This window comes from Wenjunlia tyrosinilytica (genome assembly GCF_014646055.1).
In the GTDB taxonomy this organism is placed as follows: domain Bacteria; phylum Actinomycetota; class Actinomycetes; order Streptomycetales; family Streptomycetaceae; genus Wenjunlia; species Wenjunlia tyrosinilytica.
Genome location: NZ_BMMS01000021.1, coordinates 1 through 57,671 on the forward strand (window position 1 = coordinate 1; position 57,671 = coordinate 57,671).

Genomic DNA, 57,671 nt, shown 5'->3' on the forward strand with positions numbered 1-57,671 from the left:
AAGGAACGGACGCTTCCTTCAAGACCCTTTCACCGGTCTCTCCGGGCGCTTCCCTTCTTGTTTCTCCAGCTTATCAGATCTTTATCTCGACCCGATTCCCGCCGGCGGGGATTCTTGCTTTTGCTTCGGCTTTTCGACCTCGGCGTGTTTCAGACTCTATCAGAGGTTCTCGGTCTGAATTCCCGCCCCTCTTTGGGCACACACGTGTCCGGTGCTCCCTGCGAGGCGGTTGTGCCAACGTACTGGTCCGGCGTCCCAGACGCAAATCCGCCCCGGGACCCACCCATTGGGGGTCCCGGGGCGCCTGTCGCGCGAGCCGAGGGGGCGTCAGACCTCGACGACCACCGGCAGGATCATCGGCCGGCGGCGGTAGGTGTCCGACACCCACTTGCCGATGGCCCTGCGCATGAGCTGCTGGAGCTGGTGCGCCTCCGCGACACCGTCGGCCGCGGCCCTCGCCAAGGATTCCTCGACCTTCGGCAGCACCTCGGCGAACGCCGAGTCGTCGATACCGGAGCCGCGCGCCTGCACATACGGTCCACCGACGAGCTTGCCGGTGCTGGAGTCCACGACGACGAAGACCGAGATGATCCCCTCCTCGCCGAGGATGCGGCGGTCCTTGAGGGAGCCCTCGGTGATGTCACCGACGGAGAGCCCGTCCACGTAGACATAGCCCGCCTGGACCTTGCCCACGATCTTGGCGACGCCGTCCACCAGGTCCACCACCACGCCGTCCTCGGCGATGACCGTGCGTTCCCTGGGAATGCCCGTCATGACGCCGAGTTCGGCGTTCGCCCTCAGATGCCGCCATTCACCGTGGACCGGCATGAGATTGCGCGGCTTGCAGATGTTGTAGAAGTACAGCAGCTCGCCGGCCGAGGCGTGACCCGAGACATGGACCTTCGCGTTGCCCTTGTGGACGACATTGGCGCCCCAGCGGGTCAGTCCGTTGATGACCCGGTAGACCGCGGTCTCGTTCCCCGGGATGAGCGAGGAGGCGAGGACAACGGTGTCGCCCTCGACAATGCGGATCTGGTGGTCGCGGTTGGCCATCCGGGACAGGGCCGCCATCGGCTCGCCCTGCGAGCCGGTGCAGATGAGCACCACGTCCTCGTCGGGCAGGTCGTCGAGGGTCTTGACGTCGACGACGAGTCCGCCGGGCACCTTCAGATAGCCGAGGTCACGGGCGATGCCCATGTTCCTGACCATCGAGCGGCCGACGAAGGCGACCTTCCTGCCGTACTCGTACGCCGCGTCGAGCACCTGCTGAATGCGGTGCACATGGCTGGCGAAGCTCGCCACGATGATCCGACGGTCCGCCTGGGCGAACACCTGGCGCAGCACCGGGGAGATGTCGCGTTCGGGGGTGACGAAGCCGGGGACCTCGGCGTTGGTGGAGTCCGAGAGCAGCAGGTCGATGCCCTCCTCGCCGAGCCGGGCGAAGGCCGGCAGGTCGGTGAGGCGGCCGTCGAGGGGGAGCTGGTCCATCTTGAAGTCGCCGGTGTGCACGACCATGCCCGCGGGGGTGCGGATGGCGACGGCGAGGGCGTCCGGGATGGAGTGGTTGACCGCGACGAATTCGCAGTCGAACGGTCCGATGCGCTCGCGCTGGCCCTCCTTGACCTCCAGCGAGTAGGGCCTGATGCGGTGCTCCGTGAGCTTGGCCTCGAGGAGGGCGAGCGTCAGCTTGGAGCCGATCAGGGGGATGTCCGGCTTCTCACGGAGCAAGAAGGGGACGGCGCCGATGTGGTCCTCGTGTCCGTGCGTGAGCACGATGCCGTCGATGTCGTCGAGGCGGTCCCTGATGGACGTGAAGTCCGGCAGGATCAGATCGACCCCGGGCTGCTCTTCCTCGGGGAAGAGCACGCCGCAGTCGACGATCAGCAGGCGACCGCCGTATTCGAAGACGGTCATGTTCCGGCCGATCTCCCCCAGACCGCCCAGGGGGGTCACGCGCAGGCCGCCCTCGGGCAGCTCCGGCGCCGGGCCGAGCTCAGGATGCGGATGGCTCAAAAGTCTCTCCTCACCACGCACGCCACGTGACCCCGGGACCCCCGAGGGCACATGGCGCGCATGACATTCGTGCACTTGTGAAACTGCGTGCTGTTGTCGGTTCTGCTTTTCTCTCATTCGCGTGCCGTGGCCGTCCCGCCCGGTCGTTCGGCGGTGCTTGGCCGGCGCGCGCACGTCTGTGGTGGTGCCTCACCGGCACTACTGGAGCTGTACCCCGCCTGCCGCCAGATCCCTCTTCATCTGCTCGGTCTCGTCCTGGTCGAGTCCCACGAGCGGCAGTCGCAGCGGGCCGCCGGGCAGGCCCTGGAGGGCGAGGGCGGCCTTGGTGGTGATGACTCCCTGGGTGCGGAACATCCCGGTGTAGACGGGGAGGAGGCGCTGGTGGATCTCGGCGGCCTTGGCGACGTCGCCGGCGGTGTAGGACTCGACCAGGGCGCGCAGCTCGGGCGAGACCAGGTGTCCGACGACGGAGACGAAGCCGACCGCGCCCACGGACAGCAGGGGGAGGTTGAGCATGTCGTCGCCGGAGTACCAGGCGAGATCGCTGCGGGCGATGGCCCAGCTGGCCCGGCCGAGGTCGCCCTTGGCGTCCTTGTTGGCGACGATCCTCGGGTGCCGGCCGAGGCGGACCAGGGTCTCGGTCTGGATCGGCACACCGCTGCGGCCGGGGATGTCGTAGAGCATCATCGGAAGCTCGGTGGCGTCGGCGACAGCCGTGAAGTGGCGGTACAGGCCCTCCTGCGGGGGCTTGCTGTAGTACGGCGTGACCGTCAGCAGCCCGTGCGCTCCGGCGCGCTGCGCCTGCCGGGCGAGCTCCACGGTGTGGCGGGTGTCGTTCGTGCCGACTCCGGCGACGACGAAGGCGCGGTCGCCCACGGCCTCCACCACCGCGCGGACGAGCTGCTCTTTCTCCACATCGCTGGTGGTCGGCGACTCACCGGTGGTGCCGTTGACGACCAGGCCGTCGTTGCCTGAGTCCACCAGATGGGCGGCGAGCCGCTGCGCGCCGTCGAGGTCGAGAGCGCCGTCCGCGGTGAACGGCGTGACCATTGCGGTCAGGACCCGCCCGAAGGGGGTCTGCGGTGTGGAGGTCGGAGCCATGGGTCCAACGCTACTCGCAGGGAGGGCGGGCGCGCCCCCTCGGGGACCGGTGAAGTGGTGTCGTTCCAGGTGGCGGGGGGTGTGTGGGGCCCGCCACCGGCCGGCCGGTCCTCCCGGATGCCTCCCGAGGGGCAGGGAAGCGCCGAAGGGAGCCGAAGGAAAGAGGACCCCGGTACTGCCTGCTCGGGGGTCCAAGCAGTACCGGAATCCGTTCTTGAAGCGTAGATGAACTACCCGAAAACGCGCAATTCGGACACTACGGCCCGACGCGGCCGTTGGTGTTGAAGGCCTGGTGGGTCAGGGGCATCAGCTTGGCCCACTCCTCCTCCATCCGCTCCCCCACCATCTCGATCTCGCGCTGCGGGAACGAGGGCACGGTGGCGTCCGGGTGCTTGGTCCGAAGCGAGAGGAAGTTCATCAGCGAGCGCGCGTTGCAGGTGGCGTACATCGACGAGAACAGGCCCACCGGGAGCACGGCACGGGCGACCTCGCGGGCCACACCGGCCGCCAGCATCTCCTGGTACGCGGCGTAGGACTGCCGGTAGGAGGCCTCCATCGCCTCGGCGGTCACCTTCGCCTGCTCGGGCGTGCCCTCGACGAACTCGTACTTGCCGGGGCGGCCCTGCTGGACGAGCTTGCGGTCGGGGCCGGGGATGTAGAAGACCGGCTCCAGCTCGCGGTAGCGGCCGGACTCCTCGTTGTACGACCAGCCGACGCGGTGGCGCATGAACTCGCGGAAGACGAAGATCGGGGCGCTGATGAAGAAGGTCATCGAGTTGTGCTCGAAGGGGCTTCCATGGCGGTCCCGCATCAGGTAGTTGATCAGGCCCTTGGAGCGCTCGGGGTCCTTGGTCAGCTCTTCGAGTGACTGCTCGCCCGCCGTGGACACCCGGGCCGCCCAGAGCACGTCGGAGTCGGCGGCGCTGTGCTTGACGAGCTCGACGGTGACGTCGCTGCGGAACGTGGCGGGGGGCTCGGCACCGCTCCCGCTCTCACTGGGGGAATTGCTCGTCACCTGGTGGTCCTCTCCGAGAAGCGGCGCATGGGGCAGCCGCCCAGCCTAATCGCTGCGCTCCCCGGTGGCCGCGCGAGCACATGGGCCGATAACCTCACCGGTCACAGAAGTAACACGCCCCGAGCGTCAAACCCCGCGCAGTGGAAAGCAGTGGTGATCCAGACCGTGCCTCTCTCCTTCCTCACCGCGGACAGCAGCCACGACGAGCAGCCGGATGGCGACGTGCTGCCGCACCCCTATCCGGACCAGTGGACGCGCCCCTACCGTCCCGGTCCCTACCGGGTCGCGGCCGCGGCGCTCCTGCTCATGCTCGCCTCGTACCTGCTCTTCGCCTCGCTGATCGTCGGCCTGTCCGGTGAGCTGCACGGTGCCGGCGTCATCGTCGCCGCGACCGCCGGGGTCATCGCCTTCACCCTGCGGATCCTGCGCACCGGCGTGTGGGTCAGCGCCGATGGCCTGCGGCATGTGCGGCTGCTCTACACGACAACGCTGCCGTGGGCGCGGATCCAGGAGGTGCGCACCTCACAGCAGCCTGTGCGCTGGCTGGGCCTGCCGCGGACCGTGCAGGGGCAGGCGCTCGTGCTCACCCCGGCGCACGGCGGGGAGACCCGCGTCCTGCTGACGGACCACAACGCCGACTTCCTCGGCCGCGTCGAGGCCTTCGACATGGCCGCCGACGCCATAGAGGACTGGGCGGACCCGGCCCGCTAGGCGTGCCTGCCCGGTCCGGCGGCCAGGTCGTCGGACCGGTCTCAGACCCGGGCGGCCTTCCCGGCGCGCAGGGCGATGGCACGCTGCATCGTCTTGCGCGCCCGGGGGGTGTCCCCGGCGTCCCGGTAGGCGACCGCCAGCCGGAACCACGAGCGCCAGTCGTCCGGAGCGGCCTCGGCCTCGGCACGGTAGCGGTCGAAGACCGCGTCCGCGGAGTCCCGGTCGATCCGCCCATTGGGCAGGCGCACCAGCTCGTCGGGCGGCAGCCCGCCCTCGGCGGCGAGCTCGTCCGCCAGTCTCTGGCTGCGGGTGACGAACTGGAACGTCCGCCAGAGGAACCAGCACCCCAGCAGCGGCATCACCAGCACCGCGAGGCCGAGGACGACGGTGACCAGCCCGCCGTCGCGGATCAGCAGCGTTCCCCGGCTGCCCGCGAGGAAGAAGTAGAAGACCAGCGCGGCGGACAGGCCGAGGAAGGTGAGTTTCGCCTTCATGACGGCTCAGCCCGCGTCCGTGCCGTGCTCGTCCTCGAAGAGGAAGTGCTCCAGCCCGAAGGTCAGCCCCGGAGCCTGCGCGATGCGGCGCACCCCGAGCAGGACACCCGGCATGAACGAGCCGCGGTTCATCGAGTCGTGCCGGATCGTGAGGGTCTCCCCCGCGTCGCCGAAGAGCACCTCCTGGTGCGCGACCAGGCCGCGCAGCCGCACCGCGTGGACCGGCACACCGTCGACGTCGGCGCCGCGGGCGCCCTCCAGGGCCGTCGTCGTGGCGTCCGGCTGGGGTCCGGTCCCCGCCTCACGCCGGGCCTCGGCGATGAGCTGGGCGGTGCGCACGGCGGTGCCGCTAGGGGCGTCGGCCTTGTCGGGGTGGTGCAGCTCGATGACCTCGACGGACTCGAAGAAGCGGGCCGCCTGCCGAGCGAAGCGCATGGTGAGCACGGCGCCGATGCCGAAGTTGGGGGCGATCAGCACTCCGGTGGACGGCGAGGCGTCGAGCCAGCCGCGCAGCGTGGCCAGCCGCCCGTCGGTCCAGCCGGTGGTGCCGACGACGGCGTGGATGCCGTTGCGCACGCAGAACTCGACATTGTCCATCACCGAGTCCGGGCGGGTCAGCTCGACCGCGACCTCGGCGCCGGCCTCGACCAGCGTCTCCAGCTTGTCCCCCCGGCCGAGCGCGGCCACCAGCTCCATGTCGTCCGCGGCCTTGACCGCCTTGACCGCTTCCGAGCCCATACGGCCGTGGGCGCCGATGACGCCGACGCGGATTGTGCTCACGTTGCCTCGTTTCAGTCTTCTGCGGGGAGCTTCTGCCGGAGCGCGGCCTCTGCGGGGGTGCGCGCTAGGCGACGGCCTCGTGGAGGGCGGCCGTCTGCTTGTCGTTGAAGGGTCCGATGGCGGCCAGCGACGGGCGCTGCCCGAGCACCTCGGCGGCGACCTCGCGGACCTGGTCGGGTGTGACTGAGGCGAACTCGCGCAGCATGTCATCCACCGACAGCTGCTCGCCCCAGCACAGCTCGCTCTTGCCGATGCGGCTCATGAGCGAACCGGTGTCCTCCAGGCCCAGGACCGTGGAGCCGGACAGCTGGCCGACGGCCCGCTTCAGCTCCTCGTCGCTCAGTCCGTGGTCGGCGACGCGGCCGAGCTCGTCACGGCAGATCTTCAGCACTTCGCCCGCACGGCGCGGCTGGCAGCCTGCGTAGATGCCGAACAGGCCCAGGTCGGCGTAGCCGGAGGTGTAGGAGTACACCGAGTAGGCCAGTCCGCGCTTCTCCCGGACCTCCTGGAACAGCCGCGAGCTCATTCCTCCGCCCAGGGCCGTGTTCAGCACGTTGAGCGCCCAGCGGCGCTCGTCGTGCCGGGAGAGTCCGGGCAGGCCGAGGATGATGTGCGCCTGCTCCGTGGAGCGGTCCAGGACCTCGACGGCTCCGGCTGTGCTCAGCGCCCGGCTGCCGACGCGGGGCGCGACGGGGAGCGTGTTCTCGTCGCCCAGCGCCCCGGCGTCGGTGAATGCCCGGCGTACCCGCTCGACCACGTCGGTGTGGTCGACATTGCCCGCCGCGGCGACGATGAGGTGCTCGGGGCGGTAGCGGCGCTTGTAGAACCCCGCGATCTGGTCGCGGGTGAGCGCGTTGATCGTCTCGACGGTGCCGAGGACCGGGCGGCCCAGCGGGGAGTCGCCGAGCATGGCGTGCGCGAACAGGTCGTGCACCTGGTCGCCCGGGTCGTCCTCGGTCATGGCGATCTCTTCGAGGACGACGCCGCGCTCGGAGTCGACGTCCTCGGGGCGGATCAGCGAGCCGGTGAGCATGTCGGAGACGACGTCGATGGCCAGCGGAAGATCGCTGTCGAGCACCCGTGCGTAGTAGCACGTGTACTCCTTGGCCGTGAAGGCGTTCATCTCGCCGCCGACCGCGTCCAGGGCGGAGGAGATGTCGAGCGCGCTGCGCCGCTCGGTGCCCTTGAACAGCAGGTGCTCGAGGTAGTGGGTGGCGCCGTTGAGCGCCGGGGTCTCGTCACGGGAGCCGACCGCGACCCAGATGCCGAACGTGGCGGAGCGGACGGTCGGCACGGTCTCCGTCACGACCCGGAGGCCGCCCGGCAGGACCGTGCGGCGGACCGTCCCGACGCCGTCGACGCCCTCGAGGAGGGTCTCGGTGGTGCCGGGGCGCGGCTGCGGGACGGCCCGCCCCCCGGAAGAGGGACGGGCCGTCGCACGAGTGGAACCGGAGGTCACTTGGCGCTCTCGTCCTTGCCGCCGTCGGACGCGTCCTTCTCGCCGTCCTCGCCCTCGATCACGGGGATGAGGGACAGCTTGCCGCGCTGGTCGATCTCGGCGATCTCGACCTGCACCTTGCTGCCGACCGAGACGACGTCGTCGACGTTCTCCACACGCTTGCCGCCGGCGAGCTTGCGCAGCTGCGAGATGTGGAGCAGGCCGTCCTTGCCCGGGAGCAGGGAGACGAACGCGCCGAACGTCGTGGTCTTGACGACCGTGCCCAGGTAGCGCTCGCCGACCTCGGGCATCGTCGGGTTGGCGATGCCGTTGATCGTGGTGCGGGCGGCCTCGGCGGACGGACCGTCGACGGCGCCGATGTAGATGGTGCCGTCGTCCTCGATGGTGATGTCCGCGCCGGTGTCCTCCTGGATCTGGTTGATCATCTTGCCCTTGGGGCCGATGACCTCGCCGATCTTGTCCACCGGGATCTTGATGGTGATGATCCGGGGGGCGTTGGGGGACATCTCGTCCGGCGTGTCGATGGCTTCCATCATCACGTCGAGGATGTGCAGTCGCGCGTCGCGGGCCTGCTTGAGGGCCGCGGCGAGCACGGACGCCGGGATGCCGTCCAGCTTGGTGTCGAGCTGGAGGGCGGTCACGAACTGCTTGGTGCCGGCGACCTTGAAGTCCATGTCGCCGAACGCGTCCTCGGCGCCCAGGATGTCGGTGAGGGCGACGTAGTGCGTCTCACCGTCGACCTGCTCCGAGATCAGGCCCATGGCGATACCGGCGACGGGTGCCTTCAGCGGCACACCGGCGTTCAGCAGCGACATGGTGGAGGCGCAGACCGAGCCCATCGACGTGGAGCCGTTGGAGCCGAGCGCCTCGGAGACCTGGCGGATCGCGTAGGGGAACTCCTCGCGGGTCGGCAGGACGGGCAGGATCGCCCGCTCGGCCAGCGCGCCGTGGCCGATCTCGCGGCGCTTGGGCGAACCCACGCGGCCGGTCTCGCCGACCGAGTAGGGCGGGAAGTTGTAATTGTGCATGTAGCGCTTGCGCGTCTCGGGCGCCAGCGTGTCGAGCTGCTGCTCCATGCGGAGCATGTTCAGCGTGGAGACACCGAGGATCTGGGTCTCGCCGCGCTCGAACAGGGCGGAACCGTGGACACGCGGGACGACCTCGACCTCGGCGGCCAGCGTGCGGATGTCGGTGACACCGCGGCCGTCGATGCGGACCTTGTCCTTGATGACGCGCTCGCGCACGAGCTTCTTCGTCAGGGCGCGGTACGCGGCCGAGATCTCCTTCTCGCGGCCCTCGAACTGCGGGAGCAGCTTCTCGGCGGCGAGATTCTTCACCCGGTCGAGCTCGGCCTCACGGGCCTGCTTGCCCGCAATGGTGAGGGCCTGCTTGAGCTCGTCGGTGATCGCGGCCTCGAGGGCCTCGAACACGTCGTCCTGGTAGTCCAGGAAGCGCGGGAACTCGCCGGTCGGCTTGGCGGCCTTGGCGGCGAGGTCGGCCTGGGCCTTGCACAGAACCTTGATGAAGGGCTTCGACGCCTCGAGACCGGCGGCGACGACCTCCTCGGTCGGCGCCTCGGCACCGCCCTCGACGAGCTTGATCGTCTTGTCGGTGGCCTCGGCCTCGACCATCATGATCGCGACGTCGCCGTCCTCGAGCGCACGGCCGGCGACGACCATGTCGAAGACGGCCTCCTGGAGCTCGCTGTGGGTCGGGAACGCCACCCACTGGCCCTTGATCAGGGCGACGCGGACGCCGCCGATCGGGCCGGAGAACGGCAGGCCGGCCAGCTGCGTGGACGCGGAGGCCGCGTTGATCGCGACGACGTCGTACAGGTGATCGGGGTTGAGCGCCATGATCGTGGCGACGACCTGGATCTCGTTGCGCAGGCCCTTGGCGAAGGACGGGCGCAGCGGGCGGTCGATCAGGCGGCACGTGAGGACGGCGTCCTCGGACGGGCGGCCCTCACGGCGGAAGAAGGAACCGGGGATGCGGCCCGCGGCGTACATCCGCTCCTCGACGTCCACCGTGAGCGGGAAGAAGTCGAGCTGGTCCTTGGGGTGCTTCGAGGCGGTGGTGGCCGACAGGACCATGGTCTCGTCGTCCAGGTAGGCCACGGCGGAACCGGCGGCCTGGCGGGCCAGACGGCCGGTCTCGAAGCGGATGGTGCGGGTGCCGAAGGCGCCGTTGTCGATGACGGCTTCGGCATAGTGGGTCTCGTTCTCCACCAGGAAAATCTCCTTGTTTCCATCCTGGTCCCGCTGGGGGATCCAGGATCGTGGCGGAGCGTCCCCGCTTGCCGGCTTGCGGCTCCGTCCGGGCCGGTCTTCGATCGAAGCCTCCGGGATCTCGCACGGTTGCACGACACCCGGGGGCCACTACCGAGGACCGGCGCCTCCTGGCACCGACACTGGCGGTTGCGGACGCCCCTCCTCTTCTTTGGGACTCTTCTTTTGATCTGTTGATCTTGTGAGCCGCGCCGGAGCACCGCTGGTGCTCCACGGCTCTACCACTGCTCTATGCGTTCTGCATCTCTTCTGCCACTCGGCTCCAGACTACAAAGCTTCTGACGCCCGGACGACGCAAGATCGGAACCGGGGCTGAGTGGCGGTACGCCGGTATGCGAAAGGGAGCGGTCCCCTCCGTGGGAACCGCTCCCCTTCACGGCGTCCTACTTGGCGCCGGCCGCACCGCGGCGGATGCCCAGGCGCTCGACCAGCGCGCGGAAGCGCGTGATGTCCTTCTTGGCCAGGTACTGCAGCAGGCGGCGGCGCTGGCCGACCAGCAGGAGCAGGCCACGGCGGGAGTGGTGGTCGTGCTTGTGGGTCTTGAGGTGCTCGGTGAGGTCGCTGATGCGGCGGGTCAGCAGCGCGACCTGCACCTCGGGGGAGCCGGTGTCACCCTCCTTGGTGGCGAACTCGGCCATGATCTGCTTCTTCGTTGCAACGTCGAGAGACACTGCGGCTCCTTTGGGGGCTCTTTTCGCCCGAGTGCCCCTGGTCTGCTTCACAGGGATGCTTCGGTGACTCGTGCGAGAGTGCGGCCGGTCGGTGCCGCCCGGAACCCGGGCACACGCATACGGCCGCCATCAGGGTACCAGCCGGGTGACAGGGCCTTCACCAGACGTAGCCCGGGGTGGTCGGCGGCCGAGGCGGCGTCCGGTGGGCGGCGGTCTACGACGTGGGGGCGAAGGCGGTCACGCGGGGCCGGCCCTCCAGGGTGGTCACCGCGATGGACAGGGCGAGGTTCCCCCGGACAACCACACGGTAGTACTCCGGGGAGACCGCGGTCCCCCCGGGGAAGCGGCCCCCCTTGACCGGTGTGCCGGAGTCGATCGGTATCCGGTAGAAGCGGCTGCGCGCGGAGGTGTCCCGGCTGCCCACGGCGGCGACCACGGCGCCGCTCCTGACGCCGACCACCTGGAGGGACTGCCCTTCGGGGGCGATCTTGCGGTGCCACTTCTCCTTGCCCGTGGACAGGTCGAAGGCCGCCACCGTGTGGGAGCGGCCCTGCGTCAGCGCCAGACCCACGGTGGCGATCATGGTCGAGCCGTCGAAGGTGTAGTTCGGCAGGCTGTTGAACGAGCTGTCGGCCTCGGGGAGCTTGCCGAACGGCTGGGCGACGGGAATCCGAGTGCCGGGCCGGCCCTTGGAGTCGATCCGCATGATGCCGCCGCGGGCGGCCGCGCTGCCCGGATTGACCATCGCCACGGCGGGCCTGGCCGACACGACGGTCGCCTCGGCCCCCGGCCCGCCCTCCACCCGGTACTTCCACGCGGCCTTGGCCTTGTCGCGCTCACCGAGGTCGAGCCCGAATATGGTGGTCCCCTTGTCGCACTGCTCGGCGACCACCACGGCGGACGGCGCGGCCTTCCCCTCCAGGGGGCAGAACTTCGAACCGCCGACCTTCCAGTACCGCTTGCCCTTGTTGAGGCCGTAGGAGAAGAGCATGTGCGCGGTCGCCGCGTAGACGCGGTTGCGCTTGGCGTCCACGGCGACCGAGGGGTCGCTGAAGCCGGTGTCGGTGTCGGGGGCGACGTCGTGCGACCACTTGACCCGGCCGGTGCGCATGTCGGCCACGACGAGGAGGGTGCACGGGGAGGTGGTCGAGCTCCCGTCAGGGCGGTACAGCACGGCGCCGAGGCCCTCGGAGGTCGCGTTGTCGGACATCTCGCACGGCTTGGCGCCGGAGACCGGGGGCTTGAGCTCCCACTGGCGGCGCCCGGTGCGCATGTCGTACGAGACGAGGCGGGAGACATCCCCCACCACGACGCTGCGCCTGCCCACCCACTCGCCGATGAGGCTGGTCCGGTTCTGCGGTCCGTGCGTGGGTCCGGACTCGGTCTTCCACAGCGCCGAGCGGTCGGCGGCGACGTCGAACTTCCCGGCGGCGGTGAGGCGCCGACCGTCGGGCCTGGCGGCCTCCTTCTTCCGGCCCTTGCCGCCGTCGCCGTCGCCGTCGCCGGACATGAAGTACACGGTTCCGACGCCTGTCAGGGCCAGCGCGACGACACCGGCGACGACACCGAGGATCACTCCGCGGCGGCGGCCACGGGGAGCGGGGGTGCCGGGGACGGGGGACCCGGGCTGCTGCGGATACGGCTGCGCCTGCGGGTCGCCCGCGTAGGGGTTGTAGCCGCCCGCCCAGGGCTGCTGGGGTGGGGGCGGCAGGGGCTGCTGCCCCTGGGGGTGGGGCTGCTGGGCCCGCGGCGATGACGGCGGCGGCTGGGCGTAAGGGTTCCACTGCGGCTGGACCGGCTGCGCGGGCAGCGCCGGGGGCGGCACCTGCGGATAGCCGTAGCCCGGCTGCTGGTTCCGGCTCATGTCTGTCGGCTCGTCGGCCATGTCCCCATCCGAATCCGCGCTGCGGGCGCGCGGCTGCTGTCGATGCTGGTGTGAAAGGTCGGTGCTGGTGCAGGGTCAGCCGTTCGTCATCCCACGGGGGTTGGCATGGACGTCAAGGACCGCCAAGCGGCCAGAGACAATACCGCCCCTCCCGGGCCCCGCCGCGGGGTGGAGGGGGCAGGACCTGCGGAGATCTCGTGCAGCTCCGTGAAGAGCGTTGCGGATCCGCCGCCCGCGGTGATGTATTCGCACGGCCGCGAGGGCGTGTACCACCGGCCGGAATCACCCGCGGACCCGCCATGTAGCGTATTGCGGCCGACCACGAAGAAGGGCATGCGTCCCCCCATGAGCCACCACCAACCGCAGCCTCCGCAGCAGGGATTCGGGCCGCCTCCGATGTACGGCGGCCCTCAGCAGCCGCATCCTCAGCCGAATCCCTACCAGCAGCCGCAGCCGCAGGGCGGCGGGTGGGGTCCGCAGCCTCCGCAAGCCCCGCCGCACCAGGCGCCGCCCCAGACCCCGCAGTTCCAGCCGCCGGGTCCCCCGCAGCCCGCACCCCGGCGCCGCACCGGCCTGATCCTCGGTGTGCTCGCCGGCGCCACCGCCCTTCTCGTTGTGGCGGGCATCGTGGGCCTGCCCCTGCTCGACGACTACCTCCACGGCCCCGTATACAGGATGCGCGCGGCCAAGGAGGTGAGGATCGACGGCAAGCCGTTCTCCCTGCAGAAGACGACCGGCAAGGCCTCGAAGAAGTACCAGGCGGAGGGCGGCCTGACCCCGCTGAACGCCAACTACACGCCGAGCGGGCTGGATCGGCCGCTCTATGTCGTCACCGGAGCCTACGGTGACATATCGGACCCCGCGAAGGCGATGAAGCGCCAGCTCAAGGACGGTGTGCGCGGCAGGGGTTTCGTGCCCGTCGACCAGGCCAGGACGTTCGACCCGAAGTCCAAGAACGCCGACGCCAAGGACGTCAGGGTCAGCTGCAACCTCTACTCCGCCAAGGAGGACCTCTCCCAGGAGAACGCCTCCCAGTTCGCCATCTGCGCGTGGGCCAACAACAGCACTCAGGGAATCGTCGCCTACTTCCCCGGAACGATCGAGCTGATGCCGGACATCGGCGACGATCTGCGCCAGTACGCGGACGCGACGATCGAGCTGCGCGATCAGATGCAGGTCGCGGCGGACTGACGGCGCGAGCCTCCGGCCGTTCGGGCCGAGCCCGTCCACACCCCGCGGCCCGTCACCCGGTGGTGCCGCCCGCGTCCTCAACAGCTCGTTACGGACCTGTTGCACGGTCCACCGAAACGCTTCGTCAGGCGTGAATCAGGGCTTCCACATGCCGTTTCGCGCCTGACGAGGCGTGGTGCGGCCTGCCGTGGTGTCTCCACGGATGATTAGGCTGGGGCATACAGCGGCAGGACCACTCAGGGGGCACAGGGCCGCTGAAAACGGGAGGGCTCCCGCCGCGCGCATGCCACGTGCCGGATGTGGCGTGGGCGGAGAAGCAGTAGCAGTACAGGAGGCGCAGCAGTGACCAGCGATCGGGACGACGTCTACGAGGGTGACAACACCCCCGAAGAGGACGAGGAGTGGTCCGGCGCCGATTACACACCTCCGGCTTGGTACATGCAGAGCGCGAGTGCCGCCCCGGTGGCGCCCCCGCCCCCGGCCACGGCGCCGACTCCGCCTCCTGCGCCGTCGGCGCCCGCGCCGGTCGCACCGGCTCCGTCGGACAGTGCGGTGGGGCGGACGCAGCGACGTGACGAGGGGACGGTTCGCTTCGGTGCGCTGCGCGCGCCGGAGACAAAGCCGGAGTCCGGGTCCGGGACATCGGCCGAGGAGCCCCGGTCCGAACCGGCACCGCGCCGGGACGACGGCACCATGCGCTTCGGGGCCTTCCAACCCCCGTCGCCCAAGCCCGAGTCGGAGCCCGCCCAGGCGTCCGGCGGTGACGTCGGCGAGGACGCCGCCGCGGTGGGCAGCGGGAGGACGGAGCCGGGGCCCGCTCCGGTAGGGGCGCCTCTGCGTGACGACGGGACCGTGCGCTTCGGGGCGCTGCGTGCTCCCAAGCCGGAGGCTGCAAGTGGGTCGGCGGCTGGGAGTGCATCGGCGGCTGAGAGTGGATCGGCAACTGGGGGCGGGTCGGCGGCGGAGCCGAAGGCTGAGCCCTTCGACGAGCCGAAGCACGACCCCGAGTCGGCGCCGGAGCCCGCGCCCCTGCCCATGGGTGACGCCTCGTCGCCCCCTGCGATCCCCGCGCCCGCGGCACCGGCCTGGTCGGATCCGCCCGCAGCGCCCTCCGACGCTCCGCAGGATGCTCCCTGGAACCAGCATGCGGTCCCGCCGCTCCCCCCGCAGTTCCAGGCCGCCGAGCCGTCCGCCGCCGCACCGCGGCAGTCGGCGCACCCGCACGCGGCGCACCCGCATCCGGCGCCTCAGCAGCCCGCGCCGCCCGCGTTCCCGCACCAGCAGACACCGCCGCCGGTTCAGTCCCAGCCGCAGGACCAGCCGCAGGGCTGGCCGCCCGTTGCCTCACCGCAGCAGACACAGCAGCCGCAGGCCCAGCCGCAGGAGGGTTGGCCCGGGCAGGCGCAGCAGCAGCCTCAGCAGCAGCCCGCCGCGCACCCGCAGGCTCCGCCGCGTGGGCAACAGCCGCCCGCCCAACCGCAGCAGACACAGCAGCCGCAGGCCCAGCCGACGCCGCCGGTCGATCCTCGCCAGGGTGGCTGGCCCGCGCCTCAGCAGGCGCACACGGGTGCTCCCCTTGGCTACACCGCTGCCGTCGAGCTGTCCTCGGACCGGCTGCTGCGCAAGCAGCCGCAGCCGAAGAGGAACCCCAGCCCGCGCTTCAAGATCGGGGGAAAGGCCGCGGAGGCGGAGCGCCGAAGGAAGTTGGAGCTCATTCGCACCCCGGTGCTCAGCTGTTACCGCATCGCCGTGATCAGCCTCAAGGGCGGGGTGGGCAAGACCACGACGACCACGGCCCTCGGCTCGACGCTGGCAACGGAGCGCCAGGACAAGGTCATCGCGATCGACGCCAACCCGGACGCGGGCACGCTGGGGCGCCGGGTGCGCCGTGAGACCGGCGCGACGATCCGCGATCTGGTGACCGCGATCCCTTACCTGAACAGCTACATGGACATCCGGCGGTTCACCTCGCAGGCCCCCTCGGGCCTGGAGATCCTCGCCAACGATGTCGACCCGGCGGTCTCGACGACGTTCAACGACGAGGACTACCGCAGCGTCATCGACGTCCTCGGCCGCCAGTACCCGATCATCCTCACCGACTCGGGAACGGGCCTGCTGTACAGCGCGATGCGCGGGGTGCTGGATCTCGCCGATCAGTTGATCATCATCTCCACGCCGAGCGTGGACGGCGCGAGCAGCGCCAGTACGACGTTGGACTGGCTCTCGGCGCACGGCTACGCGGAGCTCGTCCAGCGTTCGATCACGGTCATCTCGGGGGTGCGGGAGACCGGCAAGATCATCAAGGTGGAGGACATAGTCTCCCACTTCGAGACCCGCTGCCGCGGTGTCGTGGTCGTGCCGTTCGACGAGCACCTGTCGGCCGGTGCGGAGTTGGACCTGACGATGATGCGGCCGAAGACGCGGGACGCGTACTTCAATCTCGCGGCGATGGTGGCCGAGGACTTCGCCCGCGCACAGCAGGCCCAAGGCCTGTGGACGGCCGACGGCAACTCCCAGCCCCCGCACCTGCCCCCGCCGATGCCCTACCAGGCCGACCCGCGGACGGGCACACCCCAGGCGCCCAACCCCGGCTGGCCCCAGCAGCCCGGGCAGCCCTGGCAGCACCCCCCGGCCCCGGGCTCCTATGGCTACCCCCAGGCCAACCAGCCGGGAAACGACCCGGATCAGCCCCAGCAACAACCCGGGTACGGCTACCCGCCGCAGCAGTAGAACCCCGAACCGTCTGTGCCCTCGCCGGGAGGCGAGGGCACAGACGGTTGACCGGGGAAGGCTGCCGGGCCGTCGTGGGCGTCGGCAGCAGCGGTCGGCGCCGCTGAACTCCGCCGCCGACTCACGGGCGCCGCAGCCCGTGGCGGCTACTGGGCGTCGAAGGTGTCCACCAGTTCGCGGGCGCGTTTGACGTCGGCGGCCATGCGTTCCAGGAGGTCGTCGATGCTCGCGAACTTTTCCTGGGTGCGCAGGTACGCCAGGAATTCGACGGCCGCGTGGAGGCCGTACAGGTCCAGGCCCACCCGGTCGATCGCGTAGGCCTCGACCGTTCTGGTCCGGCCGTCGAAGGTCGGGTTGGTGCCGACCGAGATCGCGGCGGGCATGCGTTCGCCGTCCGTGATCAGCCAGCCCGCGTAGACGCCGTCGGCGGGGATGGCGGTGTGCGGCAGAGTCTCCACGTTGGCGGTGGGGAAGCCGAGTTCGCGGCCGCGCTGGGCTCCGCGCACGACGACGCCCTCCACTCGGTGGGGGCGGCCCAGCACCTCCATGGCGCCCTCGACGTCGCCCTCGCCGACCAGACGGCGGGTGAGGGTCGAGGAGAACGGGGTGCCGCCGCCCGCCTCGCCGCGCATCACCAGGTCGATGATCTCGACCTCGTAGTCGTACCTGGTGCCGAGGTCGGCGAGCAGCTCCACATCTCCGGCGGCCTTGTGGCCGAAGGTGAAGTTGGGGCCCTCGACGACCGCCTTGGCGTGCAGCGCGTCCACGAGCACCTGCCGGACGAACTCCTCCGGCGGGAGCAGGGAGAACTCGGCCGTGAAGGGGAGGATCAGCAACGCGTCCACCCCCAGCTCGGCCATGAGCTCGGCGCGGCGGTGGTGGGCGGCCAGGAGCGGGGGGTGGCTGCCGGGGCGGACCACCTCGCTGGGGTGCGGGTCGAAGGTGACGACGACGGCCGGGACGCCATGGTGGCGTGCCAGCTCCACGGTTCTGCCGATGATCAGCTGGTGACCGCGGTGGACGCCGTCGTAGGAGCCGATGGTGACGACGCTGCGTCCCCAGTCCTCGGGAACGTCTGCCAAGCCCCGCCAGCGCTGCACTGTGACCGCTCCTCCATGAAAACCACTTCGCATTGTGCAGGATCAAGACTGCCATGCTCGCAGGCCGCGTCCCGAACCGGCAGGCATCCCCGGAAGCAGTGTGCGACATCACCCGACCCCGGCCGGGGCCTCGGCCGACCTGGAGAGGGTCTCCCATGTGCCTCGGGCGAACGCGGGTGAAACGGTCGCGAGCCGGCCCAGCCGCCGGTCGAGGTGGGCGGTGCCCTCGGGGGTGCGGCCCAGCAGGAGGGCGGCGCGGAGCACCAGCTCGCGGGTGAGCGCGGCCGGGCGGCCCTGGACATGCTCGGCGGCGCCCTGGAGGACGGCGTCGAGGACGTCGACGTTCCGCTCGTGTTCGAGCAGGACGTCGAGGAGTTCCTGGCGCAGCGGGCGTGAGGCGCGCCCTCCCGGGGTGACGAGTACGGAGGCGAGGCAGCGGCGGACGGCCGGGGGCTGGTCGCGGACGAGGCCGGTGACGAGCGGCAGGAGGACGGCCCGGGCTTCGGGGCCCTGCTCGAGCCTGCGGTCGAGGTAGGCGGCGACGTGGACGGCGCCCTCGGGGCGCAGGTCGAGGTAGTCGCGGACCAGTTCCGCGGCGCGGCGGGACAGGGCGGGGGTGCGGACGTCGGCCAGCTCGCGCAGGACGTCGGCCACGGCGGCTCCGGGCTTCTCGAGCCGGGCCTGGAAGGCGGCGAGGACCTCTTCGGGGTGGGTGGACAGCGCGGCGCCGAGCGCGCTCGCGCAGAGGTTGGGGTCTGCGGCCTCGAACGCGGCCAGCGCCTGCGGAAGGTGCCGGGACCTGGTGGCGGGGTCGAGGACCAGGAGGGAGAGGGCGGCGCCGTGCACGGAGCAGTCGGTACTGCGGCCCAGCAGGATCTGGGCGGCGTAGCGCAGCAGGCGGCGGTCCGCGTCGGTCGTGATGTGCGGGGCGGCCCTCAGGCCGTAGGCACCGGCGGCGACATGGCGTTCGAGGCGCTCGTCGTGGGACCAGCGGTCGACGGCTCGGCAGACGGCGGAGGGCTCGTCCTCGGCGAGGGCGGCGAGCAGTTCGTCGGCGCGGGGGTGGGCGGCGGCGACGAGTGCCTCGGTGAGGTCGTCGACGGCGCGGCGGCGGTGCGTGTGCAGCAGGGCCTGGGTGGCGGCGGCGACGGTGGCGGCCGCCTGGAGGCGGCGCTCGTCGTCGAACCACTCGCACAGGAGCGGCTGAACGGCGCCTGGGTCGTCGGCGAGATACCGGCCGGCGGCGTCGAGGAAGCGGTCCTCCCCCGCTTCCGAGGGCGGGGCGTCGGCGGGGAGGAGCAGGCGGAGCAGTTCCACCCGTTCGGGGAGGGGCAGGGGCAGCGCCATCCAGAACCGGGGCTCGAAGCGGCGCAGGCGGGGCGCGTTCTGGAAGCCTCCGATCCTGACGGAGTGGACCGTGATCTGCCGGGCCAGGAGGTGGAGGACGTCGAGATACCGCTCGGCGTGGGGCAGCTTGAGGAGCGTTCCGGCGAGGAGGTGGGCGGCCCACCAGGCGGATTCCTCGGGGCATGTCCCGTCGCCGTCGAGGGCCTGCGCCAGGCGTTCCAGGCGGGGGGTGAGAGCGGTGGGGCCCTGGGTCTCGTCGAGGGTGAGGAGTGCTTGGACGACGGGTCCGGCGCGGTGGCGGGGGACGGGGGCGGTTGGCGGTGCCGGCCGCGTTTCCGGGGGTGGTGGGGCCTTTCGGCCGCGGCGGAAGCGGGAGGGCTTCGGGGGCAGGGGGTCGGGGGACGGCGGGGCCGGAGGTTCGGCGAGGGCGAGGGTGTCCAGGGCCTCGTCGACGTCGAGGTGCAGGCCCTGGAGCCAGTCGGCGAGTTCCTCGTGGGTGAAGCGGTAGCCGCTGCCCGCGGGGGTCAGCAGCCTTTCGGTGAGCACAGCGCAGGCCCAGCCGGTACGCCAGGGGAAGAGTTCCTCGAAGGACTCGGCGTCCAGACCGCCCTGTCCGGGGCCGAGGCAGCGGCGGGCGGCCTCGTGCACCCGGCCGGTGACCTTCAGCGCCAGCATGCGCAGTGGCGTCGGGCTTGGGCTCGCCGTGGATTCGGCGGACAGGCGGAAGGCGATACGGAGGGCCGCGAGGTCGAGGTGGGCGGTGAACAGCTCGCCACGGCTGGGGGTGGCGTCCTTGGGGAGGTCGGGGACCGCTTGGCGCAGGTCGGCCAGCAGGCGCAGGGCGAGGGGGTGAGCCTCGTTGTGGCGGGTGAGGGCGTGGGCGGGGACGCCGAGGCGGGTGCGGACGCGTTCGGCCTGGGTTGCGGAGAGGGCGCCGACGCGGACGCAGGCGGGCAGCCAGGAGGAGGGCGGGCCGCCGTTGCGGGGCCGGTACAGCATCGGGGCGGGGAAGAGCGCCCCGGCGTGCTCCCAGTATTCGGGGCGGCAGGCGATGGCCAGCCGTACGCCGGATGTGCGCAGCCAGTCCGCGGTGCCGGACGTCCAGTCGGTGAGGCCCAGGGCCGGGGTGGGCATCTCCTCGGGGCCGTCGAGGACGACGAGGAGGGGGCGCCCTCCGGCCTCGGCGAGGCGGCCGACGGCGTCCGGGCAGGCGCCCTCGGGAGGCAGGGGGACGCAGGAAGTGGCGGCGACGATGCGGCCTGCGGCGCTGAGGGCCCGCTCGACGGCGTCCTTGAGGCCGTGGTCGTCCGGGTGGAGATCGGCACCGCGCAGCCACACGGTGGGGGCGGGGTTCTGGCCTTGGGCGCGGCGGATGGTGAGGGCGGCGAGCTCGGTGGTTCGGCCGCAGCCGGGGTCGCCCACGAGGCCGAGGACAAGGACGCCGGTGGCGGTCGGGGTGTCGTCGGGGGTGGGGACGTCGTTGGCGGTGTCTTTGGTGTGGTGGTTGGTGGTGTGCTTGGTGGTGCGCTTGGTGGTGTCTCTGGCGGTGTGGTTGGCGGTGTCGTTGGCGGTGCGGTCCGGGGTGTCGGTGACAGCGGGGTCGAGGAAGTGGTCGAGTTCTTCTTCGATGTCGGCTCGCTCCGAGCGTTCGACGACGGGTTGGAGACCGACGGTGGTGGCGGCGAGCTGGAGGGCACCGGCGAGGTTGAGGTCGGGGCCGTAGGCGGGGACGGTGGCCTCGTTGCGGGCCAGGAGGCGGGCCATGGCGCGGGCGGTGACCTGGCGCAGGGGGACGGCGAAGCCGCCGTCGGGGCGGCTGTCGGGCCCCGCGTGGAGGGCGGTGCCGAGGACCGCGAGGACGGCGCCGGTGTCCCGGTCGATGACGGGGCTGCCGGAGAGTTCGGGGTTGAGCCGGATGCCGCCGGGGACCTCGGCGGTGAACTCCATGACGTCAGCGATGAGGTGGAAGCGGTCGGTGGCGGTGTAGGTGACGGTGGCCGTGCCGAGGATGAGCGCTTCGGCGTCGGGGTCGGCGCCCAGGACGATGTGGCGGGCGCCGCCGGCGGCGGCGATGGGGAGCGGGGATGCGGGAATGCCCTCGGTGCGGACGAGGGCGATGTCGAAGTCGGGGAGGGGGACGACGGCGGAGGCGTCGATGATGCGGGACTCGCCGGGGGCGGGACCGTGGAGGACGAGTCGGGCGAGGCCGTCGACGGCTTCGTGGCTGGTGATGACCGTGCCGATGGTGTCGGCGAGGAATCCCGTGCCGCGGGGGCGGCCTGCGAGGTCGCAGATGCGCACCAGCGCCTCGCTCGCACGGTCGTGCCGCACCGCCATTCATGAACCTCCCCGCCAAGGGCCCGAGCTCTGACTCCCCCGCGTCGACGGTAGGGGGTTGGGGAACGGGATGACATGGGATGAGGGGAACGCGCCCCCGCTCGCACCTGGGGTTCGCATCGAGCGCCCGACCATTGGAGTGAATCCCGCCCTGCGGGCGGTGCGAAGAGGTTTGAACGCGGCGCGGGGAGCCGGCAGTTGTGCTGCCAGGCGGCGGTCGAACCTGCGCCGCCTCGCACCGAGAGACAGGCAGCCGACGCTGGACCGACGGCCTCGCTCCCGAACGAAGGTTCACTCCACGCGCTGCCGCGCGCGGCCTGTCCGCGCCCTTGGAGGGGGCCGGGGGTATTGCCCCCTGCCGCCCCAAGGCCGTTGGTCGGCGCGACGCGGCCTCGCCGCTGCCCGGCAGCGCGGACCCGCCCACCGCCCAACACTCCCCGTTGCCAGGGCCTTTGCCCTTCGCGCGCCGGCGCGGGCGAGTCACCCGCCGCGGTGCGCCCCGGCGCGCTGCTACACGAACACTGCCAGGATGCGGGCTTGGCCCGTGCGTTCTTCCACCAGGGCCAGGAAGCGTTCTTCCGGGCCGAAGACGGCGATGGGGCCATCGCCCAAGCCCTCGACCTTCAGACGGACGCCGTTGACCAGCAGGCGGGCCTGTTCCGCGTCCACATCCCACCTCGGGAAGGCCGCCGCCGCGGCCTCGCTGATGGGCATGTACGAGAACGTCTCCTCCAGCTCGTCCAGCGACTTCGCCATCCCGAGTGTGTACGGACCGACCCGGGTGCGGCGGAGCGCCGTCAGGTGGCCGCCCACACCCAGCCCCGCGCCCAAGTCACGGGCCAGGGCCCGGATGTACGTGCCGGACGAGCACTCCACCGTCACATCCAGGTCCAGCACCTCGGTGCCGTCCGCCGGCGCCACCACCCGCACCTCGTGCACCGTGAACGACGAGACGGTGACCGGCCTGGCCGCCAGTTCCACCTCCTCGCCGGAGCGCACCCTGCTGTACGACCGCTTTCCGTCGATCTTGATCGCGCTGATCTTCGACGGCACCTGCTGGATGTCCCCGGTCAGCTCCGCGATGCCCTTGTCGATGGCCTCCCGCGTGACGCCGGTCGCCGGGACGGTCTCGGTGACCTCGCCCTCGGCGTCGTCGGTGATCGTCGTCCGGCCCAGCCGGATCGTCGCGTCGTACGCCTTCTCCGTCAGCGCCAGGTGCCCCAGCAGCCGGGTGGCCTTCTCGACGCCGAGCACCAGCACACCCGTCGCCATCGGGTCCAGCGTGCCAGCGTGGCCGACCCTGCGGGTGCCCGCGAGGCGGCGCGTGCGCGCCACGACGCCGTGCGAGGTGATCCCGGCAGGCTTGTCGACGATGACAAGGCCGTCGGGCCCCGTTCCCTTGCGTTTCATCAGTCCCTGAGTTCGTTTTCGAGCAGCGTGCGGAAGCGCTCGACCGTCGTCGCCGCGTCGTCGTACGAGGTGAAGCCCGCCGCGTAGGCGTGGCCCCCGCCGCCGAGCCCGGCGCACACCGCGCCCAGGTCGACCGCGCCCTTGGCCCTCGACGAGCCGTAGAACGAGCCGTCCTCGCCCTCCTTGAGCACAAGGGCGACCTCGGCCTCCGCGGCCTTGCGGACCACGTCGATGAGCCCCTCGACCTCGTCCATCGCGACGCCGTGCCGCTCCCTGTCGGCGTGCGGCACCACCGTCCACACCAGGCCCCTGCCCCCGGCCGCCTCCGGCTCGAGGCGGGCCCGCTCCAGCGCCGCCGCCAGCACCTTGAGATAGCCGAACGACGCCGTGTCCCACAGCTGCCGCGAGATCAGGTCCTGCCGGATCCCCGTGGCCAGCAGCCTGGCGGCGAGCTCATGGGTGGCCGGGGTCGTGGCGGTGTACTTGAACGACCCCGTATCGGTCGCCACCCCCGTGTACAGGCAGACCGCGATGTCATGGGTCAGCGGCACCCCGAGCCGCCGCAGCAGCTCGTCCGCGAGGACGGCCGTCGCCGGGGCGGCGGGATCGATCAGGCGGCAGCTCCCGAAGCCGTTGTTCGAGCTGTGGTGGTCGATCACGATGAGCTCGCGTGCGGCAAGCGCCTTGTCGCACAGCAGCCCGAGGCGGTGCTCGGACGCCACGTCGAAGACGACCACCAGCTCGGGTGCGTCGGGCACCTCGGCCGCCGGGATCAGCAGGTCCTGGCCCGGCAGGAACGACAGCGAGGCCGGCACCACCTGCGGGTCGTCGCCGAACGAGACAAACGCGTCCACGCCGAGCGAGCGCAGCGCGAGCCCGGCCGCCAGCGCCGAGCCGAGCGCGTCGCCGTCGGGCGAGACGTGGCAGACCAGGTGGACCTCTCGGGCGGCGCCCACGAGCTTCACGGCGGTCTCCCAGGCATGCTCCGGGATGGCCGCGCGGGCCCGCCGGGGCGCGGGTGCCGCGGCCTCGTCGACGGCGGAGTCGGCAGCGGGCTCGACGGCGGGATCGACGGCGGGCGGCCGACCGGCAGGGTCGCCGGCCACGGTCAGGAGTCCCTGTCCTTGTCGGCGGCGACGTCCGCGGAAGCGTCGGACGCGGAGGCCTCGGACGCCGCGGCGCCGGGCTCGCCGCCCTCGTCGTCCGCGTCCTCGCCCGGAACCCGGTACGGGTCCGCCTCGCCCGCGTACTTCGCGCCCGCGGCCGTGCTGCGCACCTGCTCGTCGGCGGCACGGGCCTTGGCCAGCAGGTCGTCGATGGTGCGGGCGTTGTCCGGGACGGCGTCCAGGACGAACGTCAGCGACGGGGTGTAGCGCACCCCGGTCTGCCGCCCGACCTCGGAGCGCAGGACTCCCTTGGCGCTCTCCAGCGCCGCGGCCGAGGCCTCGCGCTCGGTCTCGTCACCGAAGACCGTGTAGAAGACGGTGGCCTCCCGCAGGTCACCGGTGACCCGGGTGTCGGTGATGGTCACGAAGCCCAGCCGGGGATCCTTGATCCGCCGGTCCAGGGTCTCGGCGACGACGACCCGGATGCGGTCCGCCAGCTTTCGCGCCCGCGCGGTGTCGGTCACTGTGAGGTCCTCCTCCTACTGCGAGCGGTCCAGGGCCGGGCCGTGCTTGCACAGCCGTCCCAACGTACCGCCCGCGCGCCCGAGGGCGCGTTCCGTCTTCGGTTCCTATACATCTGCACGGTGTGCGGACGCGGCCGTCAGTCGCCGTCCCCGCCACCGTGGTACCGCCTCCGTACGGAGAGCAGCTCCACCTCCGGGCGCCCGGCCACGAGCCGCTCGCACCTGTCCAGCACGTCGGTGCAGTGGCCGACGTCCCCCGAGACCACCGCGAGGCCGATCTCGGCCCTGCGATGGAGGTCCTGGCCGCCCACCTCGGCCGCACTCACCGCGTACTTGCGCTGGAGCTCGGCGAGGATGGGGCGGACGATCGAACGCTTCTCCTTGAGCGAGTGGACATCGCCGAGGAGGAGATCGAAGGACAGAGTCCCTACGTACATGCGTATCGGGTCAAGCCGACCCGTGAGGCCTCGTCGTACCGCTCCTTGATCCGGGAGCGGCCATAACCTGTGGAACGGTACACGCTACGACCGGGGCCGATCGACGGGAATTCCTCCGCCGACCGGCCCCGAATCGCTACCGCGTACTAGACGCGCGGCTTCTCGCGCATCTCGAACGTCTCAATGACATCGTCGATCTTGATGTCGTTGTAGTTCGAGAGCTTGATACCGCACTCGAAGCCCTCGCGGACCTCGGTGGCGTCGTCCTTGAAACGGCGCAGCGTGTCGATCGACAGGTTGTCGGCGACGACCGAGCCGTCCCGGACGAGCCGGGCCTTGGCGTTGCGCCGGACCAGGCCCGAGCGGACCAGGGCACCGGCGATGTTGCCGAACTTGGACGAGCGGAAGATCTCGCGGATCTCCGCGGTGCCCAGCTGGACCTCTTCGTAGACCGGCTTGAGCATGCCCTTGAGCGCGGCCTCGATCTCCTCGATCACCTGGTAGATGACCGAGTAGTACCGGACGTCGACACCCTCGCGCTCGGCCAGCGACGTGGCACGCCCCTCGGCGCGCACGTTGAAGCCGATCACGATCGCGTCGGAACCCGCCGCGAGGTTGATGTCGTGCTCGGTGACCGCACCCACACCGCGGTGCAGGATGCGCAGGTCGACCTCGTCGCCCACGTCGAGCTGCATGAGCGAGCTCTCGAGCGCCTCGACCGAACCGGACGCGTCGCCCTTGAGGATGAGGTTGAGCTGCTGGACCTGGCCCTCCTTGAGTACCTGGTCCAGGTCCTCGAGGGAGATGCGGCGGCGGGTCTTGGCGAACGCTGCGTTGCGCTCGCGGGCGGCCCGCTTCTCGGCGATCTGCCGGGCGGTGCGGTCCTCGTCGACGACGATGAAGTTGTCGCCGGCGCCGGGCACCGAGGTGAGACCGAGCACCAGGACCGGACGGGACGGGCCCGCCTCCTCCAGCGGGTTGCCGTTCTCGTCGAGCATGGCGCGCACTCGGCCGTAGGCGTCGCCCGCGACCATCGTGTCGCCGACCCGCAGGGTTCCGCGCTGCACGAGGACCGTCGCCACGGCGCCGCGGCCGCGGTCGAGGTGGGCCTCGATGGCGATGCCCTGGGCGTCCTGGTGCGGGTTGGCCCGCAGGTCCAGGGACGCGTCCGCGGTCAGGACCACGGCCTCCAGCAGGGAGTCGATGTTGAGACCCTGCTTGGCGGAGATGTCGACGAACATGGTGTCGCCGCCGTACTCCTCGGCCACCAGGCCGTACTCGGTCAGCTGACCGCGCACCTTCGTCGGGTCCGCGCCCTCGACGTCGATCTTGTTGACCGCGACCACGATCGGCACGTCGGCCGCCTTGGCGTGGTTCAGCGCCTCGACCGTCTGGGGCATGACACCGTCGTTCGCCGCCACCACGAGGATCGCGATGTCGGTGGACTTGGCACCGCGGGCACGCATGGCGGTGAACGCCTCGTGACCCGGGGTGTCGATGAAGGTGATGGCCCGCTCTTCGTCGTTGACCTCGGTGGCGACCTGGTAGGCACCGATGTGCTGGGTGATGCCACCGGCCTCGCCCGCGACCACGTTGGTCTTGCGGATCGCGTCGAGCAGCCTGGTCTTGCCGTGGTCGACGTGACCCATGACGGTCACGACCGGGGGACGTGCGACGAGTTCCTCGTCGCCGCCCTCGTCCTCGCCGAACTCGATGTCGAAGGACTCGAGAAGCTCGCGGTCCTCCTCCTCCGGGCTGACGATCTCGACGGCGTAGTTCATCTCGTCGCCGAGCAGGCGCAGCGTCTCGTCGGACACCGACTGCGTGGCGGTGACCATCTCGCCGAGGTTCAGCATGACCTGGACCAGCGACGCCGGGTTGGCGTTGATCTTCTCGGCGAAGTCGCTCAGCGACGCGCCACGCGACAGGCGGACGGTCTGCCCGTTGCCGCGAGGCAGCATGATGCCGCCGATGGACGGGGCCTGCTGGGCCTCGTACTCCTGACGGCGCTGGCGCTTGGACTTGCGGCCGCGCGACGGGCGTGCGCCCGGACGGCCGAAGGCACCCTGCGTTCCACCGCGGCCACCGGGGCCGCCGGGACGGCCGCCGAAACCACCGCCGCCGGGACGGCCGGCGAAACCACCGCCGCCGCCACCGCCACCGGGACGACCGGCGAAACCGCCGCCACCGCCACCGGGACGACCGGCACCGCCGCCACCGCCACCCGGACGGCCGGCGAAACCGCCGCCACCGGGACGACCGCCGCCACCGCCACCCGGACGGCCCGCGCCACCGGGACGCCCGGGAGCACCGGGACGGCCGGGAGCGCCGCCACCGGCGGCCGGACGCTGGGGCATCATGCCCGGGTTCGGACGGTTGCCGCCGCCCTGCGGACGCGGCATCGCGCCCGGGTTCGGACGGGGACCGCCCGGAGCGCCGCCGCCGGGACGGGGACCGCCGGCCGGAGCGTTGCCGCCCGGACGGGGGCCGCCCGGACGGGGTGCGCCACCGGGGGCACCACCGGGACGGCCGGGGGCCTGGGGCCGCGGCATTCCGGTGCTGCCGGAGGTGAAGGGGTTGTTGCCCGGACGCGGACCCGCGGGGCGCGGGGCGCCGGGACGGGAGCCGCCCTGGCCGGGACGGGCGCCGCCGGACTGACCCGGACGCGGGGCACCCGCACCGGGACGGCCGGCGCCGCGCTGGTCGCCGCCGCGCTGGTCCCCACCGGGACGCGGGGAGGCGGGACGCGGGCCGGGGGTGGCGCCGGGGCGCGGACCGCGCTGGGCCGGAGCCTCGCTCGGCGCACTCTGGGCCGCGGGAGCGACCGGAGCGGAGGGCGGGGCCTGGAACTCGACCGGGGCCGGAGCCGGGGTCTGCGCCGGCGGGGCGGGCGCGGCCGGAGCCGGGCGCGGGCCCGGACGCGGGCCTGCCGGGCGCGGGCCGGGCGCGGGCGTCTGGCCGGCGGGCTTGGGGGCCGCCGGACGCGCCGCGGCAGAACCGGCCGTCGCGGGCTTCGGGCCCGGGGCAGCGGGACGGGCCGTCGCGCTGCCGGGCGTGGCCGGTGCGGACGGCTTGGACGGCGCCGCCTTGCGGGGCGCGGGCTTCGCGGAGGAACGGCCGCCGCCGCTCCCCTGCTGGAAAGCATCTGTCAGTTTGCGTACAACCGGCGCTTCGATCGTCGAAGACGCCGAACGTACGAACTCACCAAGTTCTTGGAGCTTGGCCATGACGACCTTGCTCTCGACACCGAACTCCTTGGCGAGCTCGTATACCCGGACCTTTGCCACGTCGCTCCTTCTGGTCCGGGGTTGGTCGTCCGCCGGACCGTCGCTACTTCACGGGCGTACTCATCGCGTACTCATCGAGTGCTCATCGCAATCTCGACCTACTTCCGACTCGCGAGGTACCTGACGACCACACGGTTCACCGTGCAATCCCTTGCTGTTCTTGCTCTTCGTGCCGCTCTGCCGTGCTCTCGCTCGGCAGCGGGGTCTTGCACTGTCCGACCCACTCGCGCAGCCCACCCACATCGAGCGGTCCCTGGACCCGGAGGGCCCGCGGGAGCGCCCGACGGCGAACCGCCAGGTCGAGACATGCCTCGTCGGGGTGCACATATGCTCCCCGACCGGGCAGCGTACCGCGAGGATCAGGGACACACTCGTCCCCGACCGCCACGGTGCGCAGCAGATCGTCCTTGGCCGCACGCGTTCGGCAGCCCACACAGGTGCGCTCGGGGCATGCACGTGCTCGCGTCCGGCCAGACACTCTCAGTCTACCTCCCCGGGCCTGCGCCGCCCCAACGGGATGACGGAAGCACCGGCACTGTGTGATCCGCTGTGTACTCAAACGAACCGTCGGCGATCGTTCCGCATTCCCCGAAGCGCATCATCCGTCTCCGGGGTCACACGTCTCACATCCGCCGCCACGACACCAGAAGGTGTCCCGGCGGATACGAGCGATACGGGCGTTCGCCTCGACCGGGGATCAGGCCCCGGCGCGGCCGTCCTCCTGCTCGGTGTCCGGCCGGATGTCGATCCGCCAGCCGGTCAGCCGCGCCGCCAGACGGGCGTTCTGCCCTTCCTTGCCGATCGCCAGCGACAGCTGGTAGTCCGGCACGGTGACCCGGGCGGAACGGGCCGCCAGATCGACGATCTCGACCTTGCTCACGCGGGCGGGCGAGAGGGCGTTGGCCACCATCTCCCCCGGGTCGTCCGACCAGTCGACGATGTCGATCTTCTCGCCGTGGAGCTCGGCCATGACGTTGCGCACACGGCCGCCCATCGGGCCGATGCAGGCGCCCTTGGCGTTGAGGCCGGAGCGCGTGGACCGCACGGCGATCTTGGTGCGGTGGCCTGCCTCGCGGGCGATCGCCGCGATCTCGACGGAGCCGTCGGCGATCTCGGGGACCTCGAGCGCGAAGAGCTTCTTCACCAGGTTGGGGTGGGTGCGCGAGAGCGTGATGGAGGGGCCGCGCACACCCTTGGCCACCCGCACCACGTAGGTGCGGATACGGGAGCCGTGCTCGTAGTTCTCGCCCGGCACCTGCTCCTGCGTCGGCAGGATCGCCTCGACCTTGCCGATGTCGACCAGGACGTTGCGGGGGTCCTTGCCCTGCTGCACGATGCCCGCCACGATGTCGCCCTCGCGGCCGGCGTACTCGCCGAAGGTGATCTCCTCCTCGGCGTCGCGCAGCCGCTGGAGGATGACCTGCTTGGCCGTGGTGGCGGCGATCCGGCCGAAGCCCGACGGGGTGTCGTCGAACTCGCGCGGCTCGGCGCCCTCCTCCGTCTCGTCCGGGTCCTCCTGCGCCCACACGGTCACATGCCCGGTGGAGCGGTCGAGCTCGACGCGCGCCTTGTGGCGGCTGCCCTCGGTGCGGTGGTACGCGATGAGGAGGGCCGACTCGATCGCCTCGACCAGCAGATCGAACGAGATCTCCTTCTCCCGCACAAGCCCACGCAGAGCGCTCATGTCGATGTCCACGGCTACGCCTCCTCCTTGTTCTCGTCGTTGGTGCCGCTGTCGGTGTCGGCGCTGTCGGTGTCGGTGTCGGCGCTGTCGTGAGCGCCGCTGTCGTGAGCGCCGCTGTCGTGAGCGCCGCTGTCCTCGTGGGTATCACGGTCGTCGGCCTCGCTGCCGTCGTCGCCGACCGGGTCGAGCTTGTCGTCGCTCTTGCGGCTGAACTCGACCTCCACCCGGGCCTTGGCGATCTCGTCGAAGGCGAGCCGGCGCCGCGTGGGCTTGCGCCCCTTCACCCCGGGCACCTCGAGGTCGAGGCCCTCGTCGTCGATGTCCGTGATCCGGGCGGTCACCTCACCGCCACCGGCGAGCTGCGCCTTGACCATCCTGCCGAGGGCTCGCTTGAAGTGCCGGGGCTCGGTGAGCGGGCGGTCCACTCCGGGGGAGGTGACTTCGAGGACGTAGGGCGCGCCGCCCATCACGTCGGAGTCGTCCAGCGCCTTCGAGATACCGCGGCTCAGCTCGGCGACCAGATCGAGGGGGACACCGCCGTCGGAGTCGACCACCACGAGCAGCTGGCGGCGCCTGCCCGCCGTCGTCAGCTTGACCTCTTCCAGCTCGGCACCCGATCGGGAGACGAGCGGATCCAGCAGTGCACGCAGCCTGTCGCTCTGGGTGGTGCTCATCCGGGTGACTCCTCGGCCGCGTGTGCTGTTGTCGGAAGGTCGCTGTCGCGCTGACCCAGCCTATCGGGTCATTGCGCCGAGTGCCGATTCCATGCATACGGGCAGGTACTCTCATTCCCGGTGATCACGCCGGCAGAGGACGGGGAACGTGCCGATCAGCAAGAAATGCCAGCTCTCCGCAGGTCCAGCAGGTTCCCCCTCCCGCCGCAGTGTCCTGAGGGCCGGAGCGGGCGCGACCGCGCTGACCGCGGCGGGCGCCGCGGTGGGTGCCGCCGGGCTCACCGCCTGTTCGAACGGGCAGGAGGGGACCGCCGCCGACGGCTCGCGCGGAAACCGGCTGCGCGCACGGGCCGCCGAGGACGCCGCCGCGCTGATCGCCGCCTACGACGCCACGCTGCGGGCGCACCCGGATCTGGAGAAGGAGCTGCGGCCGCTGCGCGCCGATCTCGTTCTCCATCTGGAGGCCTTCGGCGGGCACGGCACGCCGTCCTCGGCCTCGTCGTCCCCGGGTGCGTCGGACGTTCCCGACGGGGCCGTCGCCGCCAAGCGCGCCCTGGCCCGCACGGAACGGCGCACCGCCGACGCACGGACCGCCGATCTCCTCGACGCACCGCCGGAACTCGCCCGCCTGCTCGCCTCCGTCGCCGCCTCGGGCGCGGGCCGCGCCCTGCTGCTCAGGAGCTGACGCCGTGCCGACACTCACGGGTTCACCGACCACCCAGCCGCCTGGCGCGGTCAAGGCGCTGCAGTCGGCGCTGGCCGCCGAGCACGCGGCTGTCTACGGGTTCGGGGTGGTCGGAGCGAAGCTCGACGGCGCCCGGCGCACCAGGGCCAGGAACGCGTACGACGCGCACCGGTCCCGGCGGGACGCTCTCGAGCGGACCGTCCGGGACCTCGGGGCCCAGCCCGCGGCGGCGGCGCCGGCGTACGCGCTGCCGTTCTCGGTCACCGACGAGGCCGCCGCCCTACGGCTCGCCGCCGTACTGGAGGACCGGGTGGCGGCGGTCTACGCGGATGTGGTGCGCGAGACCAGGGGGCATCTGCGCGAGGAGGCGGCGCGGGCACTGCGGGAGGCGGCGGTCCGCGCGGTGGGCTGGCGGGGCAGGGGCGTAGCCTTCCCGGGGCTGCCCGAACGGGCGCTCGGCACCTCGACCGAGGCCTCCCCGAGCGCGTCCCCCGGCGAGCTCTGACGTTCTCGGGGGCGGCGTCCCCAGGGCGGCGTCCTCGGGGGACGGGGATCGGCGGGGCCGGGGCACCGGGGCCCCTGCCGCAGCCGCCTCGCCGTTCACCGCAGACATGTTCACAGCCGACCAGCCGCACCGCCGCAGGAGGGACTCGCACGCCATGCCCGTCGTACCGCTCACGCCGCCCGAGCATCTCGTGCGCACCGTCTGCGCCTGGGAGGGCGAGGCCGGGCGCGCTTGGGCGCGGGAGCTTCCCCGGCGGGCGCGGAGCTTCGTCCAAGCGTGGGAGCTGACGCCCGAGAGGGTGCTGGAGCCGGGCGGGAGCATCAGCATGGTGGTGCTCGTGCGGCAGGCGGACGGGACCCCCGCGACACTCAAGCTGGGCATGGTGACGCGGGAGACCGAGCACGAGCCGGGAGCCCTCGCCCACTGGAACGGGGTGGGGGCGGTGCGCCTTCTGCGGGCGGAGCCCGAGGAGGGGGCGATGCTCCTCGAACGGCTCCAGGGCGATGTGAGCCTGCGTTCGCTGCCCGAGGCGAAGGCGATGCTGGAGGCGGCCGGGGTGGTCCGCCGTCTGTGGGTCGGGCCCGGTGAGGAGCACCCCTTCACCACCGTCGCCGAGTACACCGCGGGGCTCGTGGAGAAGATGCTCGAACGAGCCGCCGAGCCGTGGGCGGCCGATGTGCGCCCGCTGGTGGAGGAGGCCCTGACCACGCACGCCGAGCTCATGGCGGGCGAGCCGGAGCGACTGCTGCTGCACGGCGACTTCCACCACGGCAATGTGCTGGCGGGAGGGGCCCCGCTGCCCGGAGGCGGGCAGGGCGGGCGGATGCCGTGGCTGGCCATCGACCCCAAACCGCTGGTCGGTGAGCGCGCCTACGACCTGGCCTGGCTGGTGCGGGACCGGCTGGACACCCTCGCGGCCTCCCCCGGCCCCGGCTCGCTGGCCCGTCGCCGGGTGAAGAAGCTCGCCGACTCCCTCGACCTCGACCGCGATCGCCTGCGGGGCTGGGCGTTCTTCCGTGCCGTGGAGGCGGGGGTGTGGTCGCTCGCGGTCGGGGACCGCGAGGACGGCGAGCTGCTCCTGGAGTTCGCCGGCTGGCTGTAGTGGACCGCGTGGTGGGCCCGGCCTCCTGACCGAACCCACCATCGGCCCTGTGAACTCCCCAGGCTTTGGCCTCAGTTGGCCGTCAGGCGGGCCAGCGCGTCGTCGATGGAGATCTCCTCGCGCTCACCCGTCCTGCGGTCCTTCAGCTCGACGACGCCCTCGGCGGCGCGGCGCCCGACCACCAGGATGGTCGGGATGCCGATCAGCTCGGCGTCGGTGAACTTCACTCCCGCAGAGACCCCGGCGCGGTCGTCCACCAGGACGCGGACGCGGCCGGCGCCCAGCTTCTCGGCGAGTTCCAGGGCGAGTTCGGTCTGCTGGGCCTTGCCCGCCGCCACGATGTGCACGTCGGCGGGGGCGACCTCGCGCGGCCAGCACAGCCCGGACTCGTCGTGCGTCTGCTCGGCGAGGGCCGCCACGGCGCGGGAGACACCGATGCCGTAGGAGCCCATGGTCACGCGGACCGGCTTGCCCTCGCGGCCGAGCACGTCGAGTTCGAAGGCGTCGGCGTACTTGCGGCCCAGCTGGAAGATGTGGCCGATCTCGATGGCACGGCCGATGGTCAGCCCCGCACCGCAGCTGGGGCAGGGGTCGCCGGGCAGGACGGTGGCCACGTCCAGGTACTCGTCGACGGTGAAGTCACGGCCGCACACCACATTGCGAACATGGTGGTCGGCGCGGTTGGCGCCGGTGATCCAGGCCGTGCCCTCGGCGACCCGGGGGTCGGCGAGGTAGCGGAAGGCCTTGCCCGCCAGGCCCTGGGGGCCGACGTAGCCGCGCACCAGGTCGGGGCGGCCGGTGAAGTCCTCGGCGGTGACCAGCTCCACCTCGGCGGGGGCCAGCGCCTCGGCGAGCTTGCCCATGTCGACCTCCCGGTCGCCCGGCACGCCCACCGCGGTGATCTGCCCGTCCACCTTCACCAGGAGGTTCTTCAGCGTCGCCGAGGCGGGCACGCCCAGGTGCTCGGCGAGGGTCTCGATGGTGGGCGTGGCCGGGGTGGCCAGCTCCTCCATCGGGGGGTGGCCGGCCCCGGTGACGGGCTCGACGACGGCGGTGACGGCCTCGGTGTTCGCGGCGTAGTCGCAGGCCGGGCAGTCGACGAAGGTGTCCTCCCCGGCCGCGGCCGGGGCCAGGAACTCCTCCGAGGCCGAGCCGCCCATGGCGCCCGAGACCGCGGAGACGATGCGGTAGTCCAGGCCCAGCCGCTCGAAGACGCGGATGTAGGCGCTGCGGTGCGCCTGGTACGCCTCGCCCAGGCCCTCGTCGGAGGTGTCGAAGGAATACGCGTCCTTCATCTGGAACTCGCGCCCGCGCAGCACTCCGGAGCGGGGCCTGGCCTCGTCGCGGTACTTGGTCTGGATCTGATAGAGGATCAGCGGCAGGTCCTTGTAGGACGAGCACTGGTCCTTCACCAGCTGCGTGAAGATCTCCTCGTGCGTGGGGCCGAGCACATACCTGGCGCCGCGCCGGTCCTCCAGTTGGAAGAGCAGGTCGCCGTAGGCATCGGCGCGGCCGGTGGCCTCGTAGGGCTCGCGGGGCAGCAGGGCGGGCAGGAGCACCTCCTGGCCGCCGATGGCGTCCATCTCCTCGCGGACGACGCGGGCCACGTTGTCCAGCACGCGCTTGCCGAGCGGCAGCCACGTCCACACTCCGGCACTGCTACGGCGTACGTACCCGGCTCGGACGAGCAGCTTGTGGCTGGCGGTCTCGGCGTCGGCCGGGTCGTCGCGCAGCGTCTTGAGCAGGAGCCGGGACATGCGCTGGACCATGGATTCTCCAAGGGATGGAACGGATTCCACCGAGGATATCCGGGCCGAGCGGGGCGGTGCGACGCCGTTCGCCCCAGGCCGCTAGCGCTCGGCGGAGCCGGTCCTCGGCAGGGGAAGGTGCGCGCCCATCACCACGTAGAGGCTGGGGGCGCTGGGGAAGCGCACCGACCGGGCCAGGTCGACATAGCCGAGGGAGTGGTACAGCCTGCGGGCCCGGCTCGGCCCCTCGATCGCGGACAGGATGCTGCGGCTCTGCTCGACGCCGTCGGTGAGCCGGGTGATGAGCGCGCGGCCGAGGCCGTGTCCCTGGAATCCGGGCAGGACGTGCAGCTCTGTGACACCGAAGACGTCGTCGAGCCAGTCCTCGTGACCGACGGCGACGAGGTACGGCTCGATGACGGTGCTCCACCAGTGGGCGCGGTCGTTGGGCATGCCGTAGGTGAAGCCGACGAGCGCGCCGTCGGCCGTGAACGCGCCGAAGGCCCGGGTGCCCCGGTAGGCGGCGTGCCGCAGGACGATCTGCCTGCGGATGTGGATCTCCTCGTCGTTGAGGCCGAAGGCGAGTGCCTGCACGGCGAGCGCGTCGTCCACGCGCGCGACGAGGTCGATCGGCCCGATGAGGAGTTCGTCCATGGGCGGGGACCCTACTGCCTGGGGATACCGGCCGGGCAGATCACCCGGGCGCGGGGTGCGGGGGCCGCTCAGAACAGGACGCTCATGAAGGAGCCCACCTCGGAGAACCCGACACGGCGGTAGGCGGCGCGGGCTGGGGCGTTGTAGTCGTTGACGTAGAGGCTGACCACGGGGGCGACCTCGCGCAGCGCGTACTGCAGGACGGCGGCCATACCGGTCTCGGACAGGCCCTCGCCCCGGCGGTCGGGGGCGACCCAGACGCCCTGGATCTGGCAGGCGTGGTCGGTGACGGCGCCGATCTCGGCCTTGAAGACGACACGGCCGTCCTCGATCCGGGCGAACGCCCGCCCGGTGGTGACGAGTTCGGCGATGCGCGCCTGGTAGAGCAGCCCGCCGTCGCCCGTCATCGGGGAGACGCCGACCTCCTCGGTGAACATGGCCACGCACGCGGGCATGATCGCGTCCATCTCGTTGCGGCGCACCCGGCGCACCAGCGGGTCCGGCGCGATCCCCTCCGGCATGGACCGGGTGACCATCAGCGGCTGGTGGGCGCGGACCTCGCGGGCGGGCCCCCAGGCGGGTTCGAGGTGGGCCCAGAGCTCGGCGGTGGCCTCGGCGGGACCGACGATGGACGAGCAGCTGCGGCCACTGCGGCGGGCCCGGTCGGCGAAGGCCCGCACCGCTTCGGCGGTGGCGCAGATGGGCACGAGGTTGGCCCCGGCGTAGCACAGCGACTCCAGGCGGCCGGAGGCGTACCAGCCCCACAGCTCACCGCCGAGCCGCCACGGGTCGAGCCCGGCGGTGCGGATGCGGGAGGCCACGAAGGCGTTGGCCACCGGGTCGCGGTCCAGCACCTCCAGAGCGGCGTCGAGGTCGCCGGGCTCCAGAACCCTGGTGGTCGTCTTCGTCAACACTGTGGGAGCCTCACCATGCCCGTGCCCGTGCGGGACGCCCCACCCTCGTGGCGCTCCCCCGCACTGTACTGCGCCGTTCACCCGTACGCCCATCGTCATGTGGGGCCGGTGGATCAGGTGATGGAGACGGTGGGCTCGCCGGAGGCGGCGCCCTCCTTCTCCATCTGCTCGGCGATCTTGAGCGCTTCCTCGATGAGGGTCTCCACGATCTTGGACTCGGGAACGGTCTTGATGACCTCGCCCTTGACGAAGATCTGGCCCTTGCCGTTGCCGGAGGCGACTCCGAGGTCGGCCTCGCGGGCCTCACCGGGGCCGTTGACGACGCAGCCCATGACCGCCACGCGCAGCGGGACCTCCATACCCTCCAGACCGGCGGTGACCTGGTCGGCGAGCTTGTAGACATCCACCTGGGCGCGGCCGCAGGAGGGGCAGGAGACGATCTCGAGGCGGCGCTGTCGCAGGTTCAGCGACTCCAGGATCTGGATGCCGACCTTGACCTCCTCCGCCGGTGGGGCCGACAGGGAGACGCGGATGGTGTCGCCGATGCCCTCGGCGAGCAGGGCGCCGAACGCGACCGCGGACTTGATGGTGCCCTGGAAGGCGGGGCCCGCCTCGGTCACGCCGAGGTGGAGGGGGTAGTCGCACTTCTCCGCGAGCAGGCGGTAGGCGTTGACCATGACCACGGGGTCGTTGTGCTTGACCGAGATCTTGATGTCGCGGAAGCCGTGCTCCTCGAACAGGGAGCACTCCCACAGCGCGGATTCGACCAGCGCCTCGGGAGTCGCCTTGCCGTACTTCTCCAGCAGGCGCTTGTCGAGGGAGCCGGCGTTGACGCCGATGCGGATCGGGGTGCCCGCCTCTGAGGCCGCCTTGGCGATCTCCTTGACCTTGTCGTCGAACTGCCGGATGTTGCCGGGGTTGACGCGCACGGCCGCGCAGCCGGCGTCGATGGCGGCGAAGACGTACTTCGGCTGGAAGTGGATGTCGGCGATCACCGGGATCTGCGACTTGCGGGCGATCGTGGCGAGGGCGTCGGCGTCGTCCTGGCTGGGGCAGGCCACCCGGACGATCTGGCAGCCGGAGGCGGTCAGCTCGGCGATCTGCTGGAGCGTGGCGCCGATGTCGGCGGTGACGGTGGTCGTCATGGACTGGACCGAGATCGGGGCGTCTCCACCCACAGCCACCGATCCGACCTGGATCTTCCGGCTCCGGCGGCGGTCGGCCAGCTTGAGCGGCACGGACGGCATTCCGAGCGAGATGGCTGTCATCAGGTGTGCATCCCCAGGTATGGCTCAAAGGATCCGGCAGAGCGAAGTTCGACCCCTAACGGTACGGCACCGCACCTGGCTCGGGCACATCTCGCGCCCCAGTGAAACCGGGCGGACACCTTCCGTGCCCGCCCGGTTGCCCGCTCTTCCACCGCTGTTCGAGCGCTAGCCGATGCGCACCGGATTGATCACGTCGGCCACAAGCACCAGCAGGGTGAAGCAGATGAACACCCCGGCCACCACGTACGCCACGGGCATCAGCTTGGCCACGTCGAACGGTCCGGGGTCCGCGCGGCGGAAGACCCGCGCGGCGTGTCGCCTGATCGACTCCCACAGGGCGCCGGCGATGTGCCCGCCGTCGAGCGGCAGCAGGGGGAGCATGTTGAACAGGAAGAGCGACAGATTGAAACCGGCCACGAGGAAGAGCATCGTGGCGAGCTGCTGCTGCGGCGGGATGTCGAGGGTGAACACCTCACCGCCGACCCTGGCCGCTCCCACGACACCCATCGGCGAGTCGGGCTTGCGCTCCTCGCCCTGGAAGGCGGCGCCCCACAGCGCGGGGACCTTCTTCGGCAGGTCGATGAGGTTCTGCACCCCGTTGACGACCATGTCACCCATCCAGTCGGCGGCCTGGGCGGGCGTCTGCTTGACGACACCCCTCGCAGGGGTGAAGCCGAGGAAGCCGGCCTTCTGGGTCTCGCCCTGGACGTAGTGGCCGCTGCCGTCGATCTTCGGCACGGTGTTCTTGATGAGGTTCGCGTGCAGGACGACGGGCCTGCCCTGGCGCTCGACCTCGATGGTGGCCGGGCCGATGGTGCGCCGGATCTGCTTCTGCAGGGCGTCCCAGTCCTTGACCTGGTGACCGTTGAACGCGACGAACTTGTCGCCCGCCTTCAGCCCCGCCGCCAAGGCGGGTGATTCCTCGGCGTCCTTGGGGCACCGGTCGGTCTTGGCGGTGGCCGCGACCACGCAGGCGTTGACGGACTGCACGCTGGTGGTCGTGGTCTGGATTCCGAAGCCCATCAGGACTGCGGAGAAGACGGCGACGGCCAGGATGAGGTTCATGAACGGCCCGGCGAACATCACGATGACGCGCTTCCACGGCTTGCGTGTGTAGAACATCCGCGTCTCGTCGCCGGGCTTGAGCTCCTCGTACGCTGCCGAGCGCGCGTCCTCGATCATGCCCCGCCAGGGGGAGGTCGAGCGGGCGGTGACCTTGCCGTCCTCGCCGGGCGGGAACATCCCGATCATGCGGATGTAACCGCCGAGCGGGATCGCCTTGACCCCGTACTCGGTCTCGCCCTTGTGGCGGGACCAGATGGTGGGGCCGAAGCCCACCATGTACTGCGGCACACGGATGCCGAAGAGCTTGGCCGTCGAGAGGTGGCCGAGCTCGTGCCAGGCGATGGAGAACAGCAGTCCGACAACGAAGACGACTATGCCGAGAACCGTCATCAGTGCCGTCATACGGTCACCCCTGCTTTCGTCTTCACGAGTTCACGGGCCCGGGCACGTGCCCATGCCTCGGCTTCCAGGACGTCCCCCAGAGTGAGCTGGTTTCCCGTTCGGGGCGTTCCATGCTCCTCGACCGCCTGGGCGACGGTGTCCACAATGCCGTTGAACGGCAGTCGGCCGCCGAGGAACGCGTCAACGCACTCCTCGTTGGCCGCGTTGAACACCGCCGGGGCCGTGCCTCCGAGGCTACCGACATGCCGGGCGAGCGCCACCGAGGGGAAGGCCTCGCCGTCCAGCGGAAGGAACTCCCACGTCGACGCCTTGGTCCAGTCGAATCCCGGGGCCGCGTCCGGGACCCGGTCCGGCCAGCCGAGGCCCAGCGCGATCGGCATCCGCATGTCGGGAGGGCTCACCTGGGCGAGCGTGGAGCCGTCGGTGAACTCCACCATCGAGTGGACGTAGGACTGCGGATGGACCACGACCTCGATCCGCTCGAAGGGGATGTCGTAGAGCAGGTGGGCCTCGATGACCTCCAGTCCCTTGTTGACCAGGGTCGCCGAGTTGATGGTGATCACCGGGCCCATGGCCCAGGTGGGGTGGGCGAGCGCCTGCTCCGGGGTGACCTGGGCCAGTTCCTCTCGGGTGCGGCCGCGGAACGGGCCCCCGCTGGCGGTGACCACGAGCTTGCGCACCTCGCCGCGGGTGCCGCCGAGCATCGCCTGGAACAGTGCCGAGTGCTCGGAGTCGACCGGCACGATCTGCCCGGGCTTCGCGATGGCCCGCACGAGCGGGCCGCCGACGATCAGCGACTCCTTGTTGGCCAGCGCCAGCATGCGGCCGGCCCGGAGCGCGGCCAGGGTCGGCGCGAGGCCGATGGAGCCGGTGATGCCGTTGAGGACGGTGTCGCACTCGGCCGCGGCCACCGCACTGGCGGCGTCGGGACCGGCGATGACCTCGGGGGCGGGCTCGGTGCCGAAGCGCTCGCGCAGCGCCTCCTCCAGCGGGGCCGCGGCGGCCTCGTCGGCGACGGCCACGAGGCGGACGCCGAGCTGGTGCGCCTGGTCGGCCAGCAGCTGCACCCGGCCGCCCGCCGCGGACAGGGCGACCACCCGGAACCGGTCCGGGTTGCGCAGGACGACGTCGACGGCCTGGGTGCCGATCGAGCCGGTGGAGCCGAGGATCACGATGTCCCGGTGGCCGCCGCCGTCTGCGGCGGCCACCGGGAAGCGAAGGTGAGGGTTGGCCAGCGAGGTCTCCGTCATGCCCCCATTGTGGCCTTGGACGGCTCGTGCACGTGCACCGGCCGCCGATCCACACGCTGGTGGACCGGCGGCCGGTGGACGCCGTACGAGTGCCTGGCCCCCTGCCGCGCCTGGGCGGCGCGGCGGTCGGTGGACGGGGTGGTGGACGTCAGTGCACGGGGCGGTGGACGTTGGGAACCGTGGACGGTCCGGGAGTGGCGTCGGCGATCCACGGCCCATCGCCGGAGGTGTCGAGCACACCCTCCTCGAGCCAGGTGTAGCGGCCCGCCAGGATCCCCCGGACGGCCCGGTTGTCCAGGTCGTCGGTGTTGTGCCACAGCCGGTCGAACAGCTCCTCCACCCGCAGCCTGGCCTGGCGGCAGAACAGGTCGGCGAGCTCGTAGGCCGCCTTCCCGTTCTCCCCGCGCGAGCGGAGCATCTCGGCACGCACGCAGGCCGCGCTCATGGCGAACAGCTCGGCGCCGATGTCCACGATGCGGCTGAGGAAGCCCTGCTTGCTCTCCATCCGGCCCTGCCAGCGGGACATGGCGTAGAACGTGGAGCGGGCGAGCTTGCGCGACCCGCGCTCGACATAGCGCAGGTGGGCCGCGAGGTCCGGGTGCCCGGAGGGGTTGAACTCCGCGAAGGAGTTCGGCAGCTGACCCGGTCCCGTGACCAGCTTGGGCAGCCAGCGGGCGTAGAAGCCGCCCGCCTTGGCCCCCGCCTTGGCCTTGTCGGTGAGGGTCTTGTCCGGGTCGATGAGGTCGCCGGCGACCGACAGGTGGGCGTCGACGGCCTCACGGGCGATGAGCAGGTGCATGATCTCCGTCGAGCCCTCGAAGATCCGGTTGATGCGCAGGTCGCGCAGCAGCTGCTCGGCGGGGACGGCCCGCTCGCCGCGGGCGGCGAGGGACTCCGCGGTCTCGAACCCGCGGCCGCCGCGGATCTGGACGAGCTCGTCGGCCATCAGCGAGGCCTTCTCCGAGGAGTAGAGCTTGGCCAGCGCCGCCTCGATCCGGATGTCGTTGCGGTCCTCGTCCGCCATCTGGCTGGCGAGGTCCACCACGGCCTCGAGGGCGAACGAGGTCGCGGCGATGAAAGCGATCTTCTTGGCCACCGCCTCGTGCTTGGCGACCGGCTTGCCCCACTGCTCGCGGGCCGAGGACCACTCACGGGCGATCTTCAGGCACCACTTGCCCGCCCCGGCGCACATGGCGGGCAGCGACAGGCGGCCGGTGTTCAGCGTGGTCAGCGCGATCTTGAGCCCGGCGCCCTCGGGGCCGATGCGGTTCTCGGCGGGGACGATGACCCGGTGGAAGCGGGTGACACCGTTCTCCAGGCCGCGCAGGCCCATGAAGACGTTGCGGTTCTCCACCGTGATGCCCTCGGAGTCGGCCTCCACCACGAACGCGGTGATGCCGCCCTTGTGGCCCTCGCCGCGCGGCACACGGGCCATGACCACGAGCAGGTCGGCCACCACCCCGTTGGTCGTCCACAGCTTCACCCCGTCCAGGACATAGGCGCTGCCGTCCTCGGTGGGAACCGCGGTGGTGGCCAGGCGTGCGGGGTCGGAGCCGACGTCGGGCTCGGTGAGGAGGAAGGCGGAGATGTCCGTACGGGCGCAGCGCGGAAGGAACGTGTCCTTCTGCTCCTGCGTGCCGAACATCTTCAGCGGCTGGGGGACACCGATGGACTGGTGGGCCGAGAGCAGGGCGCCGATGGCGCCGTTGACGGACCCGGCCAGGGCCAGGGCCTTGTTGTAGTACACCTGCGTGAGCCCGAGCCCGCCGTACTTGGGGTCGATCTTCATGCCGAAGGCGCCGAGCTCCTTCAGACCGAGGATCACCTCGTCCGGGATGCGGGCCTCGCGCTCGATGAGGCGGCCGTCGACCTTCTCCTCGCAGAACTCCCGCAGGCGCTTGAGGAACTGCTCGCCCCTGGCGGTGTCGTCGGGGGCGGGCGAGGGGTGCGGGTGGATGAGGTCGAGCCTGAAGCGGCCGAGGAACAGCTCCTTGGCGAAGCTGGGCTTGCGCCAGTCCTGCTCGCGGGCGGCCTCGGCGACCTGGCGGGCTTCGCGCTCGGAGACCTTTGGCCGGTCGGTGCGGGGGCCGGCGGCCTTGGGCTCGCCTGGTCCTGATCCTTCGGGCTTGGGCTCGCTTCGTGGGGCGGATGGTGCCGTCATGGGGGCTCTCCCTCGCCGCTGGTCCGGTGGTCCGGTGGTCCGAGTGGGGGCCGGTTGCCGGGCATTCGGGTTACCGGCTGGTACTACTTGGCCGTATTACCCATATTCGGGCCGTCGTACCAGGTCTCTCACCGGACAGGCGGAAAGGGGAAGAAGGGCGTCCCCCGCACGGGACGCCCTTCTTGGTCTGTCTGGCCCTGCGGCCGCTCCGGGCCGGGCCGACCGCGCGGCCTACAGGTCGAGGCCGGTGAGCACGAGGACGCGCTCGTAGGTGTAGTCCTCCATCGCGTAGCGCACGCCCTCGCGGCCCACGCCCGACTGCTTGGCGCCGCCGTACGGCATCTGGTCGGCGCGGTAGGAGGGGACGTCGCCGACGATGACGCCCCCGACCTCGAGTTCGCGGTGGGCGCGGAAGGCGGTCCGCACGTCGTGCGTGAAGATGCCGGCCTGGAGGCCGTACTTGGAGTCGTTGACGGCGGCGAACGCGGCGTCCGTTCCGTCGACGCGGGCGAGGGTCAGCACCGGGCCGAAGACCTCCTCGCAGGAGAGCGTCACATCGGCGGGCACGTCGGCGAGCACGGTCGGGGCGTAGGTCGCGCCCTCGCGCTTGCCGCCGGCGAGCAGCCGGGCGCCCGCGGCGACGGCCTCGTCCACCCAGGACTCGACACGCTTGGCGGCGTCCTCGTTGACCAGCGGGCCGACGTCCACGGAGTCGTCGGAGGGGTCACCGGTGACCTGGGCCCCTACCCTGGGGACGACCTTCTCCACCAGGCGGTCGTAGACCGAGGCGTCGGCGACGACACGCTGCACCGAGATGCAGGACTGGCCGCCCTGGTAGTTGGCGAAGGTGGCGATGCGGGTCGCCGCCCACTCCAGGTCCTGCTCGGAGGACCAGTCGGCGAGGACGACGGCCGCGGCGTTGCCGCCGAGCTCCAGGGTGCAGTGCTTGCGCGGCACCGAGTCCAGGATCTGGTAGCCGACCTTGTCCGAACCGGTGAAGGAAATGACCGGAAGTCGCTCGTCCTTGACCAGTGCGGGCATCCGGTCGTTCGGCACGGGCAGGACGCTCCAGGACCCGGCCGGGAGGTCGGTCTCGGCCAGGATCTCGCCGAGGACGAGGGCGCTCAGCGGGGTGGCGGGCGCGGGCTTGAGGATGATCGGGGCGCCGACGGCGATGGCCGGGGCGACCTTGTGCGCGACCAGGTTGAGCGGGAAGTTGAACGGCGCGATGCCCAGCACGGCGCCGCGCGGGAAGCGGCGGGTGATGGCGAAACGGCCGGTGCCGCCCGCGTCGGTGTCCAGGCGCTGCGTCTCACCGTTGGTGCGGCGCGCCTCCTCGGCGGCCCAGCGGAAGACGGAGACCGCACGGCCGACCTCGCCGCGGGCCCACTTGATCGGCTTGCCGTTCTCGGCGGTGATCAGGCGGGCTATCTCCTCGGTGCGCTCGGCGAGGCGCTTCGAGACGTGGTCGAGGGCGGTGGCGCGAACGTGGGCCGGGGTGGCGGCGAACTCGCCCGCCACGGCGGCAGCGGCGGCGACCGCCTCCTCCACCTGGGCCTCGGTCGGGACGCTCACCTCTGCCACGACGGTGCCGTCCCAGGGGTGGTGGACCTCGAACGTGCCCTCGCCGGTGGCCTGTCGGCCGGCGAGCCAGAAAGCGTGGGTGGTGGTCACAGTGGATCCCGGCCCTTCCCGCGGTGAAGTGGTTGCTGCTCGGTGGTTACTTCTCGGTGGTTACTTCTCGGTTGTTACACGGTAGGACCGCGTGGGCGGGTTGGGTGTTGTCCGGGAAGGAGCAGTGGCCCGCCGGCTTTCTACGAGTTGGAGCAGGCACGCAGGGCGAGCCACAGCTCCATGCGCACATCGGCGTCGTCGAGGGAGCGGCCGAGCAGTTCCTCGACACGGCGCATGCGGTAGCGCAGGGTGTGCCGGTGCACTCCGAGGTCGGCCGCGGCGGCGTCCCACTGGCCGTGGTGGGACAGCCAGGCGTTCAAAGAGGCGACGAGGTCCCCGCGCGAGGTGGCGTCGTGGTCGCGCAGGGGGCGCAGGAGGCCGTCGGCGAAGGCGCGGACCGCGTCACCGTGCAGAAGCGGGAGGACGGAGCCGGTGCCGACCTCGTCGTGGCCGACGAACGCCCGCGCTCGGCGAAGGGCCACGGCCAAGGCTCTTTCGGCCTGTTCATGGGCGGTGGCGGCCTGGTCGGGGGGCAGGGCGGCGGACATGCCCACGGCGATGCCCTCGGCGTCGTCGGTGTGGGCGACACAGGCGCGGTGCACCGCTCCCCCGTCGGCGGCCAGAACGGTGAGCCGGTGGTCGCCGCGCACCAGCAGGGCGGGCTCGGCGGCGCGGGCGGCGGTGTTGTCGAGGTGGTCGCCGAGGGCGGCGAGCGGGTCGCGGGCTCCGGAGGGGTTGGGTCCGGGCTCCGCGATGAACAGGCGCGCGGGGGCGCCGGCATCGAACAGCGTGCCGTAGAGCCGCTCGGCGACGGCGCGGGCGTGCACGGCCTCCCCGGCGAGCAGCATGCGCAGGAGCGCGGCGCCGAGCCGTTCCCCGGCCTGCTGAAGGGTGCGCGACTGCTCGAGGGCGAGTGTCAGCAGGGCGGCGGCGGAGTGGACGACGTAGCGCTGACTGGTGGTCAGGCGCTGCTCGGTGCCGACGGCGAGGAACCCGCGGGGGCGGCGGCCCGCCCCCAGGGACTGGAGCTCCACGCAGTCGGTGGCGTCCTCGCTGTCCCCGGCGGGCTCCTGGACGGCCGCGGCGGAAGGGGCGGGGCGGTCGCGAAGCCGTTCCACCTCGGCGGTGAGCCGCTCGACCCGGCGGCCGGCCCAGTCGGGGGCGGCGTGCACGACCTGGCCGGCGGCATCGTAGAGCGCGGCCCAACCGTCGAGCCGCTGGGCGAGCCGACGCAGCATCGCGGCGGTGCCGTCCTTGCCGAGGGCGGCGCGGGTGAGCTCCTGCTGTGCCTCGTAGGTGGTGGTGACGGCCTTGTACTGCTCGGCGGCCAGCGCGGCGGAGACCGCCTTGCTGATGGCGATGAACGGGGTGGGCTGCGGAACCTCGAGCAGCGGCAACCCCCGCTCGGCGGCGGCCTGGACGATGGGCTCGGGCACCCGCTCGTGGGTGAGCCCGATGCCGACCCCGAGCCCGACGACTCCGGCGTCGGCGAGGCGGTGGACATAGGCCCTCAGGGACTCGGGATCGGGAGCGAACTTGATCCCGGTGGTCAGCAGGAGCTCCCCGCCTTCGAGAAAAGGCGCCGGATCGTCGAGCTCACTGGTGTGCACCCACCGCACGGGAGCGTCGAGCCGCTCCCCGCCCGCCAGAACGGTGAGGCGGAGCGCGGGAGCACGAACAAGCGAGGCGAGCGTGGGAGGCATGGCACCTGGAACGGCGGAGAGCGGACGGCGTTGGTGGGGATTGCGCCGTTGGGGAGGAACTGCTGGTTCGATTCTGCCTCAATGTACAGCGCGGCCCGGTGGGAGAGGCTCAGGAGCGTCGGCGCTCCTCGTTGCTCCAGTCCTTTGCGCCAGTCCCTTTGGCGCCAGTCCCTTTTGCACCAGTCCTTTCCTCCAGTCCTCCAGTCCTCCAGTCCTCCAGTCTCCACTCCCCAGTCTTCACTCCGTCCTCACTCCAGTTCCCTACTCCAGCAAATTCACCAGGACCGGGGGGACATGCTCGCCGGAGGCGGTGGTCAGGGAGAGGACGGCGTGGCCGGGGGGGACCGAGTGGGCGAGTTCGGAGGCGGACCAGCGTTCGCGTTCGACCTGGCGGACGGTGATGGACTCCGTGGTGGCAGCCTCGCCGGTGACGAGCTTGCGGGCGAGGCGCAGGCCGCGGCGCAGGGCGCCGCCCGAGCGGTCCGGGGTGCGGGTGACCGCGCTCTCGTCCACCCAGGTGGTGCCCCAGGCCTCGGCGAAGCGCTTGCCGTCCCAGGTGGTCACTCCGGACAGCGCCATCTGGCAGCCGACCGCCCCCAGCAGCGCCGTGCGCAGTGACTCGGGAACGTCGTCGAGGGTGCGCAGGCCCAGCACGACGCCGGCGTTGCCGGAGCGCAGCCGTTGCAGATCGCGGACGGTCTGCGCGGAGACGGCGTGCGCCGCGTCGTCCAGGACCAGGCAGGTGAACAGGGAGCGGTCGGCGCGGGCCGCCACCGACGCGGCGAACTGCGCCAGCACCAGCCGGGCGATGATCCGGCACGCCTCGGCGTGGGCACGTGCGGGCAGGGCGATACGGACCCGCAAGGGGTGTTCCAGCGCCCGCAGGGAGAAGGGGCGGCCGCGGCCGGAGACGTCGAAGAACCCGGCGAAGGCCGGCCGGGTCAGCAGGGCGACCCGGTCGGCCAGCAGGGGCCCCACGTCGTCGGGTCGCCCGTGCAGCCGCCGGCGGGCGTCGAGTTCGCGCTGGTGGCCGTGGGCGCCCGCCTCGTCCAGCGCCTCACGGAGCATGGCGAGGGCGGTCGGGGTGCCGTCGAGCAGTTCCCGCAGCTCGCTGACCGCAGGGTAGCGGCCGTGGGCGGCGTGGAAGGGGCCGATCACCTGGCTGAGCGCGGTCTGCGCCCGGCGGCTGTCCACCTCGCCCTCGGGCAGCAGTGCCTCGGCCAGGCAGGCGGCGGCCTCGTCGGGATCCACGGCGCCGCCGTAGAGGTCGAGGTCGTAGGCGGATTCGGGGTCGCCGAGCGCGATGACGACATCGAAGGAGTCATTCGGCCCGAGGTCGGCGTCGGCGCTGCCCACGGCGACCACGCAGGCGGTGCCGGACAGGGCTTGGAGGCACATCGCCTCCACGACGGGGCGGATGATCCGGCGGGTCTTGCCGGAGCCGGGCGGGCCGACGAGGAGGAGGGAGGTGCCGAGGAGCCCGGGGTCGAGGGCGATGCCCGCTCCGCGGTGGGCCCAGGGGTTCTTCTCCTGGTCGGGTGCGGCGCCGATGCGCACCTGCCGGGTGACCAGGTCGTGGCGTGCGGTGCGCACGGGCAGGTCGCGGCTGCCCGAGGGGTGGGCGCAGGCCCCGGCGCCGTGCCGGCGCACGGCCTCGACGAAGGCATGGGTGCGGTCGGGGCGCAGCTCGATGCCTTCCCAGGCACGGGTGAGGCGGGCGTAGTCGACGTCGTTCATGCGCCCGGCCCGCAACTCCGCATCGAGCCGCTCGGCCGCCTCGTACTGCCCCGCCTGCCTCAACCGCGGCCAGGCGGTGGGGGGAGACTGCTGGTCATCCCCTTCCACCGGGGTGGAGGCGGTCGACATCTCCTCACCGAGGGGTTTGAGGAAGCGCCGGTAGATCTCACCCCAGCGCCCTGACCGCTTGAAGAGCGCGAGGATCAGGACGGCCGTGACCAGGTAGACGGTGTTGGAGACGAAGACGAACGAGGTGTCGGTGGGCTGGAGGGAGTCCGGCGCGATCTTGAAGACGATCCACCACACCGGTCCTACGTCCTTGACCACCACGACCCACCACACGACGAAGGCAGCGATCAGGGACAGGACCGCTCCTCTGAGCAACTGCCGGTTCGATACCCGGTTCGGGTCGTACGGAGGTCTTGGGGTGTGGGCGTAGCCGAAGATGCCGGGGGCGGGGATGGCGCGTTTGGTGTGGGCCCAGGCGGCCACGTCGTTCTCGCGGTGGGCCGTCGGGGGGCGGCCCGGCATCGGGGGTGGGCCCGCCGGGGGCGGTACCGCCGGACGGGGGACCGGGCTCGCGTGTGTCTCCCGAGAGCCGTGGCTGCCGCCAGCGTCCATCGCCCGTTGTCCCTCCGCACCCGTTCCCGCTCCGAACTGCGACTCAATGTAGTGGAGCGGCAACCCGCTGCCGAGGCCGCTCCCGCGTGTCGGACGCCACCGCGCGCTGTCCGCGGCGTCCAACTCCGTACCCGCCACTGCTACCGATCGGCGCATGCCTGTCCACCGCCACGCGCCGTAGCCTGCGGGAAAGACCGTCAATCCGCCCAGGCCCACCCAGCACCAGGCCCACCCACAGGAGTGCCCTCATGACCGAGCTGCCCGGCGGCCCGTCGCTCCCCCAGGAGCGCCGCCTCGTCACCTCCATCCCCGGCCCGAAGTCGCAGGAACTGCTGGCCCGCAAGACCGCCGCGGTCGCCGCGGGTGTGGGTACGGTCCTGCCGGTGTTCGTCACGCGCGCCGGCGGCGGCGTGGTGGAGGACGTGGACGGCAACTCCCTGATCGACTTCGGTTCCGGCATCGCCGTGACCTCGGTCGGCAACAGCGCCGGGGCCGTGGTGAAGCGTGCCGCCGAGCAGCTCGAGCGTTTCACCCACACCTGTTTCATGGTCACCCCCTACGAGGGCTACGTGGCCGTGGCCGAGCAGCTCAACGAGCTCACCCCCGGGGACCACGAGAAGCGCTCCGCGCTGTTCAACTCCGGCGCCGAGGCCGTCGAGAACGCGGTGAAGATCGCCCGCGCGTACACCAAGCGCCAGGCCGTCGTCGTCTTCGACCACGGCTACCACGGCCGCACCAACCTCACGATGGCGCTGACGGCCAAGAACATGCCGTACAAGCACGGCTTCGGCCCGTTCGCCCCCGAGGTCTACCGGATGCCGCTGGCCTACCCCTACCGCTGGCTGACCGGCCCCGAGAACTGCGCCGAGGAGGCCGCGGCCCAGGCGATCGACCAGATCACCAAGCAGGTCGGCCCGGAGAACGTCGCCGCCATCGTCATCGAGCCCATCGCGGGTGAGGGCGGCTTCATCGAGCCGGCCAGGGGCTTCCTGCCGAGGATCGCCGAGTTCGCCGGGGACAACGGCATCGTCTTCGTCGCGGACGAGATCCAGACCGGTTTCTGCCGTACCGGCGAGTGGTTCGCGTGCGAGGACGAGGGTGTCGTGCCCGACCTGATCACCACCGCCAAGGGCATCGCGGGCGGTCTGCCGCTCGCGGCCGTCACCGGCCGTGCCGAGATCATGGACGCCGCGCACGCGGGCGGCCTCGGCGGCACCTACGGCGGCAACCCGGTGGCCTGCGCCGCCGCGCTCGGCGCCATCGAGACGATGCGCGAGCTGGACCTCAATGCGAAGGCCAAGCGCATCGAGGAGGTCATGAAGGGCCGCCTGCTGGCGCTCCAGGACAAGTTCGACGTGATCGGCGACGTCCGCGGCCGTGGCGCGATGATCGCCATCGAGCTGGTCGAGCCGGGCACCAAGGACCCGAATCCGGCCGCGGCCGCCGCGCTCGCCAAGGCGTGCCACGCCGAGGGTGTCGTGGTGCTGACCGCGGGCACCTACGGCAACGTCCTGCGCTTCCTGCCGCCGCTCGTCATCCCCGAGGAGCTGCTGGTCGAGGGCCTGGACATCCTCGAGAACGCCTTCAGCAACCTCTGAGGAACCCCCTGATCGGCGGGGGCGTCCCCCTTCGGTGAAGAACCTGTGCGGGCATGATGGTGGACGGGTGATCCGGCTCGAATCCGCGCCCCGGCTGCCGTACGGTCTTCACCAGATGGCTGAAACACCCAGCTCGCAGCAGTTGGCGGGCGACACCCCGCCGGTGGTTCCCCACCACCGGCACAGCAGTGCCCTCGCGCACGACGCCGTGGCCCCCAGCCTCGGCACCACCCGCCGATCGGCAGACCGTTCGTCCCACACCCCCCGGGGCGCTCGGAAAAACGATCGTCGCAGCCGCCCCGGAACTCTCCCCCCTGTTCCGGGGCGGCTCTTGTGCGTCCTCGGGGCCCTTCTCGTTCCCCTGCTCCTCATCACCGGTCAGGTGGTGGGCGACGGGCCTATGCTCGCCCTCGACAGGGACGCCCGGGACGCCGCCGCGCGGCTGAGGGCCACCGGCGCGGGCTCGCATCTCGATCCGCTCGCCCAGTTCCTCGCCGACCTCGGCGGGGGTGCCGTCGCCGGGTCGGTCCTGGCCGTCGTGGCCGTGTACACCGCGTGGTGGCGCCGCCGCCGGGGAGCCGCCCGCTGGTGGTGGCCTCCCGCGGTCGCCGCGGCCGCGGGAGCCGTCGTTCCCGCCCTGGTCGTACCGGCGAAGGCGCTCATCGGCCGCACGGGACCCGAGGGCTGGCCTCTCGGCCCCGACCAGCTCGGCTTCTATCCGTCGGGCCACACCACCACGGCCGCGGTCTGCTACGGCACGGCCGCCCTGCTGATGCCGTACCACCGCCGGGTGTTCGCGGCCGTGGCGGCGCTGGTGAGCTTCGCGGTCGGCCCCGCCCTGGTGTGGTGCGGCTATCACTGGGCGCTGGACGTGGTGGCCGGCTGGTGCCTGACCGGGATGGTGCTGACCGTGCTGTACGCCGTCCACGCACGGTTGACGGCGCCCGGCCCCGCCGAGGCGGGACCGGGCGCGCCGGCCACGAGGCCGTTCAGTCGTTGGTGGGGAAGCCGAGGTTGATCCCTCCGTGGGAGGGGTCGAGCCACCGCTGGGTGACGGCCTTGCCACGGGTGAAGAAGTGGACGCCGTCGGCGCCGTAGGCGTGGGTGTCGCCGAACAGCGAGGCCTTCCAGCCCCCGAAGGAGTAGTAGGCGACGGGGACCGGGATCGGGACGTTGATACCGACCATGCCCACCTCCACCTCGTTCTGGAAGCGGCGGGCGGCGCCGCCGTCGTTGGTGAAGATCGCGGTGCCGTTGCCGTACGGGTTGCTGTTGATCAGCTGAAGGCCCTCGTCGTAGGAGTTGGCGCGCACGACGGAGAGCACGGGGCCGAAGATCTCGTCGTCGTAGACCGCCATGCCCGGCTTGACGTTGTCGAACAGCGTCGGGCCCAGCCAGAAGCCGTCGGTGGTGTCCTCGCCGCTGATCGTGTGGCTGCGGCCGTCCACGGCCAGCTCCGCGCCCTCCGCGACCCCCGCGTCGAGGTAGGAGGTGACCTTGTCGCGGTGCTGGCCGGTGACCAGCGGGCCCATCTCGGAGTCGCCGTTGCAGCCCGGGCCCACCTTCAGCCTGGCCATGCGGTCCTTGATCTTGGCGACGAGCTCGTCACCGATCGGGTCCACGGCCACGAGCACCGAGATGGCCATGCAGCGCTCGCCGGCCGCGCCGAAGCCCGCGTTGACGGCGGCGTCCGCGGCGAGGTCGAGGTCGGCGTCGGGCAGGACCAGCATGTGGTTCTTGGCGCCGCCGAGGGCCTGGACGCGCTTGCCGTAGCGGGTGCCGTTCTCGTACACGTAGCGGGCGATCGGGGTGGACCCCACGAAGCTGACCGACTTGATGTCGGGGTGCTCCAGCAGCCGGTCGACGGCGACCTTGTCACCGTGCACGACGTTGAACACGCCGTCGGGGAGCCCGGCCTCCTTCCACAGCCCGGCGAGGAAGTTCGCCGGGGAGGGGTCCTTCTCGGAGGGCTTGACCACCACGGTGTTGCCGGTGGCGATGGCGATGGCGAAGAACCACATGGGCACCATGGCCGGGAAGTTGAACGGGGAGATGATCGCGACGGGGCCGAGCGGCTGGCGGATCGAGTAGACGTCCACGCCGGTCGACGCGCTCTCGGTGAAGCCGCCCTTGACCAGCTGCGGGACACCGCAGGCGAACTCGACGACCTCGAGCCCTCGGGCGATCTCGCCGAGCGCGTCCGAGTGCACCTTGCCGTGCTCCGACACGATGATCGAGGCGAGCTCCTCCTTGCGCGAGTTGAGCAGTTCCCGGAAGGCGAAGAGTACGTTCGCGCGCTTGGCGACGGAGGTGTTGCGCCACGTCGCGAACGCCTCGACGGCAGCGCTGACCGCCTGGTCGACCTCGGCGATCGACGCGAAGTCCACCTGTCCCGACACCTTGCCGGTGGCCGGGTCGTAGACGTCGCCACGCCGCTCGGCGGTGCCGGACCAGGTCCGGCCTGCGATCCAGTGGGTGATGTGCTTGCCTGCAGACGTCACGGCGTGGGCCTTCCTCTCGAGACTGACTCCCAGTCTCGTCAGCGCTGCCCCGCCCCCTCAACCACCAACCTGTCGTTCGTGTGCCGTCCGGCCTTACACCTTGGCCCCCCGGTGAATGGCACCTTGGTCCCCGCGGTGGATGCCCGCCCACCGGATCACCGTCCGGCCACCGGCGAGTGCGCACCGGCCGGAATCACCGTCCGGCCAGCCGGGCCGCCGCCTCGTGCATCGACAGTTCCAGCATCACCGGGTCCACGAGGGTGCCCGAGCCGTCCGGCGGGACCAGCCAGCGCACTCCCCCGCTGCTGCGGCCGGGGTAGGGCACCACGATCCAGGTGCCCCGCCCCGCGCCCCGCACCCCCGTGCCGATCCACCGCTCCACCGTGCCCGGTGGCACGAAGAAGCCCATCCGCGAGTCCCCGAAGTCGGCGAGGACCGGCCCGGTGTGGGTGACACACCGGGTGAGCACGTCCAACGTGGGGTAGCCGAGCCTCGCCGGAAGGATCAGCACATCCCATATCCGCCCGGCGGGCAGGAGCGTCACCCCCAGGGGGTTGCGCTCCCACTCCCACCGGCACCCTTGCGGATCCGCAGCCGCCGAAACCAGCCACTCCACCGCGCTTCCCGCCCCGGCGCCGTCCATGGCGCGCCCCCCTTGCTCCCGCCCCCTGCCACCGATGTGGCACAGGGAAGAGCCAGGTCGGGACGTTTCATTACGCGTGTTCTCGCGCGCGGTTCGCCGGCCCGCGCCGGCTTGTCCGCCCGGACCGGCTCCGCGTCTCAGCTGTCGAAACCCATGCCCAGCCGGTCCAGCGACTTCAGCCACAGATTGCGGCGGCCGCCTCGCCGGTCCGCCCGCGCCAGCGAGCGGCGGGTCAACTCGATGCCCGCCCACCGCAGCGGCTCCGGCGGGAACGGCACCGGTTTGCTGCGCACCATCTCCAGCGAGGTCCGCTCGGTGGTCTCCCCGGACAGCAGGTCGAGCATCACATCGGCGCCGAACCGGGTGGCGCCCACCCCGAGTCCGGTGAAGCCCGCGGCGTAGGCGACGCGCCCGCCGTGCGCGGTGCCGTAGAACGCGCAGAAGCGGCTGCACGTGTCGATGGCCCCGCCCCAGGCGTGGGTGAAGCGCATCCCTTCGAGCTGCGGGAACGCGGTGAAGAAGTGCTCGGCCAGCCGCCGGAAGGTCTCCGGGCGCTGGTCGTGCTCGGCGCCGACCTTCCCGCCGTAGGTGTAGACCGCGTCGTAGCCGCCCCACAGGATCCGGTTGTCGGCGGTGAGGCGGAAGTAGTGGAACTGGTTGGCGCTGTCGCCGAGCCCCTGCCGGTTCTTCCAGCCGATCTCGGACATCTGCGTGTCGGTGAGCGGCTCCGTCACCAGCGCGTAGTCGTAGACCGGCACCACGAAGGAGCGCACCCGCTTGACCAGCGACGGGAAGACATTGGTGCCGAGCGCGACATGGCGGGCGAAGACCCGGCCGTAGTCGGTGCGCACGGCCACCTCGCCGCCGTTGGAGGCGAGACCGGTGGCGCGGGTGTGCTCGTAGATCCGGACACCGTGGTCCAGGCATGCCTGCTTGAGCCCCCAGGCGAGCTTGGCCGGGTGCACCATCGCCACGCCGTCCTTGTCCCAGGAGCCCGCCAGGAACGTCGGCGAGTCCACCTCGGCGCGCACCTCGTCGCGGTCGAGCAGGACCGGGCCCCGCCCGTGCCTGGCCGCCTCCTCGGCGGCCTCGCGCAGCCACTCGACCTGGTGCCACTCGGTGGCCACGTCGAGTTCGCCGGTGCGCTCCCACTCGGCGTCGATGCCGTGCTCGGCGACGGTGTCCTCGATGGCCTGGAGGTTCTCGCGGCCGAGCCGCTCCAGGGTGTCCATCTCACCGGGCCAGCGGTCGAGGCCGTTGTCGAAGCCGTGGGTGAGGCTGGCGGCGCAGAAGCCTCCATTGCGGCCGGACGCCGCCCACCCCACCTCGTTGCCCTCGACCAGGACCACGTCCCGCCCCGGGTCGCGCTCCTTGGCGATCAGGGCGGTCCACAGCCCGCAGTAGCCTCCTCCGACGACCAGCAGGTCGCAGCGCTCGTCCCCCACCAGCGCGGGCCGCGCCCTGGGCCTGCCGGGGTCCTCCAGCCAGAAGACGGTCGGCGAGGCGTCGACGAGAGAACGGGCTGGGTCCATCAACTATCACCCTTGTCGGGATCGGTGGTTCGTTCAGGCGCGGGCCTTGCGCTTGCTGCCCAGCACCTGGCCGACGAGGACGCACAGCACCGCAACGACGAACATCGCGGTGCCGATGACGTTGATCTGGACGGGCGTGCCGCGCTGTGCGGAGCCCCAGACGAACATCGGGAAGGTCACCGTCGAGCCGGCGTTGAAGTTGGTGATGATGAAGTCGTCGAAGGAGAGGGCGAAGGCGAGCAGCGCGCCGGAGGCTATGCCCGGGGCGGCCAGGGGCAGGGTCACCCGGAAGAACGTCTGCGCCGGGGTGGCGTAGAGGTCCTGGGCGGCCTGCTCCAGCCGCGGGTCCATGCTCATCACACGTGCCTTGACCGCCGTGACGACGAAGCTCAGGCAGAACATGATGTGCGCGATGAGGATGGTCCAGAAGCCGAACGGGATGCGCATGTTGAGGAAGAGCGTCCCCAGCGAGGCGGCCATGACCACCTCGGGCATCGCCATCGGCAGGAAGATGAGCATGTTGGTCGCGCCCTTGCCGCGGAAGCGGTAGCGGGCGAGCGCGAAGGCGATCATGGCGCCGAGCACGGTGGCGCCGACGGTGGCGTAGACGGCTATCTGCAGGCTCAGCGAGAGCGAGTCGCACATGTCGGCGACGCCGCAGGGGTTGGTCCAGGCGTCCGTGGAGAACGCCTGCCACTCGTAGTTGAAGCGGCCCGTCGGGTTGTTGAAGGAGAAGACCATCACCACGACGTTGGGCAGGATCAGGTAGGCCAGCGCGAGCGCGCCCGCGATGACGACCAGGTGCCGCCGGATCCAGTTGACGACGGGCATCAGACGAGCTCCTCCGTCCCCGCCTTGCGGATGTAGAGGGTGACCATCACGAGGATCACCGCCATGAGGATGAAGGACAGCGCGGCCGCGGTGGGGTAGTCGAGCACCCGCAGGAACTGCGACTGGATCACGTTGCCGACCATCTTCTGGTTGGTCGTGCCGAGCAGTTCGGCGTTGATGTAGTCGCCGGTCGCCGGGATGAAGGTGAGCAGGGTGCCCGCGACCACGCCGGGCATGGACAGCGGGAAGGTCACCTTGCGGAATGTGGTCAGGGGCTTGGCGTACAGGTCGCCGGAGGCCTCGTGCAGCCGTGGGTCGATCCGCTCCAGGCTGGTGTAGAGCGGAAGGATCATGAACGGCAGGAAGTTGTACGTCAGACCGCACACGACCGCCAGGGGCGTGGCGAGGACGCGGTGGCCCTCGGTCAGCCCGATGGAGGAGGTCAGGTCCAGCAGGCCGAGGGTGTCGAGGCCGGAGACCACGGGCCCGCCGTCGGACAGGATCGTCTTCCAGGCCAGGGTGCGGATCAGGAAGCTGGTGAAGAACGGGGCGATGACCAGGACGAGGAGCACATTGCGCCAGCGTCCGGCCCGGAAGGCGATGGTGTACGCCAGGGGGTAGCCGATCAGCAGGCACAGCGCGGTCGCGCTCCCGGCGTAGAGCACCGAGCGCAGGAAGTGCGGGTAGTACTCGGTCAGGGCGTCGGTGTACGTGGCGAAGTGCCAGGTGACCTTGAAGCCCTTCTCCAGGGATCCGGTCTGCACCGAGGTGGACGCCTGGTAGATCATCGGCGCCACGAAGAAGATCAGCAGCCAGGCCAGGCCCGGGAAGAGCAGCAGGTAGGGCACCCTGCGTCGGCGCCGGGCCGCCGGGGACCTCTCCGGATCCGCCGGCTTGACGGGCGCGGGCGCCTGTGCGACGGCCGTCACTGGTCGGCCTCCAGGTCCGCGGTGCCCGCCTCGATGTCCTGCCCGGCGTCGAGGCCGAAGGTGTGCGCGGGGTTCCAGTGCAGGACGACCGGGGCGCCCGGGATGAGCCGGTGGTCGCGCTCGACGTTCTGCTCGAAGACGGCCAGCTCCGGACAGGCGGGGGTGGAGACCACGTACTGGGTGGAGACGCCGATGAAGCTGGAGTCGACGATCGTGCCGTTCATGCGGTTGCGGCCGTCGTCGATCGCGTCGGTGTCGTCGGCGTGCGCGAGGGTGATCTTCTCCGGGCGCACCCCGGCCAGCACGCGGGTGCCCACCTCGGTGCTGCGCGCGGAGCACCGCTCGGCGGGCAGGGCCAGGCGCCCGTCGCCCACCTTGAGGAGGAGGTCGCCGCCGCTCTTGCCGGTGATCTCGGCCTCGATGAGGTTGGACTGGCCGAGGAAGTTGGCCACGAACGTCGAGGCGGGGTTCTCGTACAGGTCGGCTGGGGCGCCGAGTTGCTCGACGCGGCCCGCGTTCATCACGGCGACCGTGTCGGCCATCGTCATGGCCTCCTCCTGGTCGTGCGTGACATGGACGAAGGTGATGCCGACCTCGGTCTGTATTCGCTTCAGCTCCAGCTGCATCTGGCGGCGCAGCTTGAGATCGAGGGCGCCCAGGGGTTCGTCGAGCAGGAGGACCTGGGGGTGGTTGATCAGGGCGCGGGCCACGGCGACACGCTGCTGCTGGCCGCCGGAGAGCTGCTGGGGCTTGCGGCGGGCGAAGCCGCCGAGCTGCACCAGTTCGAGCATCTCGTCGACCTGCTTCTTCACCGACTTGACGCCGCGGCGGCGCAGACCGAACGCGACATTCTCGTAGATGTCGAGGTGCGGGAAGAGCGCGTAGTTCTGGAAGACGGTGTTCACCGGCCGCTTGTACGGCGGCAGGCCGGTGACCTCCTTGTCGCCGAGCAGGACGGTGCCGGACGTGGGCCGCTCAAGACCGGCGATCATCCGCAGGGTCGTGGTCTTGCCGCAGCCGGACGCGCCGAGCAGGGCGAAGAACGAGCCCTGGGGGACGGTCAGGTCGAGGGGGTGCACGGCGGTGAACGAGCCGTAGGTCTTGCTGATGCCGGTGAGGCGGACCTCGCCACCGGAAGATGCGTTCATGGTTGCTGACATCTCTCGTTCAGGCACTTGTTCAGGCCGTGGTTCAGGCGCCGATGAGCTTGGAGAACTTCTGCTCGAACCGCTTCTCTTCCTCGGCGGTCAGGGCGCGGAACTCGTGCGCCTTGGCGGCCATGGCGGCGTCGGGGAGGATCAGCGGGTTGTTGGCCGCCTCCTTGTCGAGCTTGAGCAGTTCCTCGCGCGCTCCCCGTACCGGTGAGACGTAGTTGACGTAGGCGGCGAGCTCGGCGGCGACGTCCGGGCGGTAGTAGTGGTCGATGAGCCGCTCGGCGTTCTTCTTGTGCTTGGCCTTGGCGGGGACGAGGAGGTTGTCGGTGGACGTCATGTAGCCGGCGTCGGGGACGACGTACTTGATGTGCGGGCTGTCCGCCTGGAGCTGGATGAGGTCGCCGCCCCATGCCACGCAGGCCGCGATGTCGCCGGAGGCGAGCTCCTGCCCGTACTCATTGCCGGTGAACTTGCGGATGTGCTTGCTGTCCACGGACTTCTGGATGCGGGCGATCGCGGCGTCGTACTGGTCCTCGGTGACCTTGGCCGGGTCGACGCCCATGTCGAGCAGGGTCAGGCCCACGGTGTCGCGCATCTCGGTGAGCATGGTGACCCGGCCCTTGAGGGAGGACTCGCTCAGCATCTGGGAGATGCTGGTGATCTTCTTGCCCTTGGTGGCCTTCTCGTTGTAGGCGATGACCGTCTGGATGCCCGCCCACGGATAGGAGTAGGCGCGTCCCGGGTCCCAGG

At 71.4% G+C, this 57,671-nt stretch carries 44 protein-coding genes (1 of these 44 running past the window's edge); 8 read left to right on the plus strand and 36 right to left on the minus strand.

Annotated features, from left to right (window positions below):
• Positions 1–327: 327 nt before the first annotated feature.
• From IEY86_RS22860 to thyX, 3 genes are all read right to left on the minus strand, one after another.
• Complete coding sequence (locus IEY86_RS22860; protein WP_189133694.1) at positions 328–2,013, minus strand: ribonuclease J; 1,686 nt, start codon at positions 2,011–2,013, stop codon at positions 328–330.
• 198 nt (positions 2,014–2,211) lie between these two features.
• Positions 2,212–3,114 carry a 4-hydroxy-tetrahydrodipicolinate synthase gene (gene dapA / locus IEY86_RS22865; RefSeq protein ID WP_189133695.1) on the minus strand — a complete coding sequence of 301 codons (903 nt, stop codon included), beginning with the start codon at positions 3,112–3,114 and terminating at the stop codon, positions 2,212–2,214.
• 256 nt (positions 3,115–3,370) lie between these two features.
• Entirely contained in the window at positions 3,371–4,129 is a 759-nt protein-coding gene (gene thyX, locus IEY86_RS22870) for an FAD-dependent thymidylate synthase (protein ID WP_189133696.1), read from the minus strand.
• A 165-nt stretch (positions 4,130–4,294) separates the two neighbouring features.
• Here thyX and IEY86_RS22875 point away from each other — a divergent pair, with 165 nt between their 5' ends.
• Positions 4,295–4,840, plus strand: coding sequence for an SCO5741 family PH domain-containing membrane protein (locus IEY86_RS22875; protein ID WP_189133816.1), 546 nt, complete (start codon positions 4,295–4,297; stop codon positions 4,838–4,840).
• A gap of 41 nt (positions 4,841–4,881) precedes the next feature.
• Here the strand turns inward: IEY86_RS22875 and IEY86_RS22880 are convergent, their stop codons facing one another.
• From IEY86_RS22880 to IEY86_RS22905, 6 genes are all read right to left on the minus strand, one after another.
• Positions 4,882–5,334, minus strand: coding sequence for a tetratricopeptide repeat protein (locus IEY86_RS22880; protein WP_189133697.1), 453 nt, complete (start codon positions 5,332–5,334; stop codon positions 4,882–4,884).
• Positions 5,335–5,340: 6 nt separating this feature from the next.
• Positions 5,341–6,114 (minus strand): 4-hydroxy-tetrahydrodipicolinate reductase, encoded by a 774-nt coding sequence (gene dapB / locus IEY86_RS22885; protein ID WP_189133698.1) that lies wholly within the window; start codon positions 6,112–6,114, stop codon positions 5,341–5,343.
• A 64-nt stretch (positions 6,115–6,178) separates the two neighbouring features.
• Positions 6,179–7,573, minus strand: a complete 1,395-nt coding sequence (locus IEY86_RS22890) for a M16 family metallopeptidase (RefSeq protein WP_189133699.1) — start codon at positions 7,571–7,573, stop codon at positions 6,179–6,181.
• Positions 7,570–9,801: a polyribonucleotide nucleotidyltransferase gene (locus IEY86_RS22895; protein ID WP_189133700.1), complete on the minus strand. Its 2,232-nt coding sequence runs from the start codon at positions 9,799–9,801 to the stop codon at positions 7,570–7,572. Before IEY86_RS22895 ends, IEY86_RS22890 begins: the two co-directional genes overlap by 4 nt.
• 443 nt (positions 9,802–10,244) lie before the next feature.
• Positions 10,245–10,532, minus strand: coding sequence for a 30S ribosomal protein S15 (gene rpsO, locus IEY86_RS22900; RefSeq protein ID WP_189133701.1), 288 nt, complete (start codon positions 10,530–10,532; stop codon positions 10,245–10,247).
• A 214-nt stretch (positions 10,533–10,746) separates the two neighbouring features.
• Positions 10,747–12,396: an outer membrane protein assembly factor BamB family protein gene (locus IEY86_RS22905; protein ID WP_189133702.1), complete on the minus strand. Its 1,650-nt coding sequence runs from the start codon at positions 12,394–12,396 to the stop codon at positions 10,747–10,749.
• A 366-nt stretch (positions 12,397–12,762) separates the two neighbouring features.
• On the opposite strand from IEY86_RS22905, the gene IEY86_RS22910 reads away from it, so the two are divergent.
• Both IEY86_RS22910 and IEY86_RS22915 read left to right on the plus strand, forming a co-directional pair.
• Entirely contained in the window at positions 12,763–13,608 is an 846-nt protein-coding gene (locus IEY86_RS22910) for a hypothetical protein (RefSeq protein WP_189133703.1), read from the plus strand.
• A gap of 342 nt (positions 13,609–13,950) precedes the next feature.
• On the plus strand, positions 13,951–16,338 hold the full coding sequence (locus IEY86_RS22915; protein WP_189133704.1) for a MinD/ParA family ATP-binding protein: 2,388 nt from the start codon (positions 13,951–13,953) through the stop codon (positions 16,336–16,338).
• Between the two features lie 146 nt (positions 16,339–16,484).
• On the opposite strand, the gene IEY86_RS22920 is transcribed toward IEY86_RS22915, so the two are convergent.
• The 10 genes from IEY86_RS22920 to rimP form a co-directional block, all read right to left on the minus strand.
• A complete protein-coding gene (locus tag IEY86_RS22920; RefSeq protein ID WP_189133705.1) occupies positions 16,485–17,438 on the minus strand; it encodes a bifunctional riboflavin kinase/FAD synthetase in 954 nt (317 codons plus the stop codon).
• Positions 17,439–17,546: 108 nt separating this feature from the next.
• Positions 17,547–21,122 carry a S1 family peptidase gene (locus tag IEY86_RS22925; protein ID WP_189133706.1) on the minus strand — a complete coding sequence of 1,192 codons (3,576 nt, stop codon included), beginning with the start codon at positions 21,120–21,122 and terminating at the stop codon, positions 17,547–17,549.
• Positions 21,123–21,632: 510 nt separating this feature from the next.
• A complete protein-coding gene (gene truB, locus IEY86_RS22930) occupies positions 21,633–22,532 on the minus strand; it encodes a tRNA pseudouridine(55) synthase TruB (protein ID WP_189133707.1) in 900 nt (299 codons plus the stop codon).
• Entirely contained in the window at positions 22,532–23,638 is a 1,107-nt protein-coding gene (locus IEY86_RS22935; protein WP_189133708.1) for a DHH family phosphoesterase, read from the minus strand. The genes truB and IEY86_RS22935 overlap by 1 nt, the downstream gene beginning before the upstream one ends.
• 2 nt (positions 23,639–23,640) lie before the next feature.
• Positions 23,641–24,162 carry a 30S ribosome-binding factor RbfA gene (gene rbfA, locus IEY86_RS22940; protein ID WP_189133709.1) on the minus strand — a complete coding sequence of 174 codons (522 nt, stop codon included), beginning with the start codon at positions 24,160–24,162 and terminating at the stop codon, positions 23,641–23,643.
• A 137-nt stretch (positions 24,163–24,299) separates the two neighbouring features.
• Positions 24,300–24,599, minus strand: coding sequence for a DUF503 domain-containing protein (locus IEY86_RS22945; protein WP_189133710.1), 300 nt, complete (start codon positions 24,597–24,599; stop codon positions 24,300–24,302).
• Positions 24,600–24,745: 146 nt separating this feature from the next.
• Positions 24,746–27,886 carry a translation initiation factor IF-2 gene (gene infB, locus IEY86_RS22950; RefSeq protein ID WP_189133711.1) on the minus strand — a complete coding sequence of 1,047 codons (3,141 nt, stop codon included), beginning with the start codon at positions 27,884–27,886 and terminating at the stop codon, positions 24,746–24,748.
• Between the two features lie 136 nt (positions 27,887–28,022).
• Positions 28,023–28,364 (minus strand): YlxR family protein, encoded by a 342-nt coding sequence (locus tag IEY86_RS22955; protein ID WP_189133712.1) that lies wholly within the window; start codon positions 28,362–28,364, stop codon positions 28,023–28,025.
• A gap of 219 nt (positions 28,365–28,583) precedes the next feature.
• Entirely contained in the window at positions 28,584–29,582 is a 999-nt protein-coding gene (gene nusA / locus IEY86_RS22960) for a transcription termination factor NusA (RefSeq protein WP_189133713.1), read from the minus strand.
• Between the two features lie 2 nt (positions 29,583–29,584).
• Positions 29,585–30,244, minus strand: a complete 660-nt coding sequence (gene rimP / locus IEY86_RS22965) for a ribosome maturation factor RimP (RefSeq protein ID WP_189133714.1) — start codon at positions 30,242–30,244, stop codon at positions 29,585–29,587.
• 148 nt (positions 30,245–30,392) lie between these two features.
• Between rimP and IEY86_RS22970 the strand changes: the two genes are divergently transcribed.
• The 3 genes from IEY86_RS22970 (at position 30,393) to IEY86_RS22980 (ending at position 32,536) form a co-directional block, all read left to right on the plus strand.
• Positions 30,393–30,929 (plus strand): hypothetical protein, encoded by a 537-nt coding sequence (locus tag IEY86_RS22970; protein ID WP_229698681.1) that lies wholly within the window; start codon positions 30,393–30,395, stop codon positions 30,927–30,929.
• 4 nt (positions 30,930–30,933) lie between these two features.
• Entirely contained in the window at positions 30,934–31,434 is a 501-nt protein-coding gene (locus IEY86_RS22975; RefSeq protein ID WP_189133715.1) for a ferritin-like domain-containing protein, read from the plus strand.
• A 154-nt stretch (positions 31,435–31,588) separates the two neighbouring features.
• On the plus strand, positions 31,589–32,536 hold the full coding sequence (locus tag IEY86_RS22980; RefSeq protein ID WP_189133818.1) for an aminoglycoside phosphotransferase family protein: 948 nt from the start codon (positions 31,589–31,591) through the stop codon (positions 32,534–32,536).
• Between the two features lie 71 nt (positions 32,537–32,607).
• Here the strand turns inward: IEY86_RS22980 and IEY86_RS22985 are convergent, their stop codons facing one another.
• From IEY86_RS22985 to IEY86_RS23030, 10 genes are all read right to left on the minus strand, one after another.
• The gene (locus IEY86_RS22985; protein WP_189133716.1) at positions 32,608–34,305 is read right to left on the minus strand and encodes a proline--tRNA ligase; all 1,698 of its coding nucleotides are present in this window, start codon (positions 34,303–34,305) and stop codon (positions 32,608–32,610) included.
• 81 nt (positions 34,306–34,386) lie between these two features.
• A complete protein-coding gene (locus tag IEY86_RS22990) occupies positions 34,387–34,938 on the minus strand; it encodes a GNAT family N-acetyltransferase (RefSeq protein ID WP_189133717.1) in 552 nt (183 codons plus the stop codon).
• Between the two features lie 68 nt (positions 34,939–35,006).
• Positions 35,007–35,852 (minus strand): GNAT family N-acetyltransferase, encoded by an 846-nt coding sequence (locus IEY86_RS22995; RefSeq protein ID WP_189133718.1) that lies wholly within the window; start codon positions 35,850–35,852, stop codon positions 35,007–35,009.
• A gap of 113 nt (positions 35,853–35,965) precedes the next feature.
• Positions 35,966–37,120: a flavodoxin-dependent (E)-4-hydroxy-3-methylbut-2-enyl-diphosphate synthase gene (ispG, locus tag IEY86_RS23000; protein ID WP_189133719.1), complete on the minus strand. Its 1,155-nt coding sequence runs from the start codon at positions 37,118–37,120 to the stop codon at positions 35,966–35,968.
• Between the two features lie 165 nt (positions 37,121–37,285).
• Positions 37,286–38,587, minus strand: a complete 1,302-nt coding sequence (locus IEY86_RS23005) for a M50 family metallopeptidase (protein WP_189133720.1) — start codon at positions 38,585–38,587, stop codon at positions 37,286–37,288.
• On the minus strand, positions 38,584–39,837 hold the full coding sequence (gene dxr / locus IEY86_RS23010; RefSeq protein ID WP_189133721.1) for a 1-deoxy-D-xylulose-5-phosphate reductoisomerase: 1,254 nt from the start codon (positions 39,835–39,837) through the stop codon (positions 38,584–38,586). The genes IEY86_RS23005 and dxr overlap by 4 nt, the downstream gene beginning before the upstream one ends.
• 148 nt (positions 39,838–39,985) lie before the next feature.
• Positions 39,986–41,998, minus strand: a complete 2,013-nt coding sequence (locus tag IEY86_RS23015; RefSeq protein WP_189133722.1) for an acyl-CoA dehydrogenase family protein — start codon at positions 41,996–41,998, stop codon at positions 39,986–39,988.
• Between the two features lie 231 nt (positions 41,999–42,229).
• Positions 42,230–43,672, minus strand: coding sequence for an aldehyde dehydrogenase family protein (locus IEY86_RS23020; RefSeq protein WP_189133723.1), 1,443 nt, complete (start codon positions 43,670–43,672; stop codon positions 42,230–42,232).
• Positions 43,673–43,812: 140 nt separating this feature from the next.
• Positions 43,813–45,375 carry a PucR family transcriptional regulator gene (locus tag IEY86_RS23025; RefSeq protein ID WP_189133724.1) on the minus strand — a complete coding sequence of 521 codons (1,563 nt, stop codon included), beginning with the start codon at positions 45,373–45,375 and terminating at the stop codon, positions 43,813–43,815.
• A gap of 261 nt (positions 45,376–45,636) precedes the next feature.
• Positions 45,637–47,733 (minus strand): type IV secretory system conjugative DNA transfer family protein, encoded by a 2,097-nt coding sequence (locus IEY86_RS23030; protein WP_189133725.1) that lies wholly within the window; start codon positions 47,731–47,733, stop codon positions 45,637–45,639.
• A 248-nt stretch (positions 47,734–47,981) separates the two neighbouring features.
• On the opposite strand from IEY86_RS23030, the gene gabT reads away from it, so the two are divergent.
• Together gabT and IEY86_RS23040 are read left to right on the plus strand one after the other, a co-directional pair.
• Positions 47,982–49,331: a 4-aminobutyrate--2-oxoglutarate transaminase gene (gabT, locus tag IEY86_RS23035; protein WP_189133726.1), complete on the plus strand. Its 1,350-nt coding sequence runs from the start codon at positions 47,982–47,984 to the stop codon at positions 49,329–49,331.
• A 331-nt stretch (positions 49,332–49,662) separates the two neighbouring features.
• A complete protein-coding gene (locus IEY86_RS23040) occupies positions 49,663–50,349 on the plus strand; it encodes a phosphatase PAP2 family protein (protein ID WP_229698682.1) in 687 nt (228 codons plus the stop codon).
• On the opposite strand, the gene IEY86_RS23045 is transcribed toward IEY86_RS23040, so the two are convergent.
• The 7 genes from IEY86_RS23045 to IEY86_RS23075 form a co-directional block, all read right to left on the minus strand.
• Entirely contained in the window at positions 50,321–51,832 is a 1,512-nt protein-coding gene (locus IEY86_RS23045) for a CoA-acylating methylmalonate-semialdehyde dehydrogenase (RefSeq protein WP_189133728.1), read from the minus strand. The two genes, IEY86_RS23040 and IEY86_RS23045, sit on opposite strands and share 29 nt — an antisense overlap.
• Positions 51,833–52,025: 193 nt before the next feature.
• A complete protein-coding gene (locus IEY86_RS23050; RefSeq protein ID WP_189133729.1) occupies positions 52,026–52,475 on the minus strand; it encodes a hypothetical protein in 450 nt (149 codons plus the stop codon).
• Between the two features lie 137 nt (positions 52,476–52,612).
• Positions 52,613–54,007 carry an NAD(P)/FAD-dependent oxidoreductase gene (locus tag IEY86_RS23055; RefSeq protein WP_189133730.1) on the minus strand — a complete coding sequence of 465 codons (1,395 nt, stop codon included), beginning with the start codon at positions 54,005–54,007 and terminating at the stop codon, positions 52,613–52,615.
• A 33-nt stretch (positions 54,008–54,040) separates the two neighbouring features.
• Positions 54,041–54,838, minus strand: a complete 798-nt coding sequence (locus tag IEY86_RS23060; RefSeq protein ID WP_189133731.1) for an ABC transporter permease — start codon at positions 54,836–54,838, stop codon at positions 54,041–54,043.
• Complete coding sequence (locus IEY86_RS23065; RefSeq protein ID WP_189133732.1) at positions 54,838–55,767, minus strand: ABC transporter permease; 930 nt, start codon at positions 55,765–55,767, stop codon at positions 54,838–54,840. Before IEY86_RS23065 ends, IEY86_RS23060 begins: the two co-directional genes overlap by 1 nt.
• Positions 55,764–56,915: an ABC transporter ATP-binding protein gene (locus tag IEY86_RS23070; RefSeq protein WP_189133733.1), complete on the minus strand. Its 1,152-nt coding sequence runs from the start codon at positions 56,913–56,915 to the stop codon at positions 55,764–55,766. Before IEY86_RS23070 ends, IEY86_RS23065 begins: the two co-directional genes overlap by 4 nt.
• Before the next feature lie 43 nt (positions 56,916–56,958).
• Positions 56,959–57,671, minus strand: partial view of a polyamine ABC transporter substrate-binding protein gene (locus IEY86_RS23075; protein WP_189133734.1) — the 3' portion only. It continues 517 nt past the right edge of the window; only the last 713 of its 1,230 coding nucleotides appear in the window; the start codon falls outside the window, past its right edge — the gene reads right to left on this strand; its stop codon occupies positions 56,959–56,961.

Bases quoted from the DNA above. Each gene is read 5' to 3' on its own strand.
- dapA (WP_189133695.1), bottom strand. From the start codon at position 3,114: ATGGCTCCGACCTCCACACCGCAGACCCCCTTCGGGCGGGTCCTGACC.
- IEY86_RS22880 (WP_189133697.1), bottom strand. From the start codon at position 5,334: ATGAAGGCGAAACTCACCTTCCTCGGCCTGTCCGCCGCGCTGGTCTTC.
- IEY86_RS22905 (WP_189133702.1), bottom strand. From the start codon at position 12,396: ATGAGCCGGAACCAGCAGCCGGGCTACGGCTATCCGCAGGTGCCGCCC.
- IEY86_RS22910 (WP_189133703.1), top strand. From the start codon at position 12,763: ATGAGCCACCACCAACCGCAGCCTCCGCAGCAGGGATTCGGGCCGCCT.
- IEY86_RS22925 (WP_189133706.1), bottom strand. From the start codon at position 21,122: ATGGCGGTGCGGCACGACCGTGCGAGCGAGGCGCTGGTGCGCATCTGC.
- truB (WP_189133707.1), bottom strand. From the start codon at position 22,532: ATGAAACGCAAGGGAACGGGGCCCGACGGCCTTGTCATCGTCGACAAG.
- IEY86_RS22945 (WP_189133710.1), bottom strand. From the start codon at position 24,599: ATGTACGTAGGGACTCTGTCCTTCGATCTCCTCCTCGGCGATGTCCAC.
- rimP (WP_189133714.1), bottom strand. From the start codon at position 30,244: ATGAGCACCACCCAGAGCGACAGGCTGCGTGCACTGCTGGATCCGCTC.
- IEY86_RS22980 (WP_189133818.1), top strand. From the start codon at position 31,589: ATGCCCGTCGTACCGCTCACGCCGCCCGAGCATCTCGTGCGCACCGTC.
- IEY86_RS22985 (WP_189133716.1), bottom strand. From the start codon at position 34,305: ATGGTCCAGCGCATGTCCCGGCTCCTGCTCAAGACGCTGCGCGACGAC.
- IEY86_RS22990 (WP_189133717.1), bottom strand. From the start codon at position 34,938: ATGGACGAACTCCTCATCGGGCCGATCGACCTCGTCGCGCGCGTGGAC.
- ispG (WP_189133719.1), bottom strand. From the start codon at position 37,120: ATGACAGCCATCTCGCTCGGAATGCCGTCCGTGCCGCTCAAGCTGGCC.
- IEY86_RS23005 (WP_189133720.1), bottom strand. From the start codon at position 38,587: ATGACGGCACTGATGACGGTTCTCGGCATAGTCGTCTTCGTTGTCGGA.
- dxr (WP_189133721.1), bottom strand. From the start codon at position 39,837: ATGACGGAGACCTCGCTGGCCAACCCTCACCTTCGCTTCCCGGTGGCC.
- IEY86_RS23015 (WP_189133722.1), bottom strand. From the start codon at position 41,998: ATGACGGCACCATCCGCCCCACGAAGCGAGCCCAAGCCCGAAGGATCA.
- IEY86_RS23025 (WP_189133724.1), bottom strand. From the start codon at position 45,375: ATGCCTCCCACGCTCGCCTCGCTTGTTCGTGCTCCCGCGCTCCGCCTC.
- IEY86_RS23030 (WP_189133725.1), bottom strand. From the start codon at position 47,733: ATGGACGCTGGCGGCAGCCACGGCTCTCGGGAGACACACGCGAGCCCG.
- gabT (WP_189133726.1), top strand. From the start codon at position 47,982: ATGACCGAGCTGCCCGGCGGCCCGTCGCTCCCCCAGGAGCGCCGCCTC.
- IEY86_RS23050 (WP_189133729.1), bottom strand. From the start codon at position 52,475: ATGGACGGCGCCGGGGCGGGAAGCGCGGTGGAGTGGCTGGTTTCGGCG.
- IEY86_RS23055 (WP_189133730.1), bottom strand. From the start codon at position 54,007: ATGGACCCAGCCCGTTCTCTCGTCGACGCCTCGCCGACCGTCTTCTGG.
- IEY86_RS23060 (WP_189133731.1), bottom strand. From the start codon at position 54,838: ATGCCCGTCGTCAACTGGATCCGGCGGCACCTGGTCGTCATCGCGGGC.
- IEY86_RS23070 (WP_189133733.1), bottom strand. From the start codon at position 56,915: ATGAACGCATCTTCCGGTGGCGAGGTCCGCCTCACCGGCATCAGCAAG.